Here is a 57,671-nt window from a genome sequence, read left to right as displayed (position 1 = left end):
TTTTCCTTTTGCAGCTGCTCTGTATCCAACTCCAACTAGATTAAGAGTTTTTCTAAATCCTTGAGAAACTCCTAAAATCATGTTGTTGATTAGAGCTCTTGTAGTTCCATGTATAGCTCTTACTGCTGGTAAATCGTTAGGTCTTTCAACAACGATTTCATTTACAGCGTGGTGATGAGCTTCACCTTTAACTTCTTTTATTGTTAATTCTGAATTAAATTCTTTTGTTAGAGTACCTTTTGGTCCTTTTACAGTAACTACGTTTCCGTTTATTGTTACTTCAACTCCAGAAGGCACTATTATAGGTTTTTTACCTACTCTTGACATTTACTAACACCTCCTAAGTTATTTATTACCAAACAAATGCAAGAATTTCTCCACCTACGTTTTCTCTTCTAGCTACTCTGTCAGTAACAATTCCCTTAGAAGTAGATACGATAGCAATTCCTAATCCTGATAATACTCTTGGCATATCCTCTACTGAAGAATATACTCTTCTTCCAGGTTTAGAGATTCTTTTGATTCCTTTGATAACTCTCTCTTTACCATCATATTTTAAGTAAACTCTTATATTTTTCTTGTTCCCATCAGTCACAACTTTATAGTTAGCGATATATCCTTCTTCTTTTAGGATTTCTGCTAATCTATCTTTTAAATTTGAATGAGGTACATCTACTTTCTCGTGCATTACTGCATTTGCATTTCTGATTCTTGTTAACATATCAGCAATTGGATCTGTTAAATACATCTACGAAAATCCTCCTTCCTATAATATTACCAAGATGATTTTTTAACTCCTGGTATTACTCCAGCTCCTGCAAGCTGTCTGAATTTTACTCTCGAAATTCCAAATTCTCTCATGAATCCTCTTGGTCTTCCGTCTAACTGACATCTATTTCTTTTTCTAACTACAGAAGAGTCTTTTGGAAGTTTGTTTAATTCGAACATTGCTTCCATATCTCCTTCAGCAACTCTCTTCTTTAGTTCAGCTCTTTTTTCAGCATATTTCTCGCATAGTTCAGCTCTTTTAACATCTCTAGCGATCATTGACTTCTTTGCCATTTATTCTTTACCCTCCTCACTATTACTTTTTGAAAGGCATTCCAAACGCCTTAAGTAAAGCTCTTCCTTCTTCATCATTTTTAGCAGAAGAAACGATAGTGATAGACATTCCTAAAAGTTTTTCAACTTTATCAAATTCGATTTCAGGGAATACTAATTGATCTCTTAATCCTAAAGAGTAGTTTCCTCTTCCGTCGAATGAGTTAGCTGAAACTCCTTCGAAGTCTCTTACTCTTGGAAGAACTACATTCACTAATCTATCTAGAAAATCGTACATTCTTTCTTTTCTTAAAGTAACTTTTGCTCCGATTGGCATTCCTTCTCTTAATTTGAATCCTGCTTCAGATTTTTTAGCTTTTCTTACTATTGGTTTTTGTCCAGTAATGATAGTTAAATCACCCATAGCAGCATCTATTAATTTAGAGTTTTGAGTAGCTTCTCCAACTCCCATATTTACTATTATCTTTTCTAGTTTTGGACATTCCATAACGTTATTTATTCCTAAGTCTTTCATTAAAGCTGGAGATATAACGTCGTTATATAATTTATGATATCTAGAAACGTATTTAGACACTTACGTTTTCCTCCCTTCTTATAGAACTTCTCCTGATACTTTAGAGTATCTTACTTTCTTACCATCTACAAACTTGTATCCAACTCTTGTTGGTTTTCCAGCTTTCTCATCAAATAACATTACTTTAGATGAGAATATAGCAGCTGGTTTGCTAACAACTCCACCTTGTGGGTTTATTGGAGTTGGCTTCATATGTTTAGTTACTATATTTATTCCTTCAACTACAACTTTTCCTTTTTTAGGGAATACTTTTACAACTTTACCTGTTTTACCTTTATCTTTACCAGATATTACATAAACCATATCTCCAGTTTTTACGTGTAAAGTTTCTGGTATAAATTTAATTTTAGGTTTAGCCACGATATTAGCCTCCTCTCTCGATTATTAGATTACTTCTGGAGCTAGAGATAAAATCTTCATAAAGTTTTTAGCTCTTAACTCTCTTGCAACTGGTCCAAATATTCTTGTTGCTTTTGGTTCATTGTTGTTATTGATTATAACTCCTGCGTTATCATCAAATTTTATATATGATCCATCTTCTCTTCTTAATTCTTTTTTAGTTCTAACTATTACAGCCTTAACTACGTCACCTTTTTTTACGTTTCCACCAGGGATCGCTTCTTTAACAGATGCTACAACGATGTCTCCGATTTTTCCGAATCTTTTTTTAGATCCACCAAGTACTCTGATTATCATTAATTTTTTTGCACCTGAGTTATCAGCAACGTTAAGGATAGTTTGTTGTTGTACCATTAAATTATCCTCCTCTCACAATAATTGGAATTATCTAGCTTTCTCAACAATCTCTACTAGTCTCCATCTTTTATCTCTTGATAATGGTCTAGTTTCCATAATTCTTACTCTATCTCCAGTTTGAGCTACATTATTTTCATCGTGAGCTTTAAACTTAGTAGTGCTTTTTACTCTCTTCTTATAGATTGGGTGTAAAGCCATTGTTTCTATTGCAACAACGATAGTTTTATCCATTTTATCAGAAACAACTATTCCTTCTCTTACTTTTCTTTCGTTTCTCAAGACATTAACCTCCTCTTCCTAAGAATCAATTTATATATGAATGAGATTATCTTTCATTTAAGATTGTATTTATTCTAGCAATTTCTCTTCTAACTTCTCTGATTTTAGCAGTGTTAGTAAGTTGACCTAATGAAAGTTGGAACTTTAGGTTGAATAACTCTTCCTTAAGCTCTTTACACTTAACAACTAAGTCTTCAGTTGACATTTCTCTTATTTCCTTAGCTCTCATTAGTTTTCACCACCATTCTCTCTTTTTACTATTTTACATCTTACAGGAAGTTTCATAGAAGCTTTTCTTAATGCTGCTAAAGCTTTCTCTTCTGTTACTCCAGAAACTTCGAACATTATTCTTCCTGGTAGTACTACTGCTACCCAACCTTCAACACTTCCTTTACCTTTACCCATTCTCACTCCAGCTGGTCTAGCTGTAATTGGTTTGTCAGGGAATATTCTTATGAAAGTTTTTCCTTCTCTTTTGAATGTTCTGTTGATTGCAACCCTGCATGACTCGATTTGTCTATTTGTTATCCAGTGTGGCTCAAGAGCTTGTAGTCCATAATCTCCGAATGCTACAGTGTTTCCTCTTTGAGCTGTACCTTTCATTCTACCTCTAAACATTTTTCTATGTTTTGTTCTTTTTGGCATTAACATGACTACGCTTCTCCTCCTTCCCTTTTAGTTGGAAGAACTTCACCATGGAAAACCCATACTTTTATTCCAAGAGCTCCATAAGTTGTGTGAGCTGTTGCTGTTGCATAATCAATATCAGCTCTTAATGTATGTAAAGGAACTTTTCCTTCAACTACCCACTCAGCTCTGGCAATTTCTGCTCCATTTAGTCTTCCTGAAACCATAACTTTGATTCCTTTAGCTCCAGCTCTCATAGCTCTCATTACAGCTTGGCTTACAGCTCTTTTGTATGCTACCCTTTTCTCGATTGAAGTAGCTATATTTTCTGCTACAAGTACAGCATCTTTGTTAAACTCTTTAACTTCTTGTACTTTTACAGTTACTTTCTTTCCAGTTAATTTCTCAAGATTTACTCTTAAGTTATCTATTTCAGCACCTTTTCTTCCGATGATTATTCCCGCTTTAGCTGTGTAAACAAGAACTACTACATTTGAAGGAGAAGTTCTTTCAATTTTTACTTTTGCTATTCCTGCGTGGAAGTAGTTTTTCTTAACATACTCTCTGATTTTTACATCTTCATGGAAGTACTTAGCGTATTCCTTTTTATCTGCATACCAGTTAGAATCCCAAGATCTTGTAATTCCAAGTCTTAGTCCTCTAGGGTCTACTTTTTGTCCCACAGTCTTACCTCCTTAAACTACTTTTCAGAAACAGCAACAACAATGTGAGCTGTTGGCTTTCTGATTATATCTGCTCTTCCCATAGCTCTAGGCATTATTCTCTTAAGAGCTGGTCCATCATTTATCATAATTGTTGAAACTACTAACTTGTCTTCGTCCATTTTGAAGTTGTTAGTTGCATTAGCAATAGCTGATGCTAATGTCTTCTTTATTAATCTAGCTGCTTTTTTATTTGTAAATTCTAGAATATCTAATGCTTCTAGTGCTGATTTTCCTCTCACTAAGTCAGCTACTAATCTAGCTTTTCTAGGAGACATTCTTACGTATCTCGTAATTGCTCTAGCTTCCACTAGTCCAACCTCCTCTTTACTTTCTCAAATATATGCTTAAATTATTTTTTCTTTTTCTTGTCTACTCCATGTCCGTAGTAAGTTCTAGTTGGAGCGAACTCTCCTAATTTGTGCCCAACCATTTGCTCAGTTACGTGAACAGGGATGTGTTTTTTCCCGTTATATACACCAAAAGTTAATCCAATGAAGTTAGGGAATATAGTTGATCTTCTTGACCAAGTCTTAATAACTGCTTTTAAGTTTCCAGTAGCTACTGCATCTTCAACTTTTTTCATTAAGTGGTGGTCACAGAAAGGTCCTTTTTTTAATGATCTAGCCATTCCTTGTTAGCCTCCTCTCGAATTTAGAATTACTTATCGTTTCTTCTTCTTACGATAAACTTATCTGTAGTTTTCTTACCTCTAGTTTTAACACCTAAAGCAGGTTTTCCCCAAGGTGTTAATGGAGCTTTTCTACCTACAGGATTTTTTCCTTCTCCTCCTCCATGAGGGTGATCAACTGGGTTCATTACAGATCCTCTTACATGAGGTCTTTTACCCATATGTCTGTTTCTTCCAGCTTTACCAATTTGTACTAAGCTGTGTTCTGAGTTTCCTACTTCACCGATTGTAGCCATACACTCACCGTGGATTAATCTTAATTCTCCAGATGGTAACTCTACGTGACAGTAAGTTCCTTCTTTTGCAACTAGTCTTGCTGCAGTTCCTGCAGATCTAACTAATTGTCCTCCCTTTCCTCTTTGTAGTTCAATATTATGAATTTGAACCCCTACTGGCATATCTTTTATTTTAAGTGCGTTTCCTGGTTTAATCTCAGCTTGAGATCCTGCCATAACCATGTCACCTTTTTTTAGTCCTTTAGGAGCTAGTATATATCTTTTTTCTCCATCTACGTAGAATAAAAGAGCTATATTAGCTGTTCTGTTTGGATCATACTCGATAGATTCTACTCTAGCAGGTATATCTAATTTATTTCTCTTGAAATCGATAATTCTGTAAAGTCTTTTGTGTCCTTTTTGTCTATCTCTACATGTTCTATGTCCATAGTTGTCTCTACCATATGCAGATTTTAAAGGTACAGTTAAAGACTTTTCAGGTCTTACATTATCTAAATCCGTATTAACTAATCTAGACATTCCTCTTTGTCCGTTAGTAATAGGTTTCATTTTTCTAATAGCCATTTTTGCTTAACCTCCGAAAAAATTCCTTATTCTTTAGACCTATATATATCTTTAGCCGTTATATATTAATTACACTTCTTTGAAGTAAGTAATTGTGCTTCCTTGTGCTAACTTAACGATAGCCTTCTTTTTAGCTTGAGTTTTGTAAAGTTTCATTCCGTGTCTTTTTACAACTGGTTTAGAGTTTAAAGTAGATACAGACTCAACTTTTACGTTAAATATTTCCTCTACAGCTTTTCTTATTTGAATTTTGTTTGCTTTTGTGTTTACTTCGAAAGTATATTTGTTATACTCTCTTCTTAACATTTCACTTTTCTCAGTGATAACAGGTCTTTTGATGATATCATAAGCTGTCATTATCCAAGCACCTCCTCTATTGTAGTTAGTGCTTCTTTAGTGATGATTACTTTCTCTTGTTTTAATAACCAGTAAACTCCGATTTCGTTTGGTTGTAATACAACTGCGTTCTCTAAGTTTCTTACTGATAAGTATAAGTTGTAATCATTCATCTCTGCTAAATCGTTTACTACGAATAATTGTTTGTTAGTTGCATTTATAGCATTTGTTAAAGCAACTATTGTTTTTGTTTTTGGAGTTTCGATAGTTCCATCTAGAACTAATACATCTCCGTTTGCAACTTTAGCAGATAAAGCTGATCTTAGTGCTAAGTTTCTTACTTTCTTGTTTACTTTTTTCTCATATGATCTTGGTTGAGGTCCGAATGTTACTCCTCCTCCAACCATGTGAGGAGCTCTGATACTTCCTTGTCTTGCTCTACCAGTTCCCTTTTGTTTGAAAGGTTTTCTTCCTCCTCCTCTAACCATTGCTCTCGTCTTAGTAGCTGCAGTTCCTTGTCTAGCAGCTGCTAATTCTGCAGTTAGTACTTCGTGAAGTACTGCTTGATTAGGCTCAATCCCAAACACTGTATCTTTAACTTCTACAGTTCCAGTTTGAGTTCCTGTCAAGTTATATATGTTTAAAACTGCCATTATTTTCCTCCTTCCACATCTACTAATGAATTATTTTTTTACAGCTGGTTTAACAACTATGTAACTATTTTTTGAACCAGGTACAGCACCTTTGATTAGTAATAAGTTGTTTTCTGCATCAACTTTAACTACTTTTAGGTTTTGAACTGTTACAGTTTCATTTCCATATTGTCCAGCCATTCTTTTTCCTTTTAATACTTTTCCAGGCCAAGTTGACATTCCGATAGATCCACCTAATCTGTGGTTTCTAGATACCCCGTGAGAAGCTCTGTTTCCACCGAATCCGTGTCTCTTCATAACTCCTGATGTTCCTTTACCTTTTGAAGTTCCTGTAATATCTACGAACTCTACTCCAGCTAGAACATCAACTTTTATCTCTTGTCCTAATTCATAACCTTCAACTGAGTCTACTCTTAATTCTTTTACGAATCTTTGAGGATTTACTCCTGCTTTCTTGAAGATTCCCATTACTGGTTTAGTAGTGTTTTTCTCTTTTTTCTCATCAAATCCTAATTGTAGAGCTGTATATCCATCGTTTTCTACAGTTTTCTTTTGTAGTACGAAGTTAGGACCAGCTTCAACAACTGTTACTGGAATGAATTTTCCATCTTCAAAAATTTGAGTCATTCCAATTTTTTTAGCTAAAATTCCTGACATGTTTCTACCTCCATCAAATAATATATTGGTTGACAACTTGACCTCGTGGTTCTACCACCCTGCTTTAAAAAAAGCGCCAACTTGTATTATTCTGTAAGGAAAATTTTTATTCCGATAATCCTCTTATCAAACAAATCAAATTACTCGAAATATAACCTTACAATGTTTTTCTAAAAATCAACTATTAGATTTGTTTGATTTCTATTCCAACACCAGCTGGTAAGTTAACTGCTGTTAACGAAGCTATTGTCTTTTGTGTAGAATTGTTGATCTCAACCATTCTTCTGTGTACTCTCATTTCAAATTGTTCTCTTGAATCCTTGTTTACATGCACTGATCTTAATACAGTGTACTTTCTAATTTTAGTAGGTAATGGCATAGGTCCTGCGATTTCCGCTCCAGACTTTTTAGCAACTTCCGCTATTTTCTTAGCTGATTGATCTAATAAAGTGTGATCATAAGCTTTTAAGTAGATTCTTAATTTGTTAGAAGCCATTTATTACTTTACACCTCCTTGAAAATTATCTTTAAGGATTTTCAAATATCCTTATACACTTTAAAGAGTATATCATACTTTCTCAAAAAAGAAAAGCTTTTTTTTAGTTTTTTTTTAATATTTTTTACATTTTTTTCAAAGCTTGCTTTTTAGGTTTTTCTAAGCTTTTTTTATAACTAAGAAAATATTTTTAGAAAAAAAATACCCAGAATAATCTGGGTATTTAAACTATTTTATCATTAACTATTTTATGATTTCTGCAACTACTCCAGAAGCTACTGTTCTTCCACCTTCTCTGATAGCGAATCTTAATCCTGTTTCCATTGCGATTGGGTGTATTAATTCTACTGTCATTGCGATGTTATCTCCTGGCATTACCATTTCTACTCCCTCTGGTAATGCGATTGCTCCTGTTATGTCAGTTGTTCTGAAATAGAATTGTGGTCTGTATCCTGAGAAGAATGGAGTATGTCTTCCTCCCTCTTCTTTAGTTAATACGTATACTTCTCCTTTGAAGTTTGTATGAGGAGTGATTGATCCTGGTTTTGCTAATACTTGTCCTCTTTCTACGTCTTCTTTCTTAGTTCCTCTTAATAGAGCTCCTATGTTGTCTCCTGCTTGTCCTTGGTCAAGTAGTTTTCTGAACATTTCTACTCCTGTACAAGTTGTTTTAGTTGTAGGTTTGATTCCAACTATTTCTACTTCTTCTCCAACTTTGATTATTCCTCTTTCTACTCTTCCTGTTACAACTGTTCCTCTTCCTGTTATTGTAAATACGTCTTCTATTGGCATTAAGAATGGTTGATCTACTGCTCTTTCTGGAGTTGGGATGTACTCATCTACTGCGTTCATTAATTCGATGATTTTGTCAACCCATTGTTGCTCTCCGTTTAATGCTCCTAATGATGATCCAGCTATTACTGGTACGTCATCTCCTGGGAATCCGTACTCATTTAATAACTCTCTTACTTCCATTTCTACTAACTCTAATAACTCAGCGTCGTCTACCATATCAGCTTTGTTTAAGTATACTACGATGTATGGTACTCCAACTTGTCTTGATAGTAGGATGTGCTCTCTTGTTTGAGGCATTGGTCCATCTGCTGCAGAAACTACTAGGATTGCTCCGTCCATTTGAGCTGCTCCTGTTATCATGTTTTTAACGTAGTCAGCGTGTCCTGGACAGTCAACGTGCGCATAGTGTCTTTTTTCTGTTTCGTACTCGATGTGAGCTGTGTTGATTGTGATTCCTCTTTCTTTTTCTTCTGGAGCTGCGTCGATGTTATCGAAGTCTACTCTTTGAGCTAGTCCTAAGTCTGATAATACTTTAGATATAGCTGCTGTTGTTGTTGTTTTTCCGTGGTCAACGTGTCCGATTGTTCCGATGTTAACGTGCGGTTTACTTCTTTCGAATTTTTCTTTAGCCATTCTGGTTATACCTCCAAATATTTTTATAATAACTATAACATATTTTACTACTATTTCTTCAAAATTTCCACTTATTTCTTAACAACTTTTATTTTGATAAAAAAAAATCCACACATTATGCTCAAAGCTTCAGTGTAGTTAATTAAGTGGTGGTGAGGGAAGGATTCGAACCTTCGAAGGCAGAGCCGGCAGATTTACAGTCTGATCCCTTTGGCCACTCGGGAACCTCACCGATTATTAAGTTTTTAGTGGTACCCCGTAGGGGAATCGAACCCCTGTTTCCAGAGTGAAAATCTGATGTCCTTACCACTGAACGAACGGGGCATCTGGTGCCGCTTATCGGAGTCGAACCAATCACCTACTGATTACAAGTCAGTTGCTCTACCAGATGAGCTAAAGCGGCATTTTTATTCATTTTGTCATCAGTTCACGTTTTCGTTTTTCACTTTCGTGTCCCGCTGACAGATATTATATTACCACATTATATAAAAACTGTCAACAACTTTTTTTAAATTTTTTTCTATTTTTTTTAATATCCACTAAAAACCTAATAATTTCAAAGCTTTTTAATTATTATTTTTTAAAAAAATTATTAAATATTATAAATTTTTTTTAACTCTTTTTCACTATACTCTCTTTTTTCTTTCATATTTTTTAGCAATTCTTTATCTACATCTAATTTTTTTTCTACTTCTTTCATCTCATTTACTATCTCTACATTTTTTATTCCTAACTCTATATATTTATCTTTTATTCTTTTTAGTGTAGATTTACTAGCAGGTTTTACCCACTCTTCTGTTCCTGGTCTATCTAAGCTATTAAGCTGTAATTTTGTAAATTTTAGATTTTTTAAGAATTTTACCATTCTTTCTGTATGCTCATCTGAGTCATTTAATCCCTCTATTATAAAAGTTTCAATATAGATTTCTCCTCTATATTTTTCACTTAAATTTCTTAACCCTCCCATTACTTGAGATATATCACTTTCTACAGAAGGGCGATTTATTTTTTTAAATATCAAATTATCTACACTATTTAATGTAGGAATTATTAAATCAGCTTTTTTTATATCTTCTATTACTTTTCCATCTTCTAATAATAGCCCATTAGTTATCACACAAACTTTTACATCTGTGTGCTCTTTTATCCAATCTATAATCTCTCCAATATCTTTACTTAAAGTTGGTTCTCCACTTCCTGAAAAAGTTATATAATCAGGCTTTATTTTTTTTAAAACTTCTTTTATCTCTTCTTTTACCTCTTCTGGATCTTTAAACCTTTCTCTTTTCAATGTTAATTTTTTTGTTGCTCCACATTCACAAAATATGCAATTCATATTACAACTTTTAGGAAGTACCAAGTCTACTCCCAAAGAAATTCCTAATCTTCTTGAAGGTACAGGTCCAAATACATGCTTAAACATAAAACTCCTCCCATTTATCTATTAAAGAATATAGTGTTGCTGCTAACTTATATGGATGATGTCTTACCATCCCTTTTGAATCAATTTCTAATATGTCTCTATCTTTAACTTTTATCCCTTTTTTCTTTATACTTTCTTTATTTACAAGAACTCTATCACTTCTTTGCTTTTTATATCTTGAAAGTATCTCTTCTGGTATCTCTACTGTGTCAACTATTACCTCATCTATTATTCCTTCACCTATAACTTCACATATAGCTTCTATATGTGCTAAAGCATCATATCCTTCTGTTTCCCCTGGCTGTTGCATTGCATTACAAACATATACAACCTTCCCCTTAGTTTTCTTTAAACTTTCCTTAACCTCTTTTAATAATAGATTAGGGATTAAGCTCGTATATAGACTTCCTATTCCAAATACTACTAAATCTGCCTCTTCTAAGGCTTTTAAATTTTCTAAGGGTGCCTTTCTTTCATTTTTATAAAAAACTCTTTTAATTTTCTCTTTTGAAAAAGGTATGTTAGATTCTCCTTCTACTATTTTTCCACTTTCTGTTTCAGCATATAAAAATACTTTTTCTAAAGTTGCTGGTAATATTTTTGCTTTTATATTAAATAACTTTCTAAGTCTATCTACTGCATCTCCAATATTTCCTGTTATCTCATTCATAGCCATAATAAGAAGATTTCCCAATGGATGTGCTCCTATAGAACTTTCCTCTTTAAACCTATATTGGAATACATCCTCTATTATTGGCTCTACATCACTTAGGGCAATTAATACGTTTCTTAAATCTCCAGGTGGTGGAGAATCAAACTCCTTTCTTAAAGCTCCACTGCTTCCACCATCATCAGCTACAGATACAATAGCTGTCAAATCTATTGGTAAATATTTCAGTCCTCTCAATACTACAGATATTCCACTTCCCCCACCTAATACTACTACCTTAGGCTTTCTATTCATAGTATCACTCCTATACGTTGTTCTTTTTTACATTATCCCTCGAAAAATAAAAAAAATCAAGTATATAAAAAAGTCCCCAGACTCCTCTAGGGACTAAAATTTATTTCTATTTTTATTATAGGTATTTAGCTTCTGTATCTCTTATTAATTTAGCTACAGCTTCTACTTTTGGCATATCCTCTTCTACAAGGTTAGCTAATGGAGAACGAACTCCTCCGATTTCTATGTTGTGGTTGATTTTTAAAGTAGCTTTGATTACTCCATACATATTTCCTTTGCAAGAGCATAGAGCTGTTATGATGTCGTTTACATCATATTGAATTGCACGAGCTGTTTCATAGTCTCCTTTTTTGAAGCACTCTAAAGCTTTAAGGAATAATTTAGGCATTGCACCATAAGTTCCTCCAATTCCTCCTTCTGCTCCTATCATAAATCCACCGATAAATTGCTCATCTGGACCATTGAATACTATTGTATCTTTTCCTCCAATAGCTTTAAATGTTTGGATATCTTGAATAGGCATAGAAGAGTTTTTAACTCCTATTACTCTTGGATTTTTTAACATTTCTTTATATAGAGATGGTGTTAAAGCAACTCCTGCTAATTGTGGAATGTTATAAATTACGAAATCTGTGTTAGGTGCAGCACTTGAAATATCGTTCCAGTATTTAGCTATTGCATGCTCTGGTAAACGGAAATAAATAGGTGGTATAGCAGCAATTGCATCTACTCCTAAGCTTTCTGCATGAGCAGCTAATTCCATACTATCTGCTGTATTGTTACAAGCTACGTGAGCTATTACTGTTAATCTTCCTTGTGCTTCTTTCATTATAGTTTCTAGAACTAATTTTCTCTCTTCTTTACCTTGATAAATACACTCTCCAGAAGAACCTCCAACATATACTCCTTGAACTCCTGCTTCAATAAAGTATCTAGTTAAAGCTTTTACTCCTTCAACACTAATATTTCCTTCTTTGTCATAACAAGCATAGAATGCTGGTATTACTCCATGGTATTTCTCTAAATTTCTCATTTAAAAACACTCCCTTTTAACTAAAGTTTTTAATATTTAATTCTATTTCCTATGTTTTATATTAACTAATGTTCACGAGAACATTGTACTAAATATAAAGCTATTTGTCAATGATTTTTTATAAAAAATTGAAATTTTTATTTTATTTTCCTACAAAATTACCTATTTACCACACTTTTAAAAATAAAAAAACATAGAGCAAGTATAACTCCATATACTTGCTCTATTTATTCTCCTCAATCTTTGTCATTCTTGAATGCTATCTTCTCTCCTAGTAAATTTCTTAAATTGAAATCGTAACATAGGAGAAATATGGTAATCACTCTTATTTTTTAAATTTATTCTATTTAACTATTAACTCCAGTGCCACAGGAACATTAGCAGGAACTTCCTCTTTCTTAATTATCTTATCTGCTACTTCTACTCCTACTGCTCCTATTTCAGCTGGTTTTTGTGCTACAGTTGCTCCCATTTTCCCCTCTTTTACAGATGCTACTGCATCATCTGTAGCGTCAAATCCTACTACTAGAATATCTCTTCCAGAAGCTTCTATTGCTTTTAAAGCTCCTAGAGCCATTTCATCATTATGAGCAAATACTGCATCTATTTCTGGTTGAGCTTGTAGTATATTTTCCATTACAGTAAGTCCTCTTGTTCTATCAAAATCTGCTGCTTGTTTTGCTACTGTTGTTAATTTTCCATTTACAGCTTTATTAAAACCTTCTCCTCTATCTCTTGCTGCAGTTGTTCCAGGAATTCCTTCAAGTTCAACTACTTTTCCTGCTCCATTTAATTTTTCAACTATATAGTTTCCAGCCATTTCTCCACCTAATACATTGTCTGAAGCTACGTGAGAAACTACTTTTCCTTTATTTGCTGCTCTATCTAATGTTACTACTGGAATTTTACTTCTGTTAGCTGCTCTTACTGAACTTGCTACTGCATCTGAATCAGTAGGATTTATCAATAAAACGTCTACCCCTCTTATTAATAGATCCTCTACATTTCCTAGTTCTTTTGATGGGTCATTTTGAGAATCTAATACTATTAGTTCATGTCCTAACTCTTTTGCTTTAGCCTCTGCTCCCTCTTTTAATGTAACAAAGAATGGATTGTTTTGTGTTGATACTACTAATCCTATTTTCTCTGCATTTGCAACTGTTGAAGCTACCATAATTAAAGCTGCCATTCCAAATAATTTCATTGTTTTTTTCATCCATACCACCTCTATTTTATTTATTAGACTTTCTGTCTATTAATACTGCTATTAATATTACTATTGCTTTTATCATCATTTGATAATATGATGATACATTCAATAGGTTTAAGGCGTTTCCTAAAACTCCTATAATTAAAGCTCCTAGTGCTGTACCAGTAACTCTTCCTACTCCTCCAGCAAGAGAAGTTCCACCTAATACAACAGCTGCTATCGCATCTAGCTCATATCCACTACCTGCAGTAGGCTGAGCTGAATAAAGTCTAGAAGTTAATATTACCCCTGCTAGAGCTGATAACATTCCACATAGTCCATATACCCACATCTTTACTTTATCAACATTTATTCCTGATAATTTTGTAGCCTCTTCATTTCCTCCTATTGCGTAAGTATATCTTCCAAACTTAGTATGCATAAGTAAATAATGTCCAGCTACAAATAAAGCTATCATTATATATATTGGAATAGGGATATCAAATAGGTATCCTCCACCTATATTTTCAAAAAGAAGTCCACCATCATCTACTGTTATTGGTTTTCCCTCTGTAAATACAAGAGTTGCTCCTCTTAAGAAAGTCATAGTTACCAATGTTACTATGAATGCTTGAAGCTTCATCTTAGAAACTAGAAATCCATTAAAAAATCCAAAAACTAAACCAAGAGCTAATGTTACTATGAATGCTAAGATAGGATTATGTCCAGCATTTAATAGTGATGCCATTACAGCTCCACAAAAAGCCAGTATTGATCCTACTGAAAGATCTATTCCTCCTGTTAGTATTACTAGTGTCATTCCTATTGCTATTATTGAATTGATTGAAGTTTGTCTTAATACATTTAATATATTTGCATGAGTTAAAAATCTAGGATTTAGTACAGATACTATTACAGCAAATATAATAAGTCCTATCAATGGCTTATTACTCCATATTTTTTTTAACATTCTTTCCCTCCTACTGCACATCTCATTATTTTTTCTTGTGTAGCTTCTTCTGCTAAAAACTCTCCAGTTACTTTTCCATTATGAATTACCATTATTCTATCACTAAGTCCCATTATCTCTGGCATCTCAGAAGATATCATAATTATACTTAGTCCCTTTGTTTTAAGGTCATTTATAAAGTCATATATCTCTTTTTTAGCTCCTACGTCTACCCCTCTTGTTGGTTCATCTAATATTAAGATTTTAGGGTTGGTTAGTAAGGCTTTAGCTATTGCAACTTTTTGTTGATTTCCACCACTTAGATTTTTTATTTTTTGCTCCATACTTGGTGTCTTTACTCTAAATTTTCCAATATACTCTTCTACACTTGCTTCTTCTTTTTTATGCTCTAATTTGAAAAGTGTTGAGAAGAAATTTAGAGCTGAAAGTGTCATATTCTCTTTTACACTCATTCCTAGAACTAGCCCATCACCTTTTCTATCTTCAGATACATAAGCTATTCCACACTCTATTCCCTCTTTTGCTGACCTTATATTTTTCTCTTCTCCATCAATAAATACTTTTCCACTATCTTTTTTTAGATGACCATAGATAGTTTTTACAAGCTCACTTCTTCCAGCTCCCATCAGTCCAGAAATACCAAGTATCTCTCCCTCATGTAGTGAAAAACTTACTCCATCTACATAGCTATTTTTTAGATTTTCTACTCTTAGTATCTCTTTTCCTCTTTCTACTTTTACCCTAGGGAACTGCTCATCTAAGGTTCTTCCTACCATATTTCTTATAATAAATTCTTCATCTATATCTTTCACTTCTGCTTCACATATAAATTTACCATCTCTCATTATTGTAATATCATCACATATCTCTGGTATCTCTTTTAATCTATGAGAAATATATACTATACTCTTACCTTCAGCAGTCAATTCTCTTATTACTTTAAATAAGCTCTCTGTTTCACTATCTGTCAATGCATCTGTTGGCTCGTCCATAACTATTATCTTAGCATTTTGTGAAAGAGCTTTAGCTATCTCTACCATCTGCATTTTCCCAATAGTTAGCTCTTTTACCAGTGTATTTTCATTCTCTTTTACATTTAATTTATCTAGTAAAACTCTAGCTTCACTTTTCATTAAAGAGCTATCTATCTTCCCAAAACCATTAACTAACTCTCTTCCTAAAAATATATTTTCTGTAATTGAAAGCTCTGGAATAAGATTTAACTCTTGGTGTATTACAGCTATCCCTTTTTCTTGTGAATCATTTACATTTCTAAAATCTACTTTAGAATTTCCAACATACAAACTTCCACTATCCATGTTGTATATTCCAGTCATAACCTTTATCAGTGTTGATTTTCCAGCACCATTTTCCCCCATAAGAGCCATAACTCTTCCTTTATATATATTAAGACTTGCACCATCTAAGGCTTTTACTCCGGGGAATGTTTTAACTATATCACTCATTCTTAAAACAATCTCTTTATTCATATTTTCTCCTAAAAAACTACCCCAGATTTTAAGATAACATTTGCATATGGAGAACACTCTCCAGTTCTTACTATTGCCTCACTCTCTCTTGTAATCTTTTTAAACTCTTCATGTTTTACCCAAATTATATTAGGATTCATTCCAACCTCTTCAAAGCTTTTTAAAATTTTTTCTAGCATAACAGGATTTTTTTCTTTTATCTCTTCTGCTAAAACTATCTCCTCTACTTGCATCTCACTTAGTATTGGCTTTAACACACTGATAAAAGATGGTAACCCAGCTTCTACCGCTAAATCAATTCTCTTTACTCCATTAGGTATTGGAAGTCCAGCATCACAAAGTGTAATATGAGCTGTATGCCCTATTTTTGCTATTTCATAAGATAATTCACTGTTTAGTAGTCTACTTCTCTTCATTTTTTACCCCCTCAAAATTTTCTACTTCTTCTATTGTTGGTATTGATGTTTGTGCACCTTTTCTAGTTACTGCTATTGCAGATACCTTTGTAGCAAACTCTATTGCTTCTCCTACATTATTGTCTTTTAACTCTCTTACTAGCCCACCTATAAAGCTATCTCCAGCAGCTGTAGTATCTATTGCTTTTACCTTGTAAGCTGAATGAAACTCACATACTTCTCTATTTAAGTGAAGAGAACCTTTACTTCCTAAAGTAACTATAAGGTTAGAAACTCCCATATCTAAAAGTTTTTCTCCAGCTTTTTTTATCTCCTCTTCTGTTTCTGTTGGCATTCCTGTTATTAGAGCCAATTCACTCTCATTTGGAATGATTAAATCGCTATTTTTTATTATCTCATCATCTAACTCTCTTGCTGGAGCTGGATTTAAAATAGTCATCTTTCCAAATTCCTTTGCCTTTGCTAGAGCATAAGCTACTATTTCTACTGGTATCTCTAACTGAGCTACTACAATATCACACTCTTTTATAACATCTAGGTATCTATCTATATAGGCTTTATCTACTTCACTATTAGCACCTGCTACAACTAAGATTCTATTCTGTCCGTTCTCCTCTACTATTATCTTAGCTATTCCTGTAGATTTTTCTCCCTCTTCAATATATCTAGCATCTACTCCACTCTCTTTCATAGAGTTGATTAAATCTTTTCCAAAGGAATCCTTTCCCACTTTCCCAAGCATTGTAACCTCTGTACCTAGTTTTCCAATAGCCACTGCTTGGTTAGCTCCTTTTCCACCAGGCACTTGGAAAAACTCCTCTCCAAAAAGTGTCTCTCCTCCTTTAGGAGCTCTTTTACATCTAGTTACTAAGTCCATATTTATACTTCCAACTACAACTACTTTTTTCATTTACTCTCCTCTCTTTTCTAACAAAGGTTCTATATGTATTTTTTTTCTCTTCTCTTTATTAACAAACAACTGATAAATTTTTTCTCCCATTATCTCCAATGGAATTGAACAAGAAAGAATATTTCTATCTAACAGCTCTAAAAACTCTGTTTTTTCAAAGCAAGCTAGTTCTAACTCCTTATCTTTTTCTTTCAATGCTTTCAATACTCCGTATAACATTAGGTTATTAGATGAAAAGACAGCAGTTACTGAGCTATCTAAAATCTTTTTCCCAGCTATATATCCACTTTCAAAAAGATAATCTCCCTCATAAATATTTTTCTCTTTTACCTCTACTCCCATATCATTATGAGCTTCTATATATCCTCTCATTCTCTCTCTAGCATTTAGAAAATCTAAATTACCTGTTATTAGAGCTATATCTCTATGTCCTCTTTCTAATAATTCCTTTGTAAGCTTGTAAGCTCCAATATAGTTATCTATAAATACCCCAGGAAGCTTAGAATCCTCAAACTCTCTATCCACTAAATATACTTGTATTTTCTGTTTTAAAAGAGGTGTTAGGGGATTTTCTTCATAATCTCCATTAATTAGGATGGCTATTACTCCTGCTATTCTATGACCTAAAATATTTTTTATAGCTTCTTTTTCCTGCTCCAAACTCTCCACTGTATTGTATAAAGCTATTTGATACCCACCTCTATTGAAATTTTTACAAATATAATTTGTAAGGGTAGCAAAAAATGGATTGCTGATATTTGGAACTAAAAGAGCTATTGTCTTATTTTCCATTTTAGATAGATTCTGTGCTATCACATTAGGAGTATAATTTTTTTTCTCTATAAATTCCTGTACTCTCTTTTTTGTTTCTTCATTTACATTAGTATGTCCATTTACTACACGAGAAACTGTTGCTATTGATAATCCCAATTCCTTAGCTATATCTTTCATTTTCATATTATCACCATTTTATGTAACCGTTTACAATAGAATATTACCTTATGAATTGTTTTTTGTCAAGACTTTATGTATTATTTTTATATAGTGTACACTAATTGCGTTTTATATTTTCAAAAAAAGGATTCTAATCTCGATGCTTTTTGATAACAACATCTTAGACTAAAATCCTTTTTCTTCTTAATTTTTTGGAAGTAAATTAATTATTTTATTATATTCTTTTTCACTTAACTCTTTTATATTTATTTTATCTATCTTGGTTAAAATATCTGTTCTTTCCTCTTCAGCTACAATTCCTATATAAAGATACTCATTAATCTCTGTATCTAATACCTTAATTATCTCTTTATATTCAGTTTTTGTAGAAAATCTTGAACTTAAAAATGCAAATTTCCCAGTTTTTTCATCTTTAGCAATATATACATTTTCTTCTAATTCTTCTATATTATCATAATATTTCGTTAATCTCTTCTTATCAAATAAACTATATATTGCATATTTCTTTTCCCTCTTTCTTATATATGTTTTTTCCATTCTTACCATTATTACAATACCACTATTTCTCCATATAAAGAAATAGATGATAAGTGTTTTATGGCTTACCATCTATTCCTTATTTTTATGAGTTACATTTTATGAAAAGGCTATTTTATATATTAGAATCTATATGATAATCCTACTTCTGCTCTATTACTATCTCCTTTATCTGTCCAGATAAATTTGTATCTAGCATCTACTCCTACTCCATTTTCATGCTCATAACCAAATCCTACATGAGCTGAAACTTTACTATCTGCTATCTCTTCTTCGTTTACTAATGCTATTTCATTTCCATATAATGTATATCTAGCATCATCAGAATCACTTACACTTAGAAGTGATACCTCTACTCCTGTCTTAAGTGAAAGTTTTCCATTAGCCACAGAGAAATCTTTTACTAAGTCTGCTCCTGCCATTCCTTCTAATACAGTTACATCTCTCTCATCTATTCTAAAGTTTCTATCACTACTTTCTACTGCATCTTGATTGATAAGAGTATATCTAGCTCCTAACATTGGCTCTACTCTTAAAGTTTCACTTATACTATATGGTTTCTTAGCTTTTAATGATAGAGTTATTGCATCAGCATCAGAACTTCCATCAGAGATAATATTATAATTTACTCCACCTACTGTATCATGTGTAGAGAACTTAGCATCTAAATCACTCTTAGTAAATCCAATATTTCCTAGTAATTCTATTCCACCCTCTGTTGTATGTTTTACATAACCACCAATATATGTGTTATCTCCATCTAGTTTTCCACCACCAGTAATATCTATCTCAGTATCTCCTTTTCCAAATACTACTCCATAAGATGTAGTATCGTTTACTCCATACTCTACCATTCCAACAGTTCCTGTAATATCTCCATCATATCCTCTTGATGAACTACCACCATCAAACTCTGTATCAGAGCTTAAATATTTACCAAATGCTAACCATTCTCCAGCTCCAGCTTTTCTACCAAAGCTTTCTACTGTATCCATATACATATCTGTTACATCTTTAGTTACTGCATATCCTGTTGTATAGAAAGCAGAAGCTTGGAAGTCAGTATTTTTAATCATATCTTGGAACTGTCCTCCATCTTGATAGTTTATAGCATTTCTTAGTGCATCATTTTCACTTAGATTTTTAATTACAGTATCATAGATAGCTGCATAATCCCCTAGTCCTAATTCATCTGCTTCTTTTACTCTAATATTAATATGTCCTACTGAATCTTCAGTTACTGTAGAAGCACTTGTATCAAAGATAACTGCTCCTTTAATTTCAGTATCTGCCCCTAGTTTATATTCAGTTTCAAAAGAGTAGCTTGGCTCTAAAGCATTAAAATTATCTCCTACTACAAATTTTATTCCTTCTCCTGCTGATACAGTAAAATCATTTACATCTTTACCTACTCCGTCCATACTAGTTTCTACACCTTTTCCAGCTCCAAGACTATTTACTTCTACGTGTAACTCTCCAGAAATATTTAAATTAACTTTATCTCCAGTAATCTCTGTTTTAGTATTGTCTATATGCCAGTGTCCACCAGTTAAATTTATTTCCTCTACATTATGAACTTTGTAGTTAAAAGTATTTTCTTCATTTTTTACATGAGTAGTTCCTTCATCTGAATGGCTTAAATTTAAAATATCATTAGTTCCATTACCTAAATCTATAACTCCATCATATGCATAGTTTTTAGCAATAGTTAGAGTATCATCATTATTTCCAAGAGTTATATCACCATGTATTCCAGTAATATCATTGATAGTTAAATTTATTTTTTCACTTGAAGAACTTCCATCTATTACAGGAGTTGTAGTTGTTGCTTCTCCTATCACTACATTATCCCCTAAAACTATTTTATTTACATTTTCACTATCTTCAACAGTAAAATCTAAAGTAAGTTTATCTGCTTCTAAAATTTTAAAACTAATATCAGTTTTATTATTAGTTATTCCATAATTAATAACTTCATCTGCAGTAGCATTTCTAAGAGTTACTTCACCATTTATACTTATAGATTGCTCTTTACTTTGAGAAGCTAGATAATTTATACCTCCCTCTCCTTCAACTTTTCCTACTATTTGGCTCTCTCCTATTTGTGTTAAAGTTCCTCCATCTAGTTTAACTGCTGTTACATCATCTCTATTTTCAATATCTGTTACAGCATTTATTGTACTATTAACCAATACTAAATCATTTGAAACATTTAATAAAGTTCCCTTTCCACCATCAGTAAAATATCCTGTTACAACACTATCATTTAATACTAATTCATCTGAACCGTTATAATTATACGCTACATCATCTCCAGTTATAACTGCTGTTAAAACATTTCCAGTTAAGTCTTGAGAAAAATCTATTGTATTATCTTTTGTATAATAAGTTTTATCATTATCTCCACTTATATTTCCAGTTGATGATAATTCTATTACACCATCATTTTTTCCACTAACAAGAGTGTAAGTACTATCTAAAACCACTCCTTTATTTGTACCAGTTCCTAAAGCTCCTTGATTAGCAGTAGTATAGATAACTATTCCATAGTTATCAACTTTACCATTAAATACTGCTCCTGTTGTATTTTTTACTACTCCATAATTGCTCGCTTCTCCTGAAGATATATTAATAGCTGTTCCACCATTATTATTTATTATTCCATAATTATAAACTTTTCCTCCTTTGTCTTTTCCTATATACTGACCAGAAGCATTAGTATTAACATTAATAATTCCATAATTGTATCCTATTCCTGACGTATTAGTAGTTGTATCTTTTGATATAAATTGCCCATATAAGCCAGATAATATTCCATAATTATATCCTGTTCCTATTATACTTTGAGCACTATTGTTATTTGTATTTATAATTACTCCATAATTATAACCTACTCCATTACTTCCTATATTTTGCCCATAATTTCCTTTATTATGTATTAATCCAAAATTATAACCTATTCCATTACTTCCTATGTTTTGTCCTGTATTTCCACTATTGGCTATTATTCCATAATTATATCCTGTTCCTAATATATATTGTCCACTAACTCCATCATTAGCTATTATTCCATAATTATAACCTACTCCATTACTTCCTATACTTTGTCCGCCATCTCCAGTAAAAGTAATCTCTCCCTTATTAACTATAGTGGCTCCCTCTAGTGATTTTTGAGATTTATTTAACTCTCCATCATTTACAAATATATTTCCCTCTCCAGAAATTTCAAAACCTGTATCTTGTTCTACTACTTCTCCGTTATTTTGTAAAGCTAGTCCTTCATTATACCCAACAATTTCATTTCCATCAGCATCTTTTCCTATTACTAGCTCAGTATTTCCATTAATATGTTTATCTAATAAATCTGCTGTATTATTAATATTAGTTAAAACTTTGTTAGAGATATTTGTTTGAGGAACAGTTACTAATACTATACCATCTAACTTTATCTCCCCTGCTTCTGATATTGAAACTCTATCTCCCGTTATTTCTTTTATTTTATTACTACCATCATATCCTTCTGTCCACTCTTTTGCTTTCTCCATACTCCAGTCAAGACTCCCTTCTATAGCTTCAGAAGCAAGCCCCACATTCCCCATAATAGCAAAAGCTGTTACAAAACCTAAAGTTATTCTAACTTTTCTTTTTAAATATCTTTTTAAACTCTTTTCTAATTCCCTTTTCATAATAAACTCCCTCCTTAAGATATAAAAAGTACTTCTTTTAGCAAAAACGAGTTTTTTTATCTATAAAAATTCTCTTAATTTTTATAAATAAAATGGAAAAACTATTGACTTTTATTAATAAAAAGGGTATCTTTAAATTAGAAGATACTTTGTTTTGTAAAATTAGTAGTGCGTTTTTTTGCTAAAAGGCGTACTTAATAAAAAAAGGTAGTCAGTCCGTCAAAACTTTAACTACCTTTTCCATTGGCTATCCTAAGATATTTGGATAGCTTTTCTAATTATCTAACCCTTCTAAAAGTAATATCAAACTCTCTGTCAGTATCAAATATTTATTCCCAACCTTTTTAGCAAAAATCTCTTTAGAATTTATTTTCTCATATATTGTTGACACATACTTTGTTAAATATGCAGCTGCTTTTTTAGGGCTAGTCCATACCCCTAAATCTCTTACCATAGCTCTAGCTAATTTTTTATCTACCTTTGAGAGTCTAGATAGTTTATAGAAAATATACTCCTCATGATTCATTCCTACTGTTATTTTTCCTGTTTTTCTTCCACTTCTTTTATTTTTATTATCCATAGTTCTAAACCCCTCCTATTATTTTATCTCATCAACTTTTCTTCAATTCTTGTTATTCTTTCTTCTATTCTTCTAAGTCCTTCTACAAGATTTTTTCTATTTTCCTTCTCTATTCTTTCTAAAAGTTTTTTCTCCCTCTCCCAGATCTCCTTGTCTATCTTTCTATCTAGCAGAGAAAGTATAAATTTGTGATAACCTATAAATATTGCTAAAACTCCACTAATTATTTTTATATACTCCATATTTACCCCCATTCATTTGCTCTTTTTCCTATCCACATCATATACTTTATATAGCTATGCTTTTTCATTTTAAACCTCCTTTTTTTATTCACTCTGTTACTTTATTTTTCTATACCTCCTTTTCTACTTCTTCAAATACTGCTTGATAGATTCTGTCATCTAGCTTACTATCTGTTCTTTTTACTAGTTCCTCTAGTAATAGTATCACTATCCTTTCTATTACTCTTGTTGCAAACCATTTACAGATAAAATACTTTACAAATTTGATTACCATATCCAATACTTTTCCCATTCTCTCCCTCCTCTCCTTTTTGACTTTCTATTGACTTTATGCTATAATCTAATTACTTAATAGAGCTACATAAGTCAATCTTTGATTGACACTCTGTTGGGGACTTATAAATGGTATTATTAAGCTTAGAATATTAGCCCTAATTTTTATTGGGGCTTTTATTCTGCCCTTAAGCAAGGTAGAATACCATTTATAAGGAGGTACACTATATGTACATCACAATCAACATCAACTCTATTGAAGGTGGAACTTTCATTGTTCTACTTATCATTGTTTGGTGGTGGTATAAGAACAGATAGTGTTCCTCAAACCCTTCGGGGTCTTTTTATTTTTTGTGCTACCTTAACTCTATATGAGGATTATCCCAGCCCCAATTCCAATAATCAAGGAGTTCTTATAGAACGACTATGATTATTGAGACACAGAAGTTTATCTTCTGTGCTACCTTAATTCTATATGTGGGTTGTCCCAACCCCAGTCATATCCAAACCTCAATTTTAATCCCAACATCTTTCCAGCCTTTTTAAAGCTCTCTATTAAAATATACCATCTGCCATCTGTTAAACTATCATCACTCTCCCAGCCCACATAATACACATCTATTGCTTTTCCATCTTGATGTTTACTTCTATTTACTACCCCATCACATTTACTTTTTCCCTGCTTATAGTACTCTTTTTGTTTTTTCTCACTTCTTACCCCCTCATTTACAAAAAAATCCACTGGAGATATTGCCAAAGCATATCCTACCAACAGTACTAACCTACTATCTACTCCCTCTAATTTTTTCTTACTCCTTACACTTGCCTTATTCATATATCCTCCTACATAACAAAAGGGAGAAATTCCCTAAGTGAGTTTTGCTCTACACTTCAAGTAATTTCTCCCTACCTTACCTCATTAAATAACTCTTATAACTTCTAAACTCCTTCAGGATGCTCTGATATATAAGTTTCCAATGCCACTAATATCTCCTTGTTCTCTGCTATTGTTGCCAATGAGCTTTGATATCCTTTTAGCTCTTTTTCTGCTGCTGCTTGCCATTCCTCATATGATTCGTATGGACTTTCCTCTGCCATAGGTTCTGAGGCTTCTTTCAACTCTGCTATATGTTCTATCACTGCTGTCATATCAAATATATTTGACTCTATTGCCTTCTCCCTTTTTATAGAATTTTTTAGACTCTCAATCTCCTTTTGAACTGTTGTTACTACTGACATACTACATTCCTCCTTTAATTTTTTAATTTTGACTTTTTAGATTTATTAGGTAATCATGATTCCTACACATATGGTAACATTTTTCTTTTCTCAATACCAGTATCTAAGACTTATTACAACTTACTACCACTTACTCTATTTATTCTTTTAAAAGCTCATAAAATCTTTGTTTATTAACTTTTCTACGACTTTTTCCTTCCACTTTTATAGGGTAACACATCTCAACTATTCTATCCCTTATTCTATTCTTTCCTTTTGCAGAAAATCTTCTAGCTATCTCACATCTATCCTCATCTTCATCAAATTCCAAATTAGTAGAGATAATTAAAGGTTTTCCACATCTATATCTACTATCTATGAGATTATATATTTTCTCTGCTCTCCAACTTGCATTTTTATCCTCAAGAGATTTTTCTACTCCAAAATCATCTATTATCAATAAATCACAATTTTCTACAATTTTTAGCAACTCCATCTCCCCTTGTCCCCACTCTTTAGTGAGCTTGAGTAAATATAATCCCAGATTTATTACAAATACACTCTTTCCTCTACTCATTAGATAATTAGCTATACAGGCAGTAGCAAATGTTTTCCCTACTCCTACTCCTCCATAAAATATTATCCCTATATCCATTTTCTTTTCCATAAAACTTTTAGCATAACGAAGAGCTACCTTCATATATTTTTCACTCATATCAGCTATTTCAAAGGTACTTTTTAAAAATTTACTATCCACTACAGAGATATCCCTATATTTTTTAACACGATTTTTTATAGATTCAGCTTGTTGTTTTCTTATCTCTTCTTCTCTTTCTCTCTCTTTTATTTTTTCCAAACAATCACAACTAGGAATATACTCTATATGCTTTCTAATAAATTCTGGCAGATACTCAATCCCTTCACTCTCATTTTTTACATACTCTTTTCCGCAGTATTGACACTTCATACTCTCCCTCCTAATTTCTATCAAATAATTCTTCACTACTAAATAGTTCAGGAATATCATCTCTATTATCAGGATTACTATTTAAAAACTCTTCTAACTCTCTATCTCTTTTCTTCTCATTCTCACCCTCTTTCTTTTCACACTTCTTTTCCCTCTCAAAATACACTCTACTATCCCTATTTTTAAAACTTCCATTGAGAGCTTTTTTCAAATTCTCCAGTTTAAAAATTGTATTAACACTCATATTATTTTTTACAAACTCTGATTCTCCCATTATCTCCAATGCTTTAAAAACTCCACTTGCTCCCAATTCTCCATAGGCTTTTAAAATTATATGGTTATCTGGGGGAAATTCAAAACTAGGTAATCCAACTTGATTATACTTTTCTAAAATCTCTCTTATCACAGGAAATTTTTCACTCTCTTTTTGTGAGTGTGTGTGTAATATATAATCTTCTTGTACTAATCTACTTGTATTAATCTTCTCCAGCTTTTTATTGGTACCCTCTATAATATCTTTTTGAGAGTCTCCTAAATTTTTTTGTGCTATTTCCTCTAATTTTTCTTTACACTCCTCTTTTTCCTCACTCTTCTCATCTTTCAAAATTCTATCTTCCTCGTACTCTTTTACACTTTCACTAACAATTTTTTCTTGTATTGTCTCTATTTCTTTTTTTATCTCCTTTCTCTTTACAACATATATTCTTCTCTCCTGTCTCTTCTGTCCCTCTATCTCTCTTATCACATACTTTACCTTGAGGTACCCACACTTAATAAGATTATTTATCCAAATACTTATAGAGTTTTTATGTACTCCATATAACTTTGAAAAATATTGATTTGTTGCATAGCAATACCCTTTAATATTTATCAGAGCTGTTATCTCTGCATACAAAATTTTCTCTGAAGGTTTAAGCCTCTCATCATATCTCACACTTGCTGGTATCACTGCAAAATAACTTGGTCTTTCCATAATAATTAATCCCCCTATAATTTTTTTATTACTGTATATATACATTATCATTTTTATTTCTACAATTCCACTAGCTAAAACTTACTACTGCTCACTACCACTCACTTCCAATTTTTACAAAAAATAAAAAAGAGTAGCCTTTCAAATCTATTTTTGAAATCTACTCTCTTTTAATTTATAAGATTTTTTTTAGACTATTCTTCTCTATTACATCTAATTTTATAGAAATATTCCCATATATATTGGCAAATGAATAACTCCATCTTTTACCATTAAATCTTTTTGGTATAGAATATATGAGTTATTTATTCTTTCACTATATTTCTTTCTAAATTTATCAAGAGAAGAGTGTTGTCTGTAAGTAGAGGATTTGACCTCTATCACTGCTAGTTTTTTTATATTTTTCTTATCTTTTATAAGAAAATCCAGCTCCATATTATTTTCTTTATTTTCTTTATCATACCTTGAATAAAAAAATAGTTTATGCCCATTTGTTCTTAATATTTGAGCTACAATATTCTCCATAATCATTCCTTCATTTATATTCAATTTATTAAAGAGAATCGCTTTATAAATCTCATTATCAGTATAACTTCCATCCATAAAAGTTTGAGTAACAAGAAGTCCTGTATCCATTAAGTAACATTTCCTAGTTGAATAATCACTATTCAGATTAAGTCCTACATTTGGATCAGTTGAATTATAGCAAGGATTAACAATCATAGCATCATTTAACCACATGAAAGAATCCTCATACTCTCTATATCTAGCCTCTTTTGATATAGAACTCAACTTATATTTCTTCTCTTTTTTAGATAGCTGACTTTGAATCTCATCAAAAATAGATATTACTTTATTCTCATATCCTTTAGCAAATTTACTAATATCATTTCTATATAAAGTTAAAATATCTCTTTTTATCTCGTCAACATTAGCAAAATCTTTTGTAGCAATATATTCATTTACAGCTTGCGGCATTCCACCAACTAAAATATACTGTCTAAAATCATTCATTACTTTTCTATGTAGTGCTTGCCCTAGCGGCTTTTTCTCATCAAAACACATCTTTAAAAATGGAATGGTTGTAGTATCTCCTAATGCCCATAAAAACTCTTCAAAATCAAGTGGATACATTTGAATATGTTTCTCTTCTGATGGAAGTATTATATTTTCTGTATTTCTTTTAAGTGACAATAAAGATCCTGTTTCTATATAATCATATCTACCATCTTTCACTAAATATTTTATCAATTGCCTTGCTTTAGGAAACTGTTGAACTTCATCAAATACAATTAAACTTTCTCTTCTAAAAAGTTGTACTCCATAAAAAGCTGACAATTTTATAAAAAATAGATCTAGATTACTACTTTCATTTTCAAATAAATCAACTATTTCTCTTGAAATATTTCCAAAATCAATAATTAGATAGCTCTTATACTCATTTTTTCCAAACTCTTCACAAAGATAGCTCTTTCCTATTCTTCTTGCCCCATCTATTAGTAATGCTGACTTTCCTTGAGATTTTTCTTTCCATTCAAGTAGAGAATTATATAATTTTCTCTTAAGCATGTTATCACCTCAAAATATAACAATCACGTTTTCTTATATTTTATTATATCATTTTTTCACGTTTTCTTATATATTTTTCCAAACTTTTTTCACGTTTTCTTATTTATATAACTGATTAACTAATAAAAAAGAGTAGAAAATATTGTAAATTCTTAAGTTACAATAACTCTCCACTCTTTATCTTTAAGTATTTTTATATTAACTTTCTATTATTTTATACTTTTCCAAACTTCTTTTAAATTAAGAAAATTTTATTGTATAATATCAATAATAAAATTAATCTAGGAGATATTTATGGAAAAAATAAAATTAAGTTGTGAAATGGATTTTACTCTAAAATTGATAGGTGGAAAATATAAACTTTTAATACTATATTTTTTATTAGAAGATGAGAAGAAAAGATTTAATGAACTTTTATCTGCTATAGGTAGCATTTCTAAAAAAACTCTTACTAATCAGTTAAGAGAGTTAGAAAATGATGGTTTAATTCAAAGAAAAATATATCCAGAAGTGCCACCTAAAGTAGAATACTCTCTTACAGAAAAAGGAAAATCTCTATCTGATATTTTAAACCTTTTATGTGAGTGGGGAGAAAAGAATTTAGATAGAGATATTTATGAAATTACTAATCCTCAATGTAAATAAAAAAACAACTCTTTTGAGTTGTTATTTACATATGGAGGCGACGACCAGATTTGAACTGGTGAATGGAGATTTTGCAGACCTCTGCCTTACCGCTTGGCGACGTCGCCATATTTAGTTGTTAGTCAGTGGTGCCCAAAGGCGGAATCGAACCACCGACACGGGGATTTTCAGTCCCCTGCTCTACCGACTGAGCTATCTGGGCAAGAATAATGGCGGGAGTGACGAGGGTCGAACTCGCGACCTCATGCGTGACAGGCATGCGCTCTAACCAACTGAGCTACACCCCCAATAATGGTGGTCTCAACAGGACTTGAACCTGTGACCCCCTGCTTGTAAGGCAGGTGCTCTCCCAACTGAGCTATGAGACCATATTTCTTTACTGTGCTTAGATATAATACCTTATTTTACACAATAAATCAATTAAGAATATTTTAGATTATAATAATTTATTTTAAAATAGCTTAATTTATATTAATATATTATTTTTTTCTTAAATTTTCTTTCTAAGTATTAATTTGAAAAATTTATTAGGGATATAAAAGGGGCTGTTACAATTTAAGAATTTGCAACAGCCCTTTCTACTTTAATTATAATTTATTAAACTACAATAGCCTCTTTTCTAATTTATAACTCTAAAAATAGATTGATAAAAAATACCTTCATATTTATAGGAAATCTAAGCATACTCTTCATAGTAAGTCTCTCCTCTAAACCATTTAAATAACCCATTATATCAACTATATAACTTACTATCTCCCTATAGATATTTCTATCTGAAGTTGCTCTAACTATCTCTTCAGCAAAAAATATCTTCTCATGTAACTTTAAATACTCCCTATTATTTATAAAATCTCTAAGAGCTTTATATATATTTATCTTATACTCTAACTCTTTGGTTTCTTCATATCCCTTAATAGCTTTTCCTATCTCCTGATATGAATATCCACTCTCTAAATCTATATCCAATAGTTTATATTTTTCTATATCCTCGCTATTTCCTCTAAAAAAAGTATAGGTATAATTATCTACTTCAAGCTCTTCAGCTGTCCTTTTCTTCACTTTCACTAAAATACTTCTAGACTTTATAGTAGGTAGAATATTTAGATTTGTATTTAAAAGAATAAAAAAGCTTCCCTTATTAGGCTCCTCTATAAGCTTTAAAAGTGCATTACTAGCTTCCTTTTTCATCTTACTTATATCTTTAATTATAAATATTTTCCTATTTCCCTCATAGGAACTTGAAGATGATTTATAAGCTAATTCTCTTATCTCATCAACTTTTAATCCATCAGGATTATCTAGTATCTCTAAATCACTATAAAGCATCTTATCTATCCTCTTACAGATATTACACTCCCCACAAAAATCTCCCTCTAAAGTTTCACAGCACAATCCTTTAGCAAAATGTAGAGCAAACTCCATAAGCAAGCTCATATCACTCCCATAGAAGAGATAAGTTCCAGAGTCTTTTTTTAGTTTTAATTCATTTCTAAAAAACTCCTTTACCTCTTCATTGGAAATTATATCTCTTATCATTATCTCTCTGCCTTCTCTATCTGTCTTAAAACATTAAGTTGGTCAAGAGCAAGTCCAGCTCCTCTAACTACACTTTCTAATGGATTTTCTGCTAATCTAACAGTTAGATTTGTATGTTTTGCTACTAACTCTGGGAAGTTTCTAATAAGTGAACCTCCACCTGCCATTATCATACCTTTATCAATTATATCTGAAGCTAGTTCTGGTGGAGTTTGTTCTAATACATATTTTACACACTCTACTATCTCCATTAAAGAGTCATGTATAGCCTCTCTTACCTCTTCAGAAGTTATCTCTACAGTTTTAGGAAGCCCCATTATTAAGTCTCTTCCTTTTATTGTCATAACCTCTTCCTCTTCTAATGGTAATGCTGTTCCTATTTTTATTTTTACCTCTTCAGCTGTCTTATCTCCTATCAATAGATTATGAGTTTTCTTTACATATTTGATAATATCAGCATCAAAGTTATTTCCAGCTGTTCTAATAGTTTTACTTACAACTGTTCCACCAAGTGAAATTACAGCTACGTCAGTAGAACCTCCACCAATATCTATTATCATATTTCCCTCTGGAACTGAGATATCCATACCAGAACCTAAAGCTGCTGCTCTAGCCTCTTCTATTAGATAGGCTCTCTTTGCTCCTGCTGATATAGCAGCCTCAAGTACAGCTCTCTTCTCTACCCCTGTTACATCTATAGGTACACATATCATTATCTCAGGCATAAAGAAGCTATACGAACCAAAAACCTTTTTAATAAAGTATTTTATCATAGCCTCTGTTACATCATAGTCAGCTATAACTCCTTCACTAAGAGGTTTTACTGCCACTATTGTATCTGGAGTTTTTCCTAACATCTCTTTGGCTTCATTTCCTACTGCTAAGATTTTTCTACTCTCTCTCTCTACTGCTACCACTGATGGTTCATTTAAAACTATTCTTCTATGTTTTTTACTATATACTAGGGTATTTGCAGTCCCTAAATCTATTCCTAAGCTTCTATTAAAACCAATATTTGGGAATTTAAACTTCATCTTTTTTCTCCTCCACACATAATTTTACTGCTAATTCTATTAAATCATCTCTACCCTCTATATAGAATCCAGCTATCAAAGCTTCAAAAGCTGTTGCTTCTCTATACTCCTGTACACTACAAGATTTTGGAAAAGTCTTTATATTTCCATTCTTTGACCTATTCCCCAACATTTGAAATTTCTCCTCTAGTTTTGGAAAAATCTCTCTATATAACTCACTCTGTCTTTTAGCATTTACACAATCTTTTACTTTTCTATTTAAGTTTCGTAAATTTAACCCCTTAGATATCCAATACTTTCTAATATTTAATTCCCATATTGAATCTCCTAGATAAGCTAATACCACTCCACTAGTCTCTCTTAAATCTACATTGTCCATGTAGTCTTATCCTTTCCATCTTTTATTTTTATTCCCATTTCAGCTAGTCTATCTCTTATCTTATCTGACATAGCCCAGTTCTTTTCATTTCTTGCCTCTCTTCTAAGTTCAAGTATAAACTCTATAAGTTCAGAAGTCATATTGCCTACAACTGTTTCAAGCTTTAATTTTACTCCTAAAGCCTCTTCCATAACATTTATAATATACTCAACAGTCTCTTTTACTACCTCTGCTCCCTCTGCATTAATAGGAGTATCCACAGCTTTATTTAGCTCTTTTACAAGTTCAAATATAGCTCCAAGTCCCATTGAAGTATTGAAGTCCTCATCCATAGCAGCTATAAATTTCTCTTTTGCTACAGCTAATTGCTCTTTTAATTCCATACAAGAGCTTCCATCAGCTTTTACATCTATTACTGCTTCTTTTCCTCTCATTAGAGCATTCTCTATTCTTTCAAGAGAAGTTTTAGCTTGAGTAAGTTCTGCATCTGAAAAATCTATTGGCTTTCTATAGTGAGAGCTAAGCACAAACAGTCTTACAACTCTACCATCGTAGTGCTCTAATACATCTCTAAGTAGGAAGAAATTTCCAAGAGATTTAGACATTTTTTCTCCATTTACATTGATATATCCATTGTGCATCCAATATCTTGCATAATCTCCACCACAACCACATTTAGATTGTGCTATCTCATTTTCATGATGTGGGAATATTAAGTCTTGTCCTCCCCCATGAATATCAAATGTATCTCCTAAATATTTATGAGACATAGCTGAACACTCTATATGCCAACCTGGTCTACCTTGTCCCCAAGGAGAGTTCCAGCTTGGTTCTCCCTCTTTAGCCTTTTTCCATAGAGCAAAATCTAGCGGAGATTTTTTTATTTCACTTATCTCTATTCTTGCCCCACTTCTTAAATCTTCAAGATTTTGATGAGATAACCCTAAATACTCATCTTTGTATGATTCTACATCAAAGTATACATCTCCTTGAGATTCATAGGCATGTCCTTTTTCTATTAGAGATTTTATTAATTTTATCATTCCACCTATATGCTCAGTAGCCTTAGGTCTAATCATACCCTCTTCTTTTAAGTTTACCTTAGCTGTATCTTCAAAGTAAGCTTTAATATATTTAGCAGCTACCTCTTCACAACTTATTCCCTCTTCATTTGCCCTTTTAATTATTTTATCATCTACATCTGTAAAGTTTGAAACATAAGTTACCTTATATCCTCTAAACTCAAAATATCTTCTTACAGTATCAAAAAATATTGCTGGTCTAGCATTTCCTATATGTATATAGTTATACACAGTAGGACCACAGACATACATTGATACCTCTCCCTCTTTTACAGGTTTAAATTCCTCCAATTTCCTAGTTAAAGTATTATATATCTTTATCATATGCCCTCCTAATACTCTCTTGTTATCTCTTTTAAAACTTCCACTGGAATTGTAACTTTCATATTTACCTTTTTATTTTCTCCCTGAATTTTAGCTTCAATTCCCTCAAATCCCATTACCTTTGGAGAATCTATCTCTCCATAGATAAATGTATCTTTGCTTATATTAAAAGAATTTTTATTTTCTTCGAAATTACTCTCTCCTATTCTAATAATTCCATCTTTCTCTTCAAATTTATTTCCAAGGTAGAAAGATGTATTTTCATTAGTTAACATAGTTAAAACTCTTCTTATCTCTGGAGCTTCATCTTTTATTTTAACCATAAATGATTGCTCATCTAATTTATATAGTACCTCTCCATCTATCTCTTTTAAAATCTCTTCAATATCTATTCCTAAAATATTTTTCCATAGAGAAAATATAGCTTTACTATCCATATCTGCTCCTATTACTAAAGGATAAAAAATAACTCTATCTAATTTAGAAAAATCATCTACTGATACATAGATATCATTTTTATCAAGGTACTTTATTAGCTCTCTGTTTCCTTTACTATTTTTAAATATTTCACTCTCTTTATCATCTATGATTATCTCACTCTCAGATATCATCTTATTATTTTCAATGGTACTACTATTTATTATTAGATTTACTCCATAGAAATCTGTTCCACTATTATTATATATAAAAGTTCCTAGAAGATTATCTCTTTTTATATCAATAGCATCCTCTATCTCCTTATTATATAAATATTTTCCATCTTTTGCTATAAAATCTTTAAGATTTTTTTCACCAAATGAGAATATAAATAATCCCTTGTAGTTTTTTAAATATAAATCTCCTTGTACATTACCAAGATATTTTTCTTTATACTCATTTTTTAAAACATAGATATCATCTTTTAACTCAAAATATTTTCCTAAATTTTTTAAAATTAAAAAATACCAATATCCAGTATCTACAACACCAGTGAAAGTTTTTTCACTTATATCATAGAACTCCTTATCTGAAAATATATAAAATTTAGAGATATATTTTAAATTTTCCATTTCAGAACTTAATTCCTTTTTCTCCTCTTCATCTTCTATCAAGGATAACAAAGGGGTAAAGTTTTTTGTATTTATTCCCTCATTAGCATATATTATTCTAGTATCTTTAGTTATAAAATCTCTAGGAGATGCCTTGTATACTACTTTATACCCCAAAAATATTCCTAAAATTAGTACTACAACTGCTATAAATCCTATTATCTTTTTCATAAACTATCACCTATTGGAATCTTTTATTTTCTATTCTCTCTATCTCTTTTTTTGTAAGATTTAAATTTTCTGTCTTAAACATTGGAGCTTTAAACCTAGCTCTTCTTATCTCTTCCTCTCTTAACTCACAAGTGAAAGAATCCTCTTTTAAATACTCTCCCTCTGCTACTATCTCTCCATTTGGTGCCACTACAAATGAGTTTCCAAAGAAAGCTATTCCATCTTCAACTCCAACTCTATTTACTGCTACAGAGTATACTCCATTAAGTAGAGAGTTAGTTTTAATTATTGTTTTCCACCCTTCAGATAACTCCTCTTTTCTCTTTCCAACTACTGCAGGAGAATTGAATAGTATAAAAACATATTTTGCTCCATCTTGAGCTAAGATATATTGAGTTGATTGATGCCACACATCTTCACAGATTAATATTCCTAATCTTCCAAATTTTGTATCAAAGGCTCTTACCTTATCTCCTGCCATAAAGTTTCTACCCTCTTGATATGCTCCATAAGTAGGAAGATATACTTTTCTATGCTTATGTACTACTTTTCCATCTTCTAAATAGTAAGCTGTGTTGTATGGATATTCCTCTTCTCCTAACTCCACTGCTCCAAATATTATACCTATTTCCTTGCTCTTTTCTAGTAATACACTTGGTACCTCTTTTATAGCTACATCAAAAACTATATCCTCCAATGAGTATCCTGTAAGTGATAGCTCTGGAAATACTACTATATCATTTTTTTCTGCTATGGCTTTATCAATTACTTCTAGCATCATATTTAAATTTTTCTCTACATTTCCTAGTGTTGGTTTTATCTGTCCTATATATACTTTCATGTTCACTCCTTCTTTCTTGTAATTATTTAATTTTGATTATAAAAATTTTAAGTCCTCTTGAGTAGTAATCTTAATATTATCATAATCTCCAAGAACTATTTTAACCTTTCCCCCTATTCTCTCCACTAGAGATGAGTCATCAGTGCCTAAAAAGTTTTCTCTTTCAGCTATCTCATAAGCTTCTTTTAATAATTTTCCTTCAAAGGCTTGGGGTGTATGTACTGCTATTAAGTCAGCTCTTTTAGGAGTAGATACCACTTCAAAATTCTCATTGATTACCTTAATAGTATCCTTTACCTGTACTCCTACTACTGCTCCTAATCTCTCTTCTGCTACTACTCTACAACACTCCTCTATATACTTCTCTTTTAAAAATGGTCTTACCCCATCTTGAACTAAAATTATATCACTGTTATTATCATATTTTAATGCATTGTATATAGAGTTTTGCCTTTCTTTTCCACCCTCTGTTACTTTCACTACCTTAGATAATCCATATTGATTACAATAATTTTCTACTAGAGATACATTTTCTTTATTAGTAACTACTATTATCTCATCCACTATATTAGAATTTTGCGCTACTTCCAATGGCATTATAAAAAGTGGCTTTCCTTTATACTCTAAAAATTGTTTAGGGTAACCTAGTCCCATTCTCTTTCCTACTCCTGCAGCTGCAACTATCATAGTTACTTTAAAGTTACTACTGTACATCCTAGTCCTCCCTCTCCATGTCCTCCTAATCTGTACTCTTTTACATATCTACATTTTTTCAAGTAGTTTAATATTCCCTCTCTTAGAGCTCCTGTTCCCTTACCATGAATTATATATACCTCAGTATATGAGTTCATAACAGCTCTATCTAAATAAGTCTCAAGCTCATATACAGCCTCATCTACCATCTTACCTCTTAAATCTATCTCATTTCTTACAGAAGTCTTAGTGTGTGAGAAAGTGTTGTACTCTTTCTTAGCCTTTTCCTTTACAACTTTTACATCATCCATAGATACCTCTAGTTTTAAGATACCTGCTTGAACTTGAACTGTCTCTTTTCCACCATTGATTTTTAAAACATTAGCAAATTGATTTAAGCTATTTACAAATACCTTATCTCCAACTTTATAATCAACTTTTCTAGCAATCTTTGGTTTTTCCTCAACATTTTTATTTCTATCATCTTGAAGAGCCGATCTAAGCATATTAAGACTTTTTTGCACATTCTTAACATCCTCTTTCTTATTCTCTTCCTTTTGAATCTTCTCAACAAGAGCTACTGCTTTAGCTTGCATCTCTTTCATCATCTTATCAGCTTTTTCATATGCCTCTTTTAGTATCTCATTTTTCTCTTTTTCCAATACTCTTAATTTTTCAGCATACTCATCTCTATCCCTTTGAGCTGCAGCTTTTAAAAACTCAACTTGTTGTTTCATAGCCTCTAGCTCATCAGCTTTCTCTTTTATATTAGCTATCATCTTTTCTATTTTTTTATTATCATCACCTATATAACTCTTAGCTTTCTCTATTACCTCATCAGACACTCCAAGTCTTTTAGCTATTGTAAGAGCATTACTTTCACCAGGGATTCCTATTAATAATCTATAAGTAGGAGATAGAGTATTTACATCAAACTCCATAGAAGCTGTTTCTATTCCCTCTTCATTATATCCATGAGCCTTTACCTCACTATAGTGAGTTGTGATAAAAGATTTACACTTTCTATCTCTTAAATAATCTATAACAGCCATAGCAAAAGCTGAACCTTCTATTGGATCAGTTCCTGATCCTAACTCATCTAGTAATACTAAAGAACTTTTGTTTACACTTTCTAAAATCTCCTGTACATTTTTTAAATGTGCAGAGAATGATGAAAGAGATTGCTCTATACTCTGCTCATCTCCTATATCTGCATATACCCCTGTAAAGAAACCTATGCTTGTATGCTCATGAGCTGGGATAGGTATTCCTGATAGAGCCATAAGAGTTAGAAGTCCAGCTGTTTTAAGTGCTACTGTTTTTCCCCCTGTATTTGGCCCTGTAATAAGTAGAGTATTGTAATCTTTTCCTATCTCAAATGTCAATGGAACTATCTTATCAGCTGGTATAAATGGATGTCTTGCATCTACTAAGCTCAACATCTCTCTATTATTTATGTTAGGTATTACACAATTTTTTTCTATTCCATATACAGCTCTAGCATTTAAAATATCAAGAGATAGTATTGCTTCTCCTACTGCATCTATATCCTCTCTATTATTTCTCACATGCTCAGTTATTCTAAGTAGAATTTTTCTTATCTCCTCTTTCTCTTTTAACTCTAGCTCTCTCATCTTATTATTTAGAGCTACTATTGAAAGAGGTTCTATAAATACTGTTTGACCACTAGAAGATCTATCATGCTCTATACCTTTTATAAGTCCTTTAAAGTCAGCTTTTACAGGAACTACACTTCTTCCATCTCTCTCTGTTATTATTCTCTCTTGGAAAGCCTTAGCAAAACTTGGTTCATCAAATAACTCATCAAATTTTCTTTTTATATTCATTGAAAGAGTTTTTTTATGTATTCTTATATCTCTTAAATCTAAAGAGGCGTCATCTTTTATCTCTTTGTTATTATCTATTGCTTTATTGATAATATCCTCTATTCCCCTCATTACAGGTACATCATGATATCTATCTTTTAAATCTCTATATTTTCCTAAATCCTCTAATCTAGTTTTAAAAAGTCTAAAGATTCTTAAGTTAAAGTTTATATCCCATAAATCCTCTACATCAAGATATGTTCCTATAAGTTGTGACTTCTCTGTCATTTTACAGATATCTTTCATCCCAGCAGTTTCAAATCCACCATCATATTTTATAAAATCTGTAAAATCTCTTAAAATATCTAACTCTCTATTTAATGAACTAAAATCTCTTAATGGAGATAGATTCATTATTTTATAATGATTTTCCTCTATCACGCTATAAGCAGATAATTCCTCTCTTAATTTATCAAACTCTAATACTTTATAACTATGTGTATTCATTTTTTTACTCCCTATATAATTATTTCATTCATTTTTTATTATACCATAAATCTTTAATTTTCCTAACTTTATTCAAGAAAATTTAAAAAAAACTTGAAATTTCCTTGAATTAATGATACAATTATATGCATTGTGTATGTAAGTTATTTTAGGAAAGGAGAGAATCAGAATGCAAAGATGTGAAATTACAGGAGTAGGACTAATCAGCGGAAACCAAATTTCTCACTCACACAGATTAACTAGAAGAGTTTGGAAACCAAATTTACAAGTTACTTCTATCAATGTAAACGGAACTCCAGTTAAAGTAAAAGTTTGTTCAAGAACTTTAAAAACTTTAAAAGGACTTAACGATGTAGAAGTTATGAAGTTCTTAAAAGCTAACGAAGCTACTTTAAGTACTAGACTTCAAAAAGCTATGGCAAAATAGTTTTTAGCTAATAAAAAAGACAGCTTAATTGAAAGCATGTCTTTTTTTATTTTTTGTACTCTCTTCCAATCTCTATTTTTATCTTAACTACATTTATATTTTCTGGTAATCCCTCTAATTCCGTTATAAGATACTCTTCATATGCATCTCCTAATACAACATAGTTTTCTTTTTCTATTTTATTTAATATATCATTATATATTCTATCTATCTCCTCTACTCCACCTTTATAATAATATACTGCATAAGTTTTTTCCTCTAATTCTACTTCATCTTTTCTATCCTCTATGAATAAACAACATACTCTTCCAAAGTTTCTCTTTTTTAAATCTTCTACACATATTACAGAACCTATACTTATCACATCTATCTTATTTAACTTCAACATAAATTCATTGTACATCTCTAGCCACTCTTCTAAGGAGATTTCTAAATCTTTATCTGTCAAATTACTATAGATATACTCTCTGCTCTTCTCTTTTTTTATATAAAGTTTTTCAAACTCAACACTCTCTCCTTCAAGAAGATTTTCCTTTATACTTTCAAATCTCCTTTTTATATTTTCTAATCTCTTTATCTCTCTATCTATTCCTACTATCTGCTCATCTACTAATTCTAATAGCTTAGATACTGATGGTGTTGCAAAATATTCCTGTAATTTACTTATTGAAATATTCATCTCTCTAAATGCTAAAATTGTAGCTAAAATAGGAATTTGAGTTGAGCTATAATATCTATAACCCTTTGCATCTACCTCTATTGGTTGAAATAGTCCTATCTTATCATAATAAAAAAGAGTATCCTTCTTGATATTAAATTTTTTAGCAAACTCCCCTGTTGTATATAATTTTTTATCTCTTCTATTCATAAATCCCACCTTTTCTCTTGACTATGGAGTTACTCTATAGTTTATACTATTTCTGGAAATAAATCAAAGATTTAAGGAGTTTTTATGGAAAATATAACTTTGTTTGAAAAAACACCACCTTTAAAACTATTTTTTAAAGCTGCCATACCAGGTTCTATTGGAATGCTTGCTTCAGCTATATATCTATTTTTTGATGGAGTTATTATCAGTAGACTTCTAGGAGAAACTGCATTTGCTGCTTTTAATCTCACTATTCCAATAGTTGTTTTAAACTTTGGTTTTGCTGATTTAATAGGATTAGGTTCCTCAGTAAGTATTGCAATTTTATTAGGAGAAAAAAAATTTGAAAAAGCATCTAAAATTTTTTCACTCTCTTGTTTTACTATACTTATATCTAGTACTATCTTAGGTATACTACTATTTCTCCTTGCTCCCTCTATTTTACACTCTTTGGAGCTACTGGAGAACTTGCTAGACAATCTATAAGATATTTGAGAGTATATGCTTTATTTTCTCCACTTACTACTATCACTTTTGCAGTTGATAATTATTTAAGAATTTGTGGAAAAATAAAATTTAGTATGTTCTTAAATATTTTAATGTCATTTTTATGTATCTCTCTTGAGATTTTATTTCTATATTTCTTAAATTTTGAATTAATAGGTGCTGCCCTTGCTAACTGTATAGCATTTTTTATATGTACTCTTATAGCTTTTTCTCAATTTTTTTATAAAGATAGTAGCTTAAAATTTTGTAAATTTAAAATTGAGTTAGAACTTTTAAAATCAATATTTATAAATGGAATGCCCACATTTTTAAATAATGTAGCTAGCCGTATCACTAATATTTTATTTAATTACTTATTACTCTATCTAGGTGGAGTTTCAGCTGTTAGTGTCTATGGGATATTGATGTCTATTGAAGCTTTTATCCTACCTGTTCTCTATGGTATGTGCGACGCTTTACAACCAGCACTTGGATATAACTGGGGAGCTAAAAATTACTCTCGTGTTAAAGAGATAGAAAAATATTGTTTAATTGCTAGTGCTGTAGCTTCTATAGTTACAAGTTCTATTCTTTTTTTCTTTACTGATGAGATTGCTTCCCTATTTATTGTAAAAAAAGATGAAACCTTTATAATGGCTATACCCGCCCTTATAATCTATGCCACAACATACCTTACTAGATGGTTCTCCTTTGCTATACAAAGTTTTATGTCAGCCATTGGAAAATTTAGCTTTGCAACTATTATTTCACTGTGTGTAAGCTTTATTTTTCCAATAATCTCTATTCCTATTTTATGGAATTTAAAGCTTACAGGTCTTTGGTTGAACTCATCTATTACTTCAATGCTGACAGGAATTATATCAATGCTTTTATTAAAAAAACTTTTACGAAATTTTAAACAAAAAAATATATAATTTTCTTATTAAAATAGAGAAGGGGACTATTATAGCAATTTATATCAGTCCCCTTCATTATTTTACTTATCTATTATCCTATACTCAATAACTTTCATCTTTCTATCATTAGGTTCAGCCAATCCATTTGTTACCTTTCCTTCATCTATTCCCTTTATTATTAATTTTACTTCAGGATAAGAAGTTCCCTTTGTTTCAATCTCTTCTCTCAATTTTACATTTAGACTTTCAACTGTATCATCATCACTATATAACCAATACTCTTGATTACTCTTGCTATCTTGAAATATTCTTACCTCGTGTCCATAGGTATATACCCCTTGATACTCTTTGACTTTTTGATTACTACATCCTAATAATATTACTCCTAAAGTCAAAATTCCTAACATCTTTTTCATTTGAAACCACCTCTTTAGTTAAAAAAGAGGCATTAAAGCCTCTTATATTAAAAATTAAATTTATATCCTATTGATAAAGTTGTTCTTGAATAGTCATAACTTTTCTTTAATTTTTCCCCATCATTAAACGAGTAGTTTATATCTGCTTTATTTACCTTATGCATAACTTCAAATAAAAAATTATTATACTCTATTCCAGCACCTAATCCATAGTATAATCCTGTATTATCTAAAGAAGTTCCAACTCTCTCATTATTTTTTCCCATTATTGTAATATCACTTTCACCAAAGTTATAAGAATAACCTAAATCAGCCTTTAAATATGGTTTTACACTAGTTTCAAGTGGTATATTATACTTAGCTACTGCATACAATGGTACAGACTTATACCCTGTATTTTTTATTGTTTGAAACTCTTGGTTATAACTTAAACTAACTTTATCTGGTTTCCCATGATCCTGTAATGCTATTCCTAATCCTAACTCTAAATTTGGATAAACTTCTCTTGTTCCTTCAATAGCAAATTCAAATCCTCCATCTCCATCTGCTGCTCTATTAGAAACTTCACCATGTATACTATCATTTTTAAATTTTCCAGAGATATCTATCCCTGTTTTTAAATAAAGGTTTATTCCCTCTTCTGCCATTGCTATTGATGACACTACTGCTAATCCTAATAATACTTTTTCATAAACTAAAAATCCTCCTATTTTTGATAATATCCTCCCCTTTTATCAAATATATAGACTTTATTAGTTATCATAGAGTATTATATCACTTTTTTAAAAATGCGTCAATTTATTTTTAAAAAATTTTTATAAATAAAATTTTATAATTTTTATTTTACTAATTTTAGAAGATATCCATATCCTTCTTTTTCCATCTCATCTACCGGGATAAAATTTAGTGCTCCACTATTTATACAATATCTTAACCCACCTTTATCCTTTGGTCCATCTTCAAATACATGTCCTAAGTGGGCATCTCCTACTCTACTTCTAACCTCTGTTCTAACCATATTAAAACTTCTATCTGTATGATAAGTTACTACATCTTCACTTATTGGTTTAGTAAAACTAGGCCAACCACACATAGAGTTATACTTATCTTTAGATGAGAAAAGAGGTTCCCCAGTTGTTATATCCACATATATTCCAGGCTCAAAAAAGTTCCAATACTCATTGTCAAATGCTCTTTCAGTATCATTTAACTGAGTTATTCTATACTCCTTCTCACTTAATTTTTCTCTTAACTCTTTATCTGAAAGTTTCTTATACTTACTTGCATCTACTATTATGTCATTAGCCTTATTTAAATCTATATGACAATATCCATTGGGATTTTTCTTTAAATAATCTTGATGATACTCTTCAGCTAAGTAAAAGTTTTCTAAAGGTTTATTTTCTATAACTACTTTTTTATCATATTTCTTTTGTAAATTTTCTAATGCTTGAGTTACTACTTTTTCATCTTCAGCTTTTATATAATATATACCTGTTCTATATTGTGTTCCTCTATCATTTCCCTGCTTATTAAGGCTTGTAGGGTCTACTATTCTAAAATAATACTCCAGTAGAGTACTTAAAGATATTTTGTTACTGTCGTAAGTTACTTTTACAGTTTCAGCATGTCCTGTATCTCTATATACTACATCCTCATATCTTGGATTTTCTGTCTTACCATTAGCATATCCTGAAACAGCATCTACAACCCCATAGATTCTCTCCATATATGCCTCTACTCCCCAGAAGCATCCTCCTGCTAAATATATCTCTTCAATTTTTTGTCCCTCATTCTTTGAAGTTACTGGTACATTATCCTCTTTTTTTACAACTTCCTCTTTCTTTTGAGAGTCTACTCCCATTATTTTTAAAATTTGCTCCTTAGGTAGTTGTCCTGGAACAACTCCTTTTATCTCTCCAGTTTCATCTATAAAGATAGAAGTTGGAAAAGCTCTTATTCTTGCTTTTTTTAACAGCTCTCCCTTCTCATCTACAAGTACCTTTATATTTTTATATCCTAAAGATGAATACCACTTTTTAAACTCTTCCTTACTCATCTCTCCACTTTTTCCTGGGAAAACTACTGTTACTATCTCTATTCTGTCCTCTTCTTTTGTAAAACTATCTAATTCCTCTAAACTAGACAAACATATTGGACACCATGAAGCCCAAGCTTTTAAATAAACCTTCTTACCTTTTGGTAAAGTATACTCTTTTCCATCTAATGTTTTTAACTCAAAATTCTCTATTCCTCTTCTATTTGCAAATACCATAGTTCCTCCTATTAAAAAAAGAAAAGTTAAAAATATTTTATAAAATTTTTTCATATCTATCACCCCCTACAAAAATATATTTAATTGGTTTAAAAGTAATAAAATTCCCATTATTATTATTAATACTCCACCTATCTTTTTTATTCTTTCTAAATATTTTTTTAAAAAAGACAGTTTTTTAAAAAAGTATTGAGATGAAAAAGAAAAAATTAAAAATGGAGTTGCCAAACCTAATACATAAACAAACATTAAAACTGCACCATATAGAGAATTATCTCCATTACTTGATATAAGAAGAATAGAGGCTAAAATAGGTCCTATACATGGTGTCCACCCTAGACTAAATCCAAATCCTAATAGAAAACTAGATATAATACCACTTCCCTCAGTTTCTATTTGAAGTAATTTAGTTTTTTCCAAAAGCTTAATTTTTAAAATTCCAGTTTGAACCATTCCAAAGATTATTATCATAATTCCACTAAAAATTCTAAAAATATCACTAGTTAAAAAATTACCTATTATTCCAAAACCAAATCCTAGTAATACAAAAGCCACTGACAATCCCATAATAAAGAATAGTGTCTTTAGTATAGAACTTCTTTTCCCAGTACTTAAAATACCAAAATAAACAGGTATTATTGGAAAGATACAAGGGGAGAAAAAAGACAGTATTCCTGCTAAATATGCATAACTATATAAAATTTTATCTTGACCCATATCACACTCCTTATTTTCTATAAATTTTAACTCCATTATTTTGGTATAATATTATCATATTTTGAAGCTTTTTTCAACTGTAAATATTTTTAATTTAAAATAAATACATTTTTAATTTAAACATAAATAAAAAAGAGTCTTAAAATCTAAACATATAGATTCTAAAACTCTAGGTGTTTATAAAAGAAAAAAGACTGAGATTTTCTCTCAGTCTAATTAACTAAAATTACTTTTCAATTCTTGTATAAGGAATTAAAGCGATATTTCTAGCTCTTTTTATAGCTTTAGCTATTTTTCTTTGTAACTTAGCGTTAGCTCCTGTTACTCTTGAAGGATTGATTTTTCCTTTATCAGATACGAATCTTTTTAAAAGGTCTACGTTTTTATAATCAATTTCTTCAGCTTTAACTCTTAATTTAGCTCTTCTTCTTCTGAATTCTGCCATTTTTTTAACCTCCCTATTGATTTTCCATTAACTGATTATTAGTCTTGCTTAACTATGATGTATCTTAATACTTCTTCAATGATGTTTAATTTTAACTCAACGTCTGATAATACAGTTCCATCAATTTCAAAAGTAGTTAATACATAGAAACCAGTTTTTTTCTTATCGATAGGATAAGCTAATTTTCTTTCTCCCCATTTTTCGCTCTTTTGAATGTTAGCTCCTGCAGCAGTTAAAACTCCAGTTACTTTCTCAATAACAGCATCTCTACCTTCTTCAAGTATAGTTGGGTTGATAATGAACATAATTTCGTATTTTTTCATCTTTTAACCTCCTCCCTATGGTATTAGCCCAAAACACAAACGTTTTTGAGCAGGGTCGTTTAATATTATATCAAACTTTTATAATATTTTCAAGTATTTTTTATCTTTTTCTTACCCAAGGTGGTAAATCTAAATTAGGCTTCTCTGTTTCCTCTTTTGTTTCAGTTGCTGCTTTCTCACTTTTCGCTGTGTCCACACTTATAAAAGGTTCATTCTTTTCCTCTTCATTAGCAAAATTATTAGCTATTATTGTAACTTGAACTCTATCTCCAAAATCTGGCTCAATAACAAGTCCAAACATTACGTCATCAGCTGTCTTACCAGCAGCATCTCTTACCATATCAGAGATAGTTTGTGCTTCCATCAATGTTATATCTGGTGCTCCTGTAATATTAATAAGTATTTTACTAGCACCAAGAATAGATTTTTCTAGTAATGGAGATAATAATGCTTTTTCAGTAGCTTTTATAGCTCTGTTTTCTCCTTCTCCCTCTCCAAATCCTAATACTGCTATACCTGAGTTTAACATTGTTGCTTTAATATCAGCAAAGTCTAGGTTGATAAGTCCATTTCCTATCATAAGGTCAGCTACACCTCTAATACCTATCTTTAAGATATTGTTTGCTTCTTTAAAGGCATTTTGTAATGTTATTGTTTTATCTGGTAATTCAAATAACTTATCATTAGGAATGATTACTAAAGCATCTACTGCTTTCTTTAGATTTTCTATTCCTACATCAGCATTATTTTTTCTCTTTCTTCCTTCAAATGAGAACGGTCTAGTTACAACAGCTACAGTTAAAACTCCTAACTCTTTAGCTACTCTTGCAATTACTGGTGCTGAACCTGTTCCAGTTCCTCCACCCATTCCTGCAGTAATAAATAGCATATCTGTCTCTTCTAAAAGATTTTTTATTTTTTCTACATCCTCTTCAGCAGCTTGTCTTCCTATCTCAGGATCAGCTCCTGCTCCAAGTCCTCTTGTTAATTTCTCTCCCAATTGGATTCTAATATCTGCTAATGATTTCCCTAAATCTTGAGCATCTGTGTTGGCAGCTATATACTCTACTCCTCCTACTCCTGAAGATATCATATCATTTATAGCATTTCCACCTGCTCCACCTGCCCCTAGTACTTTTATTTTAACTAAATCTTGGTCTAGTAACATAGTTTTGTCCCTCCCTTTTCTTAAATGAAGTTTGAAAACCAATTTTTTATAGCTTTCACAACTCCACCTTCTTTTTTCTCTTTCTCTTGCTCTACTAATTCTTCCTCTAATATCTTAGATAACTCTTCTTCTGTACTTACTGGTTGTACAACTTTCTCATTTTTTACTTGTATCTCTTGATGAGTATAACTACCTGTTCTTATTTTTCTGTCCTCTTCTTCCATTACCTCATAAAAGATTCCAATAGCTGTCGCCATACTTGTTGTAACATTTTCCAAACCACTAAATTCACTTGGTAACACTTTTCTAGCTACATATCCAGTTTTCTTATTAATTTTTTCTAGTAGTTTTTCTGTATTTATTATTTTATCAGAGATAACTCCCCCTGTTAAAACCAAACCTTTACCTAGATATCCATTAAATCCAGATTTTTCTATTGTATCATTTATATAATCTATTATCTCTTCAACTCTTGCATTTATGAAATCTTCTAATTCAAGAGCTGCTATATGTTTTCCCTCACTATAATAGATATATCCATCTAGAGAGATATCCTTTTCTCTATATTTATTTAAAATTTCAATAGCATCATTTTCATCTGCAAGTTTTAATATATACACTAAGTCACTTTTAAAATGCATTCCTCCTAAAGGAATAGTCTTAGTATATATTAATTTGTCATTTTTATAAAGAATGATATCTGTACTTCCCTCTCCTATATCTGCAAGGGCTACTCCCATTCTTTTATCCTCTTCACCTAGTGTAGCTTTAGCTGATGCATAGGCATTTAATACTATATTCTCTACATCTACTGATATTCTATTAATAGTTTCAACTAATTTTGCAACTCTTTTCTTATCTGTATATATTAAATGGACATCTCCCTGTAATTTGCTTCCTAATATCCCTAGTGGATTTTTTACAATTCCAGAATTGTCTACTCTCATATTATATATTTCAGTTTTTATTATCTGTTCTTCTGGAATCAAAACTTTCTTCTCTGCTTCTAATAACAGAGCCTTTATATGTTCTTCTGTTACTTCCTCTTCTGAAAAATTATATTCCATATTTACAGTTCTTGATTTTATACTCTCTCCACTTATTCCAATTGTTATAGATTCTATCTCTTGCTCTGTATCCTCTCTCAATCTTTCTATAACATCATTTACAGACTTAGATAAGGCTTCTCCATCTCTTATTTCATTTTTTATCATTCCAGAACTTGGACCCTCTATATATCTTAGTACTTTTAGTACCTCTCCATTGGAAGATAATTCTCCAGTGATGGCTTTTATTTTTCCATTACCTATATCTATTACAGTTTTTACTACCTTATCTCTATTTATCACCACTTTTTTTCTCCTCCAAACTCTTAACTATAAAATCATTAAATCTTATATCTATATATTCAATTTTTTTGGTTTTAGCAAGTTCATTATACAAAGTTTCTAAAACCTTATATTTTTCATCTTCCACATCTAAGTTTGTCTTTATAATAGTTCCATCTAATAGAATAATTTCGATACAATTTTCATCCTTCATATAAAGTTGAGATATTAATATCTTTAGTAAACTATCATCTAATCTTTTACCTAATTGCAAAAGTTTTTCTAATTCACTTTCATCTTTTATCACTATAAAATAAGTATCCTTTTCTAACCTCTCTTTTAAATATCCAAACTTTTTCCCATTGGTATCAATTAAGTATATCCTATTTTTAGTTTGAAGATAGTATGCTAACTCTCTCTCTTTTATATCTATCTCTATTTTCCCTAGACCTAAAATTTTTATTTTAGCTCTCTCTATTCTCATATCTTTCTCTAGATATTCTTCTAATCCTTTTAAATCAATATCCCATATGTTACTATTATAAATTATTTTTATCATTTCTGTCAATTCTCTTGACAACATTTTTGGACTACCTTCTATTTTTATCTCTTTTACTTTAAAAAAATCTAAAGTTAAAAATTTACTAGGGATTAAATATAACAACCAACTGAATAAAAATATAAATACTAATCTAAATATAAATTTCAAAAGAAAACTCCTTATTTTTTAAAAGTATCTACCATTATTTTTACTAAATCATCGAAAGTATATCCTTTAAGTGTTCCTAAGTCAGGAATTAAACTAGTTTTAGTCATTCCTGGGCAAGTATTTACTTCTAAGAAATATACCTCTCCATCTTTTAGCATAAAATCACTTCTTGATATTCCCTTTAAACCTATAACATTATGTATTTTTACAGCATTTTCCATGGCTTTATCATAAGCTGCTTTATCTATTTTGGCTGGGTATTCGTGTATAGAACCACCAGCTGCATATTTTGACTCATAATCATAAAATTTATTCTTAGGAATAATTCTTAGTACTCCAAGTCCTTCTCCATTTAATACTCCTACTGTAAGTTCCTCTCCTTGTATCATCTCTTCTATTAAAGGTTTTCTTCCCTCTAAAGCTCTAAGAGCCTCTCTCACTTCCTCTTGAGTATTACAAAAGTATATTCCTACACTTGATCCATCTCTTGATGGTTTTACAACTACTGGAAAATCTTTTATCTCTTCAACACAATTATAAGTTTTTGCTGTCTTTATTCCTACTGAATTAGCTACTGCCTTAGTATAAGCCTTATCCATAGTTATGGCACTTTCCATAGCTCCAGACCCTGTATATGGTTTTCCTAGCATATCAAGTAACCCTTGAAATGTTCCATTTTCTCCATATCCACCATGAAAAGCTATATATGCTAAATCATATTCATTCTCTGTAAAAGCTGAAACTAAATTTTTTTCTGTTACATCTACACCATAAGCATCATATCCTTGAGCTTGTAAACTTTCTAGTATAGCTGCTCCACTTCTTAAAGATACCTCTCTTTCAGAAGATATTCCTCCCATAAACACTGCTATTTTCATTTTCCCACCTCTATAATACTCTATTATTTTTTAATATGATTATCTCTTCTTCAAGTTGTATATTGTATAACTTTTTTATTTTCTCTTTTACAAGAGTTAATATTTTAGAAATATCTTCAAATGTTGCATCTCCATGATTTACTATAAAGTTAGGGTGCTTAGAAGATATTTCTGCTCCACCTACTCTTGTCCCTTTTAAACCAGCTTCTGAAATTAATCTTGCTGAAAAATCTCCCTCTGGATTTTTAAATGTACTTCCAAGATTTGGTTTATCTAGTGGTTGTTTACTTTCTCTTAGAGCTTGTATATCTATTACTTTTTGTAAATCAAAACCTCTTTTAAATTCAAAAGTAGCACTTATAATTACCCATTTTTTATCCTGTATCTCTGTACTTCTATATGAAAATTTTATATCTTCCTTTTTTAAAGTTCTAATTTGATGATTTTCATCAAATATTTCTACTTCTTTAATACAATCAAATATCTCGCTTCCATAAGCTCCTCCATTCATGTAGACAAGTCCTCCTACACTTCCCGGAATTCCAGCTAAGTTCTCTAATCCTGAGTAATTATTTCTATTCATAAAAGCTATAAGTTTATTAAAATCCAATCCAGCTTCTACCCTTACTATTCCTTCACCTAGCTCCTCTATTTTATTTAATTCTTTTAAAGATACAAAAGTTATATCTAAATCTCCCTCATCAATAAGAGTATTTGTCCCATTTCCTATTAAAAAGATATTTCTATATTTTTCGAATATATCTTTTAACTCCTCTTTATTTTCTACTACAATAAATCTTTTTGCTACCCCTCCAACTTTCATATTAGAGTGATTTTTCATGCTGTGATTTTCAAGTATTCTCATTATCTATATTTCCCTTCTAATTTTTCTGCAACTCTATGGGCTATCTTAGAAATATCTCCAGCTCCCATAAACATAAATACTCTATTTCCTTCAAAATTCATTATCATATCATCTATATTTTGAGGATTTTTCTCTATAACTGCTTTTGGATTTTCTATTACATTTTGTAAGTCTTCAATTGTTACTCCAAATATATCCTTTTCTCCAGCACTGTATATTGGTAAAAGAACTACTTCATCAGCTTTTTCAAAAGCATTTTTAAAGTTTTCTAATAAAAATTTTACTCTACTATAACGGTGTGGTTGGAATATTACTGTTATCTTACTATCCTCAATAGATGTTGCTCCTTGTAAAGTAGCTTTTATCTCTGTTGGATGATGAGCATAGTCATCTATTATTCTTATACCATTTCCACTATAAAGTACCTCATATCTTCTTTTTGAACCTCTAAACTTTTCAAAAGCTCTCTCTATATCTTTTTCCTCTAGTCCAAACTCTAGAGCTAAATAGATAACAGGTAGAGAGTTTAAGATATTGTGTTCTCCAGGAATATATAGGGTAAATCTTCCTATTTTTTCTCCCTTAATAACTACATCATAGCTTGTTTTTCCCTCTCCTACCTCTATATTTTCAGCATATATATCAGCAGTTTTATCTTTTATACTATATCTTGTTATCTTCTTATTCTCTTTTATTGCTGCTAATCCTCTTAATATTTCACAGTCAGAGCAGATAAAAACCTCTTTTGAAGTTTGATCAATAAATTTAGAAAATGATTTTATAATATTTTCTAAAGAACCATGGTTTTCTAGATGGTCAGCTTCTATATTAGTTATGATTGAATAAGTTGGATTCATATATAGAAAAGAGTTATCACTCTCATCTGCCTCAGCTATAAAATAGTTTGATTTTCCAGGTTTAGCATTTGAACCTATCTCTGGTAATATTCCCCCTACAACAATAGTAGGATCTAATGGTAACATTACAGAGGCTGCCATCGAACTAGTAGTTGTTTTTCCGTGAGTTCCAGCTACTGCTATACCACACTCTTCATTTAGAAGCATAGCTAGAAGCTCTCCTCTTTTTACAACTTTTATTCCATTTTCTAAAGCATATATATACTCTGGATTCTCTTTTTTTATAGCACTAGAAGCTATTATCATATCAAAGTTTTTTCCTTCTAGATTTTTTTCAGAGTGCTCATTGTGAACTACTATTCCCATACTCTCTAACTCATCAGTTACATAAGAACGACTTAAGTCACTTCCCTCTACTTCATATCCCTTGCATTTCATTATCTTAGCAAGTCCACTCATTCCTATACCATTTATTCCTATAAAATAAATTTTTTTCACTTTAATTCCTCCAAATATCAAGAGATTCTATTATCTTTTCCACAGCATTCTCTTTCTTTAAATTTCTAATATTTATTTTCATCAAGTCTAGCTCATTTTTATTTTCTAATAATTCAAAAGCTTTTTCTATAGCAAGAGTTGCCTCTGAATTTTTATACATAAGAGCTGCTCCTACCTCTTCTAATAATTTACCATTTGCATATTGTCCTACTTTTATAGAGTTATAAGGTATTATAACAGATGGTTTCCCTAATTGTATTATCTCTGAAATAGTAAGTGCTCCTGCTCTACATACTACCAAGTCTGCTGCTGCCATTATATTTATCATATTTTCAAAATATGGTCTTACAGTATCTTGAATCTTAGTTCTATTTATATTTTTTACTATCTCATCATAGTTTTTCTCTCCAGTAGCCCAATAAAGTCTTATATTTTTATTCTCTAAAATTCTTTCCCAATTTTTTAGAACAGCATCATTTATCTCTTTAGCTCCAAGACTTCCACCTGTTACTAAAAGAATTTTTTCATCAGCTTCTACCTTTAGTTTTTCTCTCTCTTTATAGCTTTTTATACTATAAATCTCTTCTCTCAGAGGATTTCCTGTTACTATACATTTGCCTTGATATTTCATTGGAATATCATCATAAGTTTTCTCAAAAGCTAGAAATATCTTCTTTGCAAATCTATAAAACAACTTATTTGTTCCACCTAAATTTGCATTTTGCTCCTGTAAATATATTTTTTTCCCAGATAACACTCCACCTACTAATACTGGTATTGATATATAGTTACCAAATCCAATAATAGCATCTGGTTTCTCTTTAAATACTAAAGCTACTCCTTGAAGTACTCCTCTAATATAACCAAATATATTTTTTAATGTTCTAGGAGGAGCTATATTTAAACCTACAAATTTAAATCCAAATTTAGGTACTATATCCTTCTCCATTCTTAGGCTTGTTCCAACAAAAAGTACATCTACACCTTTTTTTCTCAAACCTTCAGCTACTGAAAGAGCTGGATATATATGTCCTCCTGTTCCCCCTGTTGTTAAGATTACTTTTTTCAAATATCTCACCTACCAAAAATCTCTCTTACTAATTCCTTAAATACTTTTCCTCTATGTTCAAAGTTTTTAAATTGGTCATAACTAGATGTAGATGGAGAAAATAATACCACTCTTTCTTCCTCTTTTGAAAATCTTTGCTTCATATCTTCTAAACAAATTTTTAATTCTCTCAAAAGGAATATTTTATCCTTGCTATATCCAATATCTAACAACCTTCTATTTAATTCATCTGCTATATCTCCAATTAAATAAACACAGTTAGCGTGTTCTTTTATAAGCTCTACCAATGGTACCCAATCTAATTTTTTATCATACCCTCCACATATTAAAGTACAATCTTTATATGCTTCTACTGCAAAACTTGTAGAGTCTATATTTGTTGCCTTTGAGTCATTTATAAATTTTATTTTTCCATAGTTATAAAAATCTTCCATTCTATGCTCTAGAGTCTTTGTATGATATAAAAACTCTCTTATCTTTTCACTCTCTATACCACAAAGTTTTCCTGTCGATACTATAAAAAGTATATTCTCTAGATTATGTCTTCCCTTTAAAGAGAGTTTGTCAGTTTCTAAAACCTCCTCTTCTCTCCAATATAATTTTCCATTTTCCACATAGCAATCCTTTTTAGATTTTACTGATATCTCTATTTTATTAGTAGGAATTAAATTTAATCTTTTTACTACCTCTTCACAGTCAGTATTCAATATAAAATACTCCTTCTCTCCTTGATTTTTGCAGATATTAAATTTTGTATCATAATATTCATCTACATTGCTATATCTAACTAAATGGTCTGGAGTAAGATTTATTACCATAGAGATAAAAGGTTTAAACTCTATTAAATTTTCTAATTGAAATGAACTTAACTCTAAAACAATATAGTCTAACTCTTTTTGTTCTAGTAATAGCTCAGCAAAACTTTTTCCAATATTTCCAGCATACTCAGCTCTATACCCACAATATTGTAGTAGTTCAGTTATCTTTGTTGTAGTTGTTGTCTTCCCATTAGTTCCTGTTATAGCTACAATTTTTGAATTAACATTATATTGTACCATATATTCATAGCATAATTCAATTTCATCTATTACTTTTATTTGATTTTTTTTAGCTTCTAATACTAATTCATTATATGGAACCCCTGGACTTTTTATAAAAAGTTCTATATCTCCTAATAATTTTTTCCCGTCCTCTGAACTTACTCCCAATTTATCATCTACTAAAATTACATTATAATTTAAGTGTTCTAAAAGTTTTTTTGCTCCAACTCCACTTATTCCAGCTCCAAAAACCATTGCTTTTTTCATAAAAAATTACCTCGCTTTATTTTCTCTCCTAGATATGTTTATAACCACGGCTTATCTACCGTGGTTATATTATTTTTAAAGTATTCCTCTCATTCTTATTATTCCTAAAGCTATTATTCCAAACATCAATGTAGCTATCCAGAATCTCATTGTTACTTTAGTTTCAGCAAGTCCACACAATTCAAAGTGATGATGAATTGGTGCCATTTTAAATACTCTTTTTCCTCTTAATTTAAAAGAACCTACTTGAATTATTACTGATAATGCTTCCATTACAAAAATTCCACCAATAATAGGTAGAATAAGCTCTTGTTTTAAAAGTATTGCCACTACTCCTAAGATTCCTCCTAGTGTCAATGAACCTGTATCCCCCATAAATATCTGTGCTGGATAAAAGTTATACCATAAAAATCCTAATCCAGCTCCACACACTGCTGATAAAAATACAGTTATCTCTCCTGAACCCTCTATGTAAAAAAGGTTTAAATGTCTACTTAACTCCATATGTCCAGTGAAGTATGCTACTACACCTAATATTGCTGAACATATTACCATTGGCATAATAGCTAGTCCATCAAGTCCATCTGTTATATTTACAGCATTAGAAGTTCCCATCAATATTATCAAAACAAATATCAACATTCCTATTCCACCAATATACAGCATATTCTCTGCATATATTGGATTTATTATAGATAAATCTACTGCTCTATTTCCTGTAAGTCCAAAGAAATTTACAAATGCCCACACTAAAACTGCTATTATCCCTTGACCTAACAGCTTTTTCTTTCCTGAAAGCCCTTTTTTATTTACAGTAAATTTTTTATAGTCATCTATAAATCCTATCCCAGCAAATCCCATCATACTTATAAGTAGTAATATTATTATCTTATTACTTATATCTGAAATCAACAGGCTAGTAACTAATATTGTCAAAATTATTAGTACCCCTCCCATAGTAGGAGTGCCCTTCTTAGACATATGAGTTACTGGTCCCTCTTCTCTTATTTTTTCTCCAAACTTCTTTATCTTTAAATAATTAATAAAAGGTTTTCCTGCTATTAATACTATTATAAAGGCTACCATAAAAGCCATAAAACTTCTTAAATAAATTGATTTTAAAAATTGTAAACTGTGTACGTACTCTCCTATTAAATAAAACATCTATCTCCCTATCCTTCTATTATCTCTTCCATTTTCATTCCCCTAGAACCTTTTAATAAAATCGCTTTTGAGCCTTTAATACTCTCTTTTATGCTCTCTCTTATAAAATTTTTATCTAGGCTAGTTATTATTTTTTTATTTTGCTTCATAAGCTCATAAGCCTTTTGCATTCTCTCTCCATAGATATATATTCTATCTACTTTTATATCTAAAGCTTTTTTTATAATCTCTCTATGAAACTCAATCTCTTTATCACCTAATTCTAACATGTCTCCTAAAACAGCTATCTTAGTTCTATCATTATATAATTTATCAAAAGTTTCTAATGAGTATCTCATAGATATTGGACTAGCATTATAAGCATCGTTTATATAGAGAGTTTCACCTTTTACAATTTTTTGAAATCTCATTGGAGTTAAATTTAAGTTATCAAACCCTTTTTGAATCTCCTCAGAAGTTAAATCTAAACTCATTCCAACTACTACTGCCATAGCTCCATTTATACAATTATGTTTTCCATTAAGATTTATTTTATAGTTATTTCCTTCTAAAGAAAATTCTATTCCTTCATCTGTATCTTTAAAATTTTCTATTCTTTTTTTACAATTTTTTTCATATCCCACTGTAATCCCAGAAAGATTTTTTAAATAGTAGTCATCTCCAAAAATAATTAAATTTTCAGAAACTACATATTTTATTATCTCTCCTTTAGCTTTAAAAACATTCTCCCTTGTCTTTAAAAACTCTAAATGAGAATCTCCTATATTAGTTATAAGAGCATAGTCTGGTTTAGCTATCTCACATAATCTATCTATCTCTCCAAAGCCACTCATACCCATTTCAAGAACTGATACCTCATCAGTATCATCTAATTGTAAAATTGTAAATGGTAATCCTATGTGATTATTATAATTTCCCTCTGTTTTTTTACACCTATATTTTTGTGATAAGACAGAATATATCATATCTTTTGTAGTTGTCTTTCCATTGCTTCCTGTTATAGCTATAACTTTTACTCCTAAAGCTTTTCTATACTCTTGAGCTAAATCTTGCATAGCTTTTATGGTATCCTCTACAACAATTACTCTACTATCATCTCCAGAATAATCATCTGCTATAACTAAAGTAGCTCCCCTTTCCAATACTTCATCTATATATTTATTTCCATTGTTGATAGCAAAAAAAAGAGAATCCTTCTCTATTTTTCTACTATCCATCACAACTTTTAAAATTTCATCTAACTTATCTAATTTAAATTTTTCTTTTAATAATTTTGTAAGAATTTTCATAAATATTACCAAATTAATTTAAAAATTAACATACCTTTCTTTGTATTTAATACCAATATTTTATTGTATCATTAATGCTTGTAGAATACAATATAAAAATCCTACTTGTTATAATTTCTTATAAATTTAACTTAAACTTTTCGCAAATTGTAAAATATTATCAAAGTTAGCAACTCCTAGTTTTTTTACTTTTTCTATATGCTCTATTCCATGACCTGTTTTTACTAATACAGGAGTAACTTTGGCATTTATTCCAGCCTCAATATCACTTATATTATCTCCTATCATAAAAGATTTTTCTCTATCTATATTAAACTCTTTTATAGCTTCTTCTAACATCCCAGGATTAGGTTTTCTACAGTTACAATATACCTTATATTTTCCAACTCCTTTTTCTGGATGATGTGGACAAAAGTAAAATTTTTCTATTTTTACTCCTTCTTTTTCTAATATCTTTCCAATATAATTATTTAAAATTTCTAAATCCTTTTCAGTATAATATCCTCTTGCTATACCTGATTGGTTAGTAACCACTACAAAAATATACCCTAAATCTGCTAGAATTTTTAATCCTTCTACTACTCCCTCTTCAAATTCAAAATCTTCTATTTTATGTAAATAATCTTTTTCTATATTTATAGTTCCATCTCTATCTAAAATAATAGCTTTATTCATTTTTACCTCTTTTTTCTCTATATTTTTAAATTCTAGTTAGCTTTTATTATACCATAGTTTATTAAACAATAAAACACAGTAAAATTTACAAAAAATAAAAAAAGCTTGGCAAGTTCCTATCCTCCCAGGAGGCTTCCCTCCAAGTACTTTCAGCGTTTACGGGCTTAACTTCCAGGTTCGGAATGTTTCTGGGTGTACCCCCGTAGCTCTTCTCACCAAGCATTATTAACTTCTTTTAATGTAGCACAGATTTCTTTCACTCATCTGTGTCTCATTTAATATAATCGTAACTTTGTTACTCTTTATTTAATGGAACATTCAAAACTATATAGTAATATCAGGTAACGCTGATTCCTTTCAGTCATCTGCGTCTAAATAATCATAGTCGT

Annotated in this window: 67 protein-coding genes, 7 tRNA genes and 1 rRNA gene (1 of these 75 running past the window's edge); 4 read left to right on the top strand and 71 right to left on the bottom strand. The window is 31.0% G+C overall.

The window, feature by feature from the left end; translation table 11 throughout:
• The 40 genes from rplF to FMAG_RS08330 all read right to left on the bottom strand — a co-directional run.
• A protein-coding gene (gene rplF / locus FMAG_RS08535) for a 50S ribosomal protein L6 (protein WP_005885910.1) crosses the window boundary here: on the bottom strand, positions 1–327 show its 5' portion. Its footprint begins 231 nt before the window's first position; 327 of the gene's 558 nt are visible here — the first part of the coding sequence; its start codon is at positions 325–327; the stop codon falls past the left edge of the window.
• Between the two features lie 25 nt (positions 328–352).
• Complete coding sequence (gene rpsH, locus FMAG_RS08530) at positions 353–748, bottom strand: 30S ribosomal protein S8 (protein WP_005885908.1); 396 nt, start codon at positions 746–748, stop codon at positions 353–355.
• Positions 749–774: 26 nt separating this feature from the next.
• Entirely contained in the window at positions 775–1,062 is a 288-nt protein-coding gene (gene rpsN / locus FMAG_RS08525; RefSeq protein WP_005885905.1) for a 30S ribosomal protein S14, read from the bottom strand.
• A gap of 22 nt (positions 1,063–1,084) precedes the next feature.
• On the bottom strand, positions 1,085–1,636 hold the full coding sequence (gene rplE, locus FMAG_RS08520; protein ID WP_005885903.1) for a 50S ribosomal protein L5: 552 nt from the start codon (positions 1,634–1,636) through the stop codon (positions 1,085–1,087).
• 18 nt (positions 1,637–1,654) lie between these two features.
• Entirely contained in the window at positions 1,655–1,996 is a 342-nt protein-coding gene (gene rplX, locus FMAG_RS08515) for a 50S ribosomal protein L24 (protein WP_005885901.1), read from the bottom strand.
• 24 nt (positions 1,997–2,020) lie between these two features.
• Entirely contained in the window at positions 2,021–2,389 is a 369-nt protein-coding gene (gene rplN / locus FMAG_RS08510) for a 50S ribosomal protein L14 (protein ID WP_005885899.1), read from the bottom strand.
• A gap of 30 nt (positions 2,390–2,419) precedes the next feature.
• Positions 2,420–2,671 (bottom strand): 30S ribosomal protein S17, encoded by a 252-nt coding sequence (gene rpsQ / locus FMAG_RS08505; protein ID WP_005885897.1) that lies wholly within the window; start codon positions 2,669–2,671, stop codon positions 2,420–2,422.
• 46 nt (positions 2,672–2,717) lie between these two features.
• Positions 2,718–2,900, bottom strand: coding sequence for a 50S ribosomal protein L29 (gene rpmC / locus FMAG_RS08500; protein WP_005885895.1), 183 nt, complete (start codon positions 2,898–2,900; stop codon positions 2,718–2,720).
• On the bottom strand, positions 2,900–3,322 hold the full coding sequence (gene rplP, locus FMAG_RS08495) for a 50S ribosomal protein L16 (RefSeq protein ID WP_005885881.1): 423 nt from the start codon (positions 3,320–3,322) through the stop codon (positions 2,900–2,902). Before rplP ends, rpmC begins: the two co-directional genes overlap by 1 nt.
• 2 nt (positions 3,323–3,324) lie before the next feature.
• Positions 3,325–3,981 carry a 30S ribosomal protein S3 gene (rpsC, locus tag FMAG_RS08490; RefSeq protein WP_005885879.1) on the bottom strand — a complete coding sequence of 219 codons (657 nt, stop codon included), beginning with the start codon at positions 3,979–3,981 and terminating at the stop codon, positions 3,325–3,327.
• A 17-nt stretch (positions 3,982–3,998) separates the two neighbouring features.
• A complete protein-coding gene (rplV, locus tag FMAG_RS08485) occupies positions 3,999–4,331 on the bottom strand; it encodes a 50S ribosomal protein L22 (protein WP_005885877.1) in 333 nt (110 codons plus the stop codon).
• 41 nt (positions 4,332–4,372) lie between these two features.
• The gene (gene rpsS / locus FMAG_RS08480) at positions 4,373–4,651 is read right to left on the bottom strand and encodes a 30S ribosomal protein S19 (RefSeq protein WP_005885875.1); all 279 of its coding nucleotides are present in this window, start codon (positions 4,649–4,651) and stop codon (positions 4,373–4,375) included.
• A gap of 29 nt (positions 4,652–4,680) precedes the next feature.
• Positions 4,681–5,511: a 50S ribosomal protein L2 gene (rplB, locus tag FMAG_RS08475; protein ID WP_005885873.1), complete on the bottom strand. Its 831-nt coding sequence runs from the start codon at positions 5,509–5,511 to the stop codon at positions 4,681–4,683.
• 69 nt (positions 5,512–5,580) lie between these two features.
• Positions 5,581–5,868, bottom strand: coding sequence for a 50S ribosomal protein L23 (rplW, locus tag FMAG_RS08470; RefSeq protein ID WP_005885871.1), 288 nt, complete (start codon positions 5,866–5,868; stop codon positions 5,581–5,583).
• A complete protein-coding gene (rplD, locus tag FMAG_RS08465; RefSeq protein WP_005885869.1) occupies positions 5,868–6,500 on the bottom strand; it encodes a 50S ribosomal protein L4 in 633 nt (210 codons plus the stop codon). Before rplD ends, rplW begins: the two co-directional genes overlap by 1 nt.
• 30 nt (positions 6,501–6,530) lie before the next feature.
• Positions 6,531–7,157 carry a 50S ribosomal protein L3 gene (rplC, locus tag FMAG_RS08460; RefSeq protein WP_005885867.1) on the bottom strand — a complete coding sequence of 209 codons (627 nt, stop codon included), beginning with the start codon at positions 7,155–7,157 and terminating at the stop codon, positions 6,531–6,533.
• 184 nt (positions 7,158–7,341) lie between these two features.
• Positions 7,342–7,653, bottom strand: a complete 312-nt coding sequence (gene rpsJ / locus FMAG_RS08455; RefSeq protein WP_005885865.1) for a 30S ribosomal protein S10 — start codon at positions 7,651–7,653, stop codon at positions 7,342–7,344.
• A 243-nt stretch (positions 7,654–7,896) separates the two neighbouring features.
• Positions 7,897–9,081 carry an elongation factor Tu gene (tuf, locus tag FMAG_RS08450; protein WP_005885863.1) on the bottom strand — a complete coding sequence of 395 codons (1,185 nt, stop codon included), beginning with the start codon at positions 9,079–9,081 and terminating at the stop codon, positions 7,897–7,899.
• A 147-nt stretch (positions 9,082–9,228) separates the two neighbouring features.
• A tRNA-Tyr gene (locus FMAG_RS08445) sits at positions 9,229–9,313 on the bottom strand.
• A gap of 17 nt (positions 9,314–9,330) precedes the next feature.
• Positions 9,331–9,405, bottom strand: a tRNA-Glu gene (locus FMAG_RS08440).
• A gap of 3 nt (positions 9,406–9,408) precedes the next feature.
• A tRNA-Thr gene (locus FMAG_RS08435) sits at positions 9,409–9,484 on the bottom strand.
• A gap of 189 nt (positions 9,485–9,673) precedes the next feature.
• The gene (locus FMAG_RS08425; protein WP_005885861.1) at positions 9,674–10,504 is read right to left on the bottom strand and encodes a radical SAM protein; all 831 of its coding nucleotides are present in this window, start codon (positions 10,502–10,504) and stop codon (positions 9,674–9,676) included.
• The gene (locus tag FMAG_RS08420; RefSeq protein WP_005885859.1) at positions 10,497–11,468 is read right to left on the bottom strand and encodes a gluconeogenesis factor YvcK family protein; all 972 of its coding nucleotides are present in this window, start codon (positions 11,466–11,468) and stop codon (positions 10,497–10,499) included. Before FMAG_RS08420 ends, FMAG_RS08425 begins: the two co-directional genes overlap by 8 nt.
• A 115-nt stretch (positions 11,469–11,583) precedes the next feature.
• Positions 11,584–12,501: a dihydrodipicolinate synthase family protein gene (locus FMAG_RS08415; RefSeq protein ID WP_005885857.1), complete on the bottom strand. Its 918-nt coding sequence runs from the start codon at positions 12,499–12,501 to the stop codon at positions 11,584–11,586.
• Between the two features lie 343 nt (positions 12,502–12,844).
• A complete protein-coding gene (gene rbsB / locus FMAG_RS08410; RefSeq protein WP_005885855.1) occupies positions 12,845–13,717 on the bottom strand; it encodes a ribose ABC transporter substrate-binding protein RbsB in 873 nt (290 codons plus the stop codon).
• Positions 13,718–13,733: 16 nt separating this feature from the next.
• Positions 13,734–14,660 (bottom strand): ribose ABC transporter permease, encoded by a 927-nt coding sequence (gene rbsC, locus FMAG_RS08405; protein WP_005885853.1) that lies wholly within the window; start codon positions 14,658–14,660, stop codon positions 13,734–13,736.
• The gene (rbsA, locus tag FMAG_RS08400) at positions 14,654–16,150 is read right to left on the bottom strand and encodes a ribose ABC transporter ATP-binding protein RbsA (protein WP_005885851.1); all 1,497 of its coding nucleotides are present in this window, start codon (positions 16,148–16,150) and stop codon (positions 14,654–14,656) included. Before rbsA ends, rbsC begins: the two co-directional genes overlap by 7 nt.
• Positions 16,151–16,158: 8 nt before the next feature.
• Positions 16,159–16,566: a D-ribose pyranase gene (rbsD, locus tag FMAG_RS08395; RefSeq protein WP_005885849.1), complete on the bottom strand. Its 408-nt coding sequence runs from the start codon at positions 16,564–16,566 to the stop codon at positions 16,159–16,161.
• Positions 16,553–17,476 (bottom strand): ribokinase, encoded by a 924-nt coding sequence (gene rbsK, locus FMAG_RS08390; RefSeq protein WP_005885848.1) that lies wholly within the window; start codon positions 17,474–17,476, stop codon positions 16,553–16,555. Before rbsK ends, rbsD begins: the two co-directional genes overlap by 14 nt.
• Positions 17,477–18,433 (bottom strand): LacI family DNA-binding transcriptional regulator, encoded by a 957-nt coding sequence (locus FMAG_RS08385; protein ID WP_005885846.1) that lies wholly within the window; start codon positions 18,431–18,433, stop codon positions 17,477–17,479. It abuts the gene before it with no gap.
• A 180-nt stretch (positions 18,434–18,613) separates the two neighbouring features.
• Positions 18,614–19,039, bottom strand: a complete 426-nt coding sequence (locus FMAG_RS08380; RefSeq protein ID WP_005885845.1) for a hypothetical protein — start codon at positions 19,037–19,039, stop codon at positions 18,614–18,616.
• A gap of 50 nt (positions 19,040–19,089) precedes the next feature.
• Positions 19,090–22,653, bottom strand: coding sequence for an autotransporter family protein (locus FMAG_RS08375; RefSeq protein ID WP_005885843.1), 3,564 nt, complete (start codon positions 22,651–22,653; stop codon positions 19,090–19,092).
• 274 nt (positions 22,654–22,927) lie between these two features.
• Positions 22,928–23,233, bottom strand: a complete 306-nt coding sequence (locus FMAG_RS08370) for a MerR family transcriptional regulator (protein ID WP_005885841.1) — start codon at positions 23,231–23,233, stop codon at positions 22,928–22,930.
• Positions 23,234–23,256: 23 nt separating this feature from the next.
• On the bottom strand, positions 23,257–23,475 hold the full coding sequence (locus FMAG_RS08365) for a hypothetical protein (RefSeq protein WP_005885839.1): 219 nt from the start codon (positions 23,473–23,475) through the stop codon (positions 23,257–23,259).
• Between the two features lie 109 nt (positions 23,476–23,584).
• On the bottom strand, positions 23,585–23,767 hold the full coding sequence (locus FMAG_RS08360; RefSeq protein ID WP_005885837.1) for a hypothetical protein: 183 nt from the start codon (positions 23,765–23,767) through the stop codon (positions 23,585–23,587).
• A gap of 441 nt (positions 23,768–24,208) precedes the next feature.
• Complete coding sequence (locus tag FMAG_RS08355; RefSeq protein ID WP_005885835.1) at positions 24,209–24,583, bottom strand: M15 family metallopeptidase domain-containing protein; 375 nt, start codon at positions 24,581–24,583, stop codon at positions 24,209–24,211.
• Positions 24,584–24,687: 104 nt separating this feature from the next.
• A complete protein-coding gene (locus FMAG_RS08350; RefSeq protein WP_005885833.1) occupies positions 24,688–24,987 on the bottom strand; it encodes a hypothetical protein in 300 nt (99 codons plus the stop codon).
• A 139-nt stretch (positions 24,988–25,126) separates the two neighbouring features.
• Positions 25,127–25,933, bottom strand: coding sequence for an ATP-binding protein (locus tag FMAG_RS08345; protein ID WP_005885829.1), 807 nt, complete (start codon positions 25,931–25,933; stop codon positions 25,127–25,129).
• Between the two features lie 10 nt (positions 25,934–25,943).
• Positions 25,944–26,906 carry a helix-turn-helix domain-containing protein gene (locus FMAG_RS13370; RefSeq protein WP_005885828.1) on the bottom strand — a complete coding sequence of 321 codons (963 nt, stop codon included), beginning with the start codon at positions 26,904–26,906 and terminating at the stop codon, positions 25,944–25,946.
• Between the two features lie 219 nt (positions 26,907–27,125).
• Entirely contained in the window at positions 27,126–28,475 is a 1,350-nt protein-coding gene (locus FMAG_RS08330) for an ATP-binding protein (RefSeq protein WP_005885826.1), read from the bottom strand.
• Positions 28,476–28,769: 294 nt separating this feature from the next.
• Here FMAG_RS08330 and FMAG_RS08325 point away from each other — a divergent pair, with 294 nt between their 5' ends.
• Complete coding sequence (locus FMAG_RS08325; protein WP_005885823.1) at positions 28,770–29,120, top strand: winged helix-turn-helix transcriptional regulator; 351 nt, start codon at positions 28,770–28,772, stop codon at positions 29,118–29,120.
• A 32-nt stretch (positions 29,121–29,152) separates the two neighbouring features.
• Here FMAG_RS08325 and FMAG_RS08320 read toward each other — a convergent pair.
• The 12 genes from FMAG_RS08320 to FMAG_RS08265 form a co-directional block, all read right to left on the bottom strand.
• Positions 29,153–29,227 (bottom strand) — tRNA-Cys (locus FMAG_RS08320).
• Positions 29,228–29,246: 19 nt separating this feature from the next.
• Positions 29,247–29,322 (bottom strand) — tRNA-Phe (locus FMAG_RS08315).
• A gap of 8 nt (positions 29,323–29,330) precedes the next feature.
• Positions 29,331–29,407: transfer RNA gene (locus FMAG_RS08310), tRNA-Asp, on the bottom strand.
• Positions 29,408–29,412: 5 nt separating this feature from the next.
• A tRNA-Val gene (locus FMAG_RS08305) sits at positions 29,413–29,488 on the bottom strand.
• Between the two features lie 256 nt (positions 29,489–29,744).
• Positions 29,745–30,656, bottom strand: coding sequence for an ATPase (locus FMAG_RS08300; protein WP_005885821.1), 912 nt, complete (start codon positions 30,654–30,656; stop codon positions 29,745–29,747).
• Positions 30,656–31,690 carry a rod shape-determining protein gene (gene mreB, locus FMAG_RS08295; protein ID WP_005885819.1) on the bottom strand — a complete coding sequence of 345 codons (1,035 nt, stop codon included), beginning with the start codon at positions 31,688–31,690 and terminating at the stop codon, positions 30,656–30,658. The genes FMAG_RS08300 and mreB overlap by 1 nt, the downstream gene beginning before the upstream one ends.
• The gene (locus FMAG_RS08290) at positions 31,680–32,069 is read right to left on the bottom strand and encodes a ribonuclease III domain-containing protein (RefSeq protein ID WP_005885817.1); all 390 of its coding nucleotides are present in this window, start codon (positions 32,067–32,069) and stop codon (positions 31,680–31,682) included. Before FMAG_RS08290 ends, mreB begins: the two co-directional genes overlap by 11 nt.
• The gene (cysS, locus tag FMAG_RS08285) at positions 32,057–33,475 is read right to left on the bottom strand and encodes a cysteine--tRNA ligase (protein ID WP_005885816.1); all 1,419 of its coding nucleotides are present in this window, start codon (positions 33,473–33,475) and stop codon (positions 32,057–32,059) included. Before cysS ends, FMAG_RS08290 begins: the two co-directional genes overlap by 13 nt.
• A gap of 8 nt (positions 33,476–33,483) precedes the next feature.
• The gene (locus FMAG_RS08280) at positions 33,484–34,734 is read right to left on the bottom strand and encodes a hypothetical protein (RefSeq protein WP_005885815.1); all 1,251 of its coding nucleotides are present in this window, start codon (positions 34,732–34,734) and stop codon (positions 33,484–33,486) included.
• A gap of 10 nt (positions 34,735–34,744) precedes the next feature.
• A complete protein-coding gene (locus FMAG_RS08275) occupies positions 34,745–35,575 on the bottom strand; it encodes a nitrilase-related carbon-nitrogen hydrolase (RefSeq protein ID WP_040493990.1) in 831 nt (276 codons plus the stop codon).
• A 36-nt stretch (positions 35,576–35,611) separates the two neighbouring features.
• Positions 35,612–36,289: a 2-C-methyl-D-erythritol 4-phosphate cytidylyltransferase gene (gene ispD, locus FMAG_RS08270; protein WP_040493988.1), complete on the bottom strand. Its 678-nt coding sequence runs from the start codon at positions 36,287–36,289 to the stop codon at positions 35,612–35,614.
• On the bottom strand, positions 36,265–38,601 hold the full coding sequence (locus tag FMAG_RS08265; protein ID WP_005885814.1) for an endonuclease MutS2: 2,337 nt from the start codon (positions 38,599–38,601) through the stop codon (positions 36,265–36,267). The genes ispD and FMAG_RS08265 overlap by 25 nt, the downstream gene beginning before the upstream one ends.
• A 169-nt stretch (positions 38,602–38,770) precedes the next feature.
• Here FMAG_RS08265 and rpmB point away from each other — a divergent pair, with 169 nt between their 5' ends.
• Positions 38,771–39,028: a 50S ribosomal protein L28 gene (gene rpmB / locus FMAG_RS08260; RefSeq protein WP_005885813.1), complete on the top strand. Its 258-nt coding sequence runs from the start codon at positions 38,771–38,773 to the stop codon at positions 39,026–39,028.
• 46 nt (positions 39,029–39,074) lie between these two features.
• On the opposite strand, the gene FMAG_RS08255 is transcribed toward rpmB, so the two are convergent.
• Positions 39,075–39,896, bottom strand: coding sequence for a MerR family transcriptional regulator (locus FMAG_RS08255; RefSeq protein ID WP_005885812.1), 822 nt, complete (start codon positions 39,894–39,896; stop codon positions 39,075–39,077).
• Positions 39,897–39,980: 84 nt separating this feature from the next.
• On the opposite strand from FMAG_RS08255, the gene FMAG_RS13930 reads away from it, so the two are divergent.
• Together FMAG_RS13930 and FMAG_RS08250 are read left to right on the top strand one after the other, a co-directional pair.
• Positions 39,981–40,382, top strand: coding sequence for an MATE family efflux transporter (locus FMAG_RS13930; RefSeq protein WP_222609697.1), 402 nt, complete (start codon positions 39,981–39,983; stop codon positions 40,380–40,382).
• A 5-nt stretch (positions 40,383–40,387) separates the two neighbouring features.
• Positions 40,388–41,317: an MATE family efflux transporter gene (locus tag FMAG_RS08250; protein WP_222609696.1), complete on the top strand. Its 930-nt coding sequence runs from the start codon at positions 40,388–40,390 to the stop codon at positions 41,315–41,317.
• 62 nt (positions 41,318–41,379) lie between these two features.
• On the opposite strand, the gene FMAG_RS08245 is transcribed toward FMAG_RS08250, so the two are convergent.
• The 18 genes from FMAG_RS08245 to rrf all read right to left on the bottom strand — a co-directional run bounded on the left by FMAG_RS08245 (position 41,380) and on the right by rrf (position 57,502).
• A complete protein-coding gene (locus FMAG_RS08245; protein WP_005885811.1) occupies positions 41,380–41,715 on the bottom strand; it encodes a hypothetical protein in 336 nt (111 codons plus the stop codon).
• Between the two features lie 47 nt (positions 41,716–41,762).
• Positions 41,763–42,425, bottom strand: coding sequence for an outer membrane beta-barrel protein (locus tag FMAG_RS08240; RefSeq protein ID WP_040493986.1), 663 nt, complete (start codon positions 42,423–42,425; stop codon positions 41,763–41,765).
• Positions 42,426–42,553: 128 nt separating this feature from the next.
• Entirely contained in the window at positions 42,554–44,044 is a 1,491-nt protein-coding gene (gene msrAB / locus FMAG_RS08235) for a bifunctional peptide-methionine (S)-S-oxide reductase MsrA/peptide-methionine (R)-S-oxide reductase MsrB (RefSeq protein ID WP_005885809.1), read from the bottom strand.
• A gap of 12 nt (positions 44,045–44,056) precedes the next feature.
• On the bottom strand, positions 44,057–44,707 hold the full coding sequence (locus tag FMAG_RS08230) for a cytochrome c biogenesis CcdA family protein (RefSeq protein ID WP_005885807.1): 651 nt from the start codon (positions 44,705–44,707) through the stop codon (positions 44,057–44,059).
• Positions 44,708–44,933: 226 nt separating this feature from the next.
• On the bottom strand, positions 44,934–45,152 hold the full coding sequence (gene rpsR / locus FMAG_RS08225) for a 30S ribosomal protein S18 (RefSeq protein ID WP_005885805.1): 219 nt from the start codon (positions 45,150–45,152) through the stop codon (positions 44,934–44,936).
• Between the two features lie 38 nt (positions 45,153–45,190).
• Positions 45,191–45,475 (bottom strand): 30S ribosomal protein S6, encoded by a 285-nt coding sequence (rpsF, locus tag FMAG_RS08220; protein WP_005885803.1) that lies wholly within the window; start codon positions 45,473–45,475, stop codon positions 45,191–45,193.
• 100 nt (positions 45,476–45,575) lie between these two features.
• A complete protein-coding gene (ftsZ, locus tag FMAG_RS08215; RefSeq protein ID WP_005885801.1) occupies positions 45,576–46,643 on the bottom strand; it encodes a cell division protein FtsZ in 1,068 nt (355 codons plus the stop codon).
• 20 nt (positions 46,644–46,663) lie between these two features.
• Positions 46,664–47,995, bottom strand: coding sequence for a cell division protein FtsA (gene ftsA / locus FMAG_RS08210; RefSeq protein ID WP_005885799.1), 1,332 nt, complete (start codon positions 47,993–47,995; stop codon positions 46,664–46,666).
• Positions 47,982–48,680, bottom strand: coding sequence for a cell division protein FtsQ/DivIB (locus FMAG_RS08205; protein ID WP_005885797.1), 699 nt, complete (start codon positions 48,678–48,680; stop codon positions 47,982–47,984). Before FMAG_RS08205 ends, ftsA begins: the two co-directional genes overlap by 14 nt.
• Before the next feature lie 11 nt (positions 48,681–48,691).
• Positions 48,692–49,558, bottom strand: coding sequence for a D-alanine--D-alanine ligase (locus FMAG_RS08200; protein WP_005885795.1), 867 nt, complete (start codon positions 49,556–49,558; stop codon positions 48,692–48,694).
• Positions 49,559–49,568: 10 nt separating this feature from the next.
• Entirely contained in the window at positions 49,569–50,423 is an 855-nt protein-coding gene (murB, locus tag FMAG_RS08195) for a UDP-N-acetylmuramate dehydrogenase (protein WP_005885793.1), read from the bottom strand.
• A complete protein-coding gene (gene murC, locus FMAG_RS08190; RefSeq protein ID WP_005885791.1) occupies positions 50,423–51,778 on the bottom strand; it encodes a UDP-N-acetylmuramate--L-alanine ligase in 1,356 nt (451 codons plus the stop codon). The genes murB and murC overlap by 1 nt, the downstream gene beginning before the upstream one ends.
• 1 nt (position 51,779) lies before the next feature.
• Positions 51,780–52,856, bottom strand: a complete 1,077-nt coding sequence (gene murG / locus FMAG_RS08185) for an undecaprenyldiphospho-muramoylpentapeptide beta-N-acetylglucosaminyltransferase (protein ID WP_005885789.1) — start codon at positions 52,854–52,856, stop codon at positions 51,780–51,782.
• Positions 52,853–54,154: a UDP-N-acetylmuramoyl-L-alanine--D-glutamate ligase gene (gene murD / locus FMAG_RS08180; protein WP_005885788.1), complete on the bottom strand. Its 1,302-nt coding sequence runs from the start codon at positions 54,152–54,154 to the stop codon at positions 52,853–52,855. The genes murG and murD overlap by 4 nt, the downstream gene beginning before the upstream one ends.
• 75 nt (positions 54,155–54,229) lie before the next feature.
• Positions 54,230–55,318 (bottom strand): phospho-N-acetylmuramoyl-pentapeptide-transferase, encoded by a 1,089-nt coding sequence (mraY, locus tag FMAG_RS08175; protein ID WP_005885786.1) that lies wholly within the window; start codon positions 55,316–55,318, stop codon positions 54,230–54,232.
• Between the two features lie 8 nt (positions 55,319–55,326).
• The gene (locus FMAG_RS08170) at positions 55,327–56,607 is read right to left on the bottom strand and encodes a UDP-N-acetylmuramoyl-tripeptide--D-alanyl-D-alanine ligase (RefSeq protein WP_005885784.1); all 1,281 of its coding nucleotides are present in this window, start codon (positions 56,605–56,607) and stop codon (positions 55,327–55,329) included.
• A gap of 126 nt (positions 56,608–56,733) precedes the next feature.
• On the bottom strand, positions 56,734–57,282 hold the full coding sequence (gene gmhB / locus FMAG_RS08165) for a D-glycero-beta-D-manno-heptose 1,7-bisphosphate 7-phosphatase (protein ID WP_005885782.1): 549 nt from the start codon (positions 57,280–57,282) through the stop codon (positions 56,734–56,736).
• A 103-nt stretch (positions 57,283–57,385) separates the two neighbouring features.
• A 5S ribosomal RNA gene (gene rrf, locus FMAG_RS08160) occupies positions 57,386–57,502 on the bottom strand.
• Between the last annotated feature and the right edge of the window lie 169 nt (positions 57,503–57,671).

The sequence above is a fragment of the Fusobacterium mortiferum ATCC 9817 genome, from assembly GCF_000158195.2.
GTDB lineage: Bacteria > Fusobacteriota > Fusobacteriia > Fusobacteriales > Fusobacteriaceae > Fusobacterium_A > Fusobacterium_A mortiferum.
The sequence above is the reverse complement of the archived record's forward strand: the minus strand, read 5'-3'. Positions and strand labels throughout refer to the sequence as shown.

Coding starts and splice junctions, on each gene's coding strand:
- rpsH (WP_005885908.1), bottom strand. CDS start 748: ATGTATTTAACAGATCCAATTGCTGATATGTTAACAAGAATCAGAAAT.
- rpsN (WP_005885905.1), bottom strand. CDS start 1,062: ATGGCAAAGAAGTCAATGATCGCTAGAGATGTTAAAAGAGCTGAACTA.
- rplN (WP_005885899.1), bottom strand. CDS start 2,389: ATGGTACAACAACAAACTATCCTTAACGTTGCTGATAACTCAGGTGCA.
- rpmC (WP_005885895.1), bottom strand. CDS start 2,900: ATGAGAGCTAAGGAAATAAGAGAAATGTCAACTGAAGACTTAGTTGTT.
- rplP (WP_005885881.1), bottom strand. CDS start 3,322: ATGTTAATGCCAAAAAGAACAAAACATAGAAAAATGTTTAGAGGTAGA.
- rpsS (WP_005885875.1), bottom strand. CDS start 4,651: ATGGCTAGATCATTAAAAAAAGGACCTTTCTGTGACCACCACTTAATG.
- rplB (WP_005885873.1), bottom strand. CDS start 5,511: ATGGCTATTAGAAAAATGAAACCTATTACTAACGGACAAAGAGGAATG.
- rplW (WP_005885871.1), bottom strand. CDS start 5,868: ATGACAGCTTATGATATCATCAAAAGACCTGTTATCACTGAGAAAAGT.
- rplD (WP_005885869.1), bottom strand. CDS start 6,500: ATGGCAGTTTTAAACATATATAACTTGACAGGAACTCAAACTGGAACT.
- rplC (WP_005885867.1), bottom strand. CDS start 7,157: ATGTCAGGAATTTTAGCTAAAAAAATTGGAATGACTCAAATTTTTGAA.
- rpsJ (WP_005885865.1), bottom strand. CDS start 7,653: ATGGCTTCTAACAAATTAAGAATCTACTTAAAAGCTTATGATCACACT.
- tuf (WP_005885863.1), bottom strand. CDS start 9,081: ATGGCTAAAGAAAAATTCGAAAGAAGTAAACCGCACGTTAACATCGGA.
- FMAG_RS08425 (WP_005885861.1), bottom strand. CDS start 10,504: ATGTTTAAGCATGTATTTGGACCTGTACCTTCAAGAAGATTAGGAATT.
- FMAG_RS08420 (WP_005885859.1), bottom strand. CDS start 11,468: ATGAATAGAAAGCCTAAGGTAGTAGTATTAGGTGGGGGAAGTGGAATA.
- FMAG_RS08415 (WP_005885857.1), bottom strand. CDS start 12,501: ATGAGAAATTTAGAGAAATACCATGGAGTAATACCAGCATTCTATGCT.
- rbsB (WP_005885855.1), bottom strand. CDS start 13,717: ATGAAAAAAACAATGAAATTATTTGGAATGGCAGCTTTAATTATGGTA.
- rbsC (WP_005885853.1), bottom strand. CDS start 14,660: ATGTTAAAAAAAATATGGAGTAATAAGCCATTGATAGGACTTATTATA.
- rbsA (WP_005885851.1), bottom strand. CDS start 16,150: ATGAATAAAGAGATTGTTTTAAGAATGAGTGATATAGTTAAAACATTC.
- rbsD (WP_005885849.1), bottom strand. CDS start 16,566: ATGAAGAGAAGTAGACTACTAAACAGTGAATTATCTTATGAAATAGCA.
- rbsK (WP_005885848.1), bottom strand. CDS start 17,476: ATGAAAAAAGTAGTTGTAGTTGGAAGTATAAATATGGACTTAGTAACT.
- FMAG_RS08385 (WP_005885846.1), bottom strand. CDS start 18,433: ATGAAAATGAAAGATATAGCTAAGGAATTGGGATTATCAATAGCAACA.
- FMAG_RS08380 (WP_005885845.1), bottom strand. CDS start 19,039: ATGGTAAGCCATAAAACACTTATCATCTATTTCTTTATATGGAGAAAT.
- FMAG_RS08375 (WP_005885843.1), bottom strand. CDS start 22,653: ATGAAAAGGGAATTAGAAAAGAGTTTAAAAAGATATTTAAAAAGAAAA.
- FMAG_RS08370 (WP_005885841.1), bottom strand. CDS start 23,233: ATGGATAATAAAAATAAAAGAAGTGGAAGAAAAACAGGAAAAATAACA.
- FMAG_RS08365 (WP_005885839.1), bottom strand. CDS start 23,475: ATGGAGTATATAAAAATAATTAGTGGAGTTTTAGCAATATTTATAGGT.
- FMAG_RS08360 (WP_005885837.1), bottom strand. CDS start 23,767: ATGGGAAAAGTATTGGATATGGTAATCAAATTTGTAAAGTATTTTATC.
- FMAG_RS08355 (WP_005885835.1), bottom strand. CDS start 24,583: ATGAATAAGGCAAGTGTAAGGAGTAAGAAAAAATTAGAGGGAGTAGAT.
- FMAG_RS08350 (WP_005885833.1), bottom strand. CDS start 24,987: ATGTCAGTAGTAACAACAGTTCAAAAGGAGATTGAGAGTCTAAAAAAT.
- FMAG_RS08345 (WP_005885829.1), bottom strand. CDS start 25,933: ATGAAGTGTCAATACTGCGGAAAAGAGTATGTAAAAAATGAGAGTGAA.
- FMAG_RS13370 (WP_005885828.1), bottom strand. CDS start 26,906: ATGGAAAGACCAAGTTATTTTGCAGTGATACCAGCAAGTGTGAGATAT.
- FMAG_RS08330 (WP_005885826.1), bottom strand. CDS start 28,475: ATGCTTAAGAGAAAATTATATAATTCTCTACTTGAATGGAAAGAAAAA.
- FMAG_RS08325 (WP_005885823.1), top strand. CDS start 28,770: ATGGAAAAAATAAAATTAAGTTGTGAAATGGATTTTACTCTAAAATTG.
- FMAG_RS08300 (WP_005885821.1), bottom strand. CDS start 30,656: ATGATAAGAGATATAATTTCCAATGAAGAGGTAAAGGAGTTTTTTAGA.
- mreB (WP_005885819.1), bottom strand. CDS start 31,690: ATGAAGTTTAAATTCCCAAATATTGGTTTTAATAGAAGCTTAGGAATA.
- FMAG_RS08290 (WP_005885817.1), bottom strand. CDS start 32,069: ATGGACAATGTAGATTTAAGAGAGACTAGTGGAGTGGTATTAGCTTAT.
- cysS (WP_005885816.1), bottom strand. CDS start 33,475: ATGATAAAGATATATAATACTTTAACTAGGAAATTGGAGGAATTTAAA.
- FMAG_RS08280 (WP_005885815.1), bottom strand. CDS start 34,734: ATGAAAAAGATAATAGGATTTATAGCAGTTGTAGTACTAATTTTAGGA.
- FMAG_RS08275 (WP_040493990.1), bottom strand. CDS start 35,575: ATGAAAGTATATATAGGACAGATAAAACCAACACTAGGAAATGTAGAG.
- ispD (WP_040493988.1), bottom strand. CDS start 36,289: ATGTACAGTAGTAACTTTAAAGTAACTATGATAGTTGCAGCTGCAGGA.
- FMAG_RS08265 (WP_005885814.1), bottom strand. CDS start 38,601: ATGAATACACATAGTTATAAAGTATTAGAGTTTGATAAATTAAGAGAG.
- rpmB (WP_005885813.1), top strand. CDS start 38,771: ATGCAAAGATGTGAAATTACAGGAGTAGGACTAATCAGCGGAAACCAA.
- FMAG_RS08255 (WP_005885812.1), bottom strand. CDS start 39,896: ATGAATAGAAGAGATAAAAAATTATATACAACAGGGGAGTTTGCTAAA.
- FMAG_RS13930 (WP_222609697.1), top strand. CDS start 39,981: ATGGAAAATATAACTTTGTTTGAAAAAACACCACCTTTAAAACTATTT.
- FMAG_RS08245 (WP_005885811.1), bottom strand. CDS start 41,715: ATGAAAAAGATGTTAGGAATTTTGACTTTAGGAGTAATATTATTAGGA.
- msrAB (WP_005885809.1), bottom strand. CDS start 44,044: ATGAAAAAATTTTATAAAATATTTTTAACTTTTCTTTTTTTAATAGGA.
- FMAG_RS08230 (WP_005885807.1), bottom strand. CDS start 44,707: ATGGGTCAAGATAAAATTTTATATAGTTATGCATATTTAGCAGGAATA.
- rpsR (WP_005885805.1), bottom strand. CDS start 45,152: ATGGCAGAATTCAGAAGAAGAAGAGCTAAATTAAGAGTTAAAGCTGAA.
- rpsF (WP_005885803.1), bottom strand. CDS start 45,475: ATGAAAAAATACGAAATTATGTTCATTATCAACCCAACTATACTTGAA.
- ftsZ (WP_005885801.1), bottom strand. CDS start 46,643: ATGTTACTAGACCAAGATTTAGTTAAAATAAAAGTACTAGGGGCAGGT.
- FMAG_RS08200 (WP_005885795.1), bottom strand. CDS start 49,558: ATGAAAATAGCAGTGTTTATGGGAGGAATATCTTCTGAAAGAGAGGTA.
- murB (WP_005885793.1), bottom strand. CDS start 50,423: ATGAGAATACTTGAAAATCACAGCATGAAAAATCACTCTAATATGAAA.
- murD (WP_005885788.1), bottom strand. CDS start 54,154: ATGAAAAAAGCAATGGTTTTTGGAGCTGGAATAAGTGGAGTTGGAGCA.
- mraY (WP_005885786.1), bottom strand. CDS start 55,318: ATGTTTTATTTAATAGGAGAGTACGTACACAGTTTACAATTTTTAAAA.
- FMAG_RS08170 (WP_005885784.1), bottom strand. CDS start 56,607: ATGAAAATTCTTACAAAATTATTAAAAGAAAAATTTAAATTAGATAAG.
- gmhB (WP_005885782.1), bottom strand. CDS start 57,282: ATGAATAAAGCTATTATTTTAGATAGAGATGGAACTATAAATATAGAA.